This window comes from Nocardioides sp. T2.26MG-1, assembly GCF_950101795.1.
In the GTDB taxonomy this organism is placed as follows: Bacteria; Actinomycetota; Actinomycetes; order Propionibacteriales; family Nocardioidaceae; genus Nocardioides.
Genome location: NZ_CATNLZ010000004.1, coordinates 57,672 through 112,325, shown reverse-complemented (window position 1 = coordinate 112,325; position 54,654 = coordinate 57,672). Strand labels below are relative to the sequence as shown.

60 protein-coding genes (2 of these 60 running past the window's edge) are annotated in these 54,654 nt (G+C 72.2%); 40 read left to right on the top strand and 20 right to left on the bottom strand.

Annotated elements, in window-relative coordinates; all coding sequences use genetic code 11:
* The 9 genes from atpB to QQZ14_RS06795 all read left to right on the top strand — a co-directional run.
* On the top strand, window positions 1–614 hold the 3' portion of the coding sequence (atpB, locus tag QQZ14_RS06835) for a F0F1 ATP synthase subunit A (RefSeq protein WP_284533480.1). The gene continues 220 nt to the left of window position 1, outside the view; only the last 614 of its 834 coding nucleotides appear in the window; the start codon falls outside the window, past its left edge; its stop codon occupies window positions 612–614.
* An 80-nt stretch (window positions 615–694) separates the two neighbouring features.
* Window positions 695–904 (top strand): ATP synthase F0 subunit C, encoded by a 210-nt coding sequence (gene atpE / locus QQZ14_RS06830; protein ID WP_446740479.1) that lies wholly within the window; start codon window positions 695–697, stop codon window positions 902–904.
* 41 nt (window positions 905–945) lie between these two features.
* Window positions 946–1,515, top strand: a complete 570-nt coding sequence (locus QQZ14_RS06825) for a F0F1 ATP synthase subunit B (protein ID WP_446740478.1) — start codon at window positions 946–948, stop codon at window positions 1,513–1,515.
* A complete protein-coding gene (locus QQZ14_RS06820; RefSeq protein ID WP_284533478.1) occupies window positions 1,515–2,342 on the top strand; it encodes a F0F1 ATP synthase subunit delta in 828 nt (275 codons plus the stop codon). Before QQZ14_RS06825 ends, QQZ14_RS06820 begins: the two co-directional genes overlap by 1 nt.
* A 55-nt stretch (window positions 2,343–2,397) precedes the next feature.
* On the top strand, window positions 2,398–4,041 hold the full coding sequence (gene atpA / locus QQZ14_RS06815; protein ID WP_284533477.1) for a F0F1 ATP synthase subunit alpha: 1,644 nt from the start codon (window positions 2,398–2,400) through the stop codon (window positions 4,039–4,041).
* Window positions 4,042–4,044: 3 nt separating this feature from the next.
* Entirely contained in the window at window positions 4,045–4,956 is a 912-nt protein-coding gene (locus QQZ14_RS06810) for a F0F1 ATP synthase subunit gamma (protein WP_284533476.1), read from the top strand.
* Window positions 4,957–4,960: 4 nt separating this feature from the next.
* A complete protein-coding gene (gene atpD / locus QQZ14_RS06805; protein WP_284533475.1) occupies window positions 4,961–6,415 on the top strand; it encodes a F0F1 ATP synthase subunit beta in 1,455 nt (484 codons plus the stop codon).
* Window positions 6,415–6,807, top strand: coding sequence for a F0F1 ATP synthase subunit epsilon (locus tag QQZ14_RS06800; protein ID WP_284533474.1), 393 nt, complete (start codon window positions 6,415–6,417; stop codon window positions 6,805–6,807). Before atpD ends, QQZ14_RS06800 begins: the two co-directional genes overlap by 1 nt.
* Window positions 6,808–6,885: 78 nt before the next feature.
* Window positions 6,886–7,335 (top strand): DUF2550 domain-containing protein, encoded by a 450-nt coding sequence (locus tag QQZ14_RS06795; protein WP_284533473.1) that lies wholly within the window; start codon window positions 6,886–6,888, stop codon window positions 7,333–7,335.
* Window positions 7,336–7,421: 86 nt separating this feature from the next.
* Here QQZ14_RS06795 and QQZ14_RS06790 read toward each other — a convergent pair whose 3' ends face one another.
* The gene (locus QQZ14_RS06790; protein WP_284533472.1) at window positions 7,422–8,855 is read right to left on the bottom strand and encodes an FAD-binding oxidoreductase; all 1,434 of its coding nucleotides are present in this window, start codon (window positions 8,853–8,855) and stop codon (window positions 7,422–7,424) included.
* Window positions 8,856–9,114: 259 nt separating this feature from the next.
* On the opposite strand from QQZ14_RS06790, the gene QQZ14_RS06785 reads away from it, so the two are divergent.
* Window positions 9,115–10,281 carry an MFS transporter gene (locus QQZ14_RS06785; RefSeq protein ID WP_284533471.1) on the top strand — a complete coding sequence of 389 codons (1,167 nt, stop codon included), beginning with the start codon at window positions 9,115–9,117 and terminating at the stop codon, window positions 10,279–10,281.
* Window positions 10,282–10,472: 191 nt separating this feature from the next.
* Here QQZ14_RS06785 and QQZ14_RS06780 read toward each other — a convergent pair whose 3' ends face one another.
* On the bottom strand, window positions 10,473–10,910 hold the full coding sequence (locus QQZ14_RS06780; protein ID WP_284533470.1) for a hypothetical protein: 438 nt from the start codon (window positions 10,908–10,910) through the stop codon (window positions 10,473–10,475).
* A 17-nt stretch (window positions 10,911–10,927) separates the two neighbouring features.
* Window positions 10,928–11,503, bottom strand: coding sequence for a cob(I)yrinic acid a,c-diamide adenosyltransferase (locus tag QQZ14_RS06775; RefSeq protein WP_284533469.1), 576 nt, complete (start codon window positions 11,501–11,503; stop codon window positions 10,928–10,930).
* 207 nt (window positions 11,504–11,710) lie between these two features.
* Here QQZ14_RS06775 and QQZ14_RS06770 point away from each other — a divergent pair, with 207 nt between their 5' ends.
* The 7 genes from QQZ14_RS06770 (at window position 11,711) to QQZ14_RS06740 (ending at window position 18,525) form a co-directional block, all read left to right on the top strand.
* A complete protein-coding gene (locus tag QQZ14_RS06770) occupies window positions 11,711–12,019 on the top strand; it encodes an STAS domain-containing protein (RefSeq protein ID WP_284533468.1) in 309 nt (102 codons plus the stop codon).
* Between the two features lie 77 nt (window positions 12,020–12,096).
* Window positions 12,097–14,157: a protein meaA gene (locus QQZ14_RS06765; protein WP_284533467.1), complete on the top strand. Its 2,061-nt coding sequence runs from the start codon at window positions 12,097–12,099 to the stop codon at window positions 14,155–14,157.
* Window positions 14,154–14,759: a histidine phosphatase family protein gene (locus QQZ14_RS06760; protein ID WP_284533466.1), complete on the top strand. Its 606-nt coding sequence runs from the start codon at window positions 14,154–14,156 to the stop codon at window positions 14,757–14,759. The genes QQZ14_RS06765 and QQZ14_RS06760 overlap by 4 nt, the downstream gene beginning before the upstream one ends.
* A gap of 37 nt (window positions 14,760–14,796) precedes the next feature.
* Window positions 14,797–14,979 carry a hypothetical protein gene (locus tag QQZ14_RS06755; protein WP_284533465.1) on the top strand — a complete coding sequence of 61 codons (183 nt, stop codon included), beginning with the start codon at window positions 14,797–14,799 and terminating at the stop codon, window positions 14,977–14,979.
* Window positions 14,980–15,024: 45 nt separating this feature from the next.
* Window positions 15,025–15,549: a ferritin gene (locus tag QQZ14_RS06750; RefSeq protein ID WP_284533464.1), complete on the top strand. Its 525-nt coding sequence runs from the start codon at window positions 15,025–15,027 to the stop codon at window positions 15,547–15,549.
* A gap of 124 nt (window positions 15,550–15,673) precedes the next feature.
* Window positions 15,674–16,720 carry a phosphatase PAP2 family protein gene (locus tag QQZ14_RS06745; RefSeq protein ID WP_284533463.1) on the top strand — a complete coding sequence of 349 codons (1,047 nt, stop codon included), beginning with the start codon at window positions 15,674–15,676 and terminating at the stop codon, window positions 16,718–16,720.
* Complete coding sequence (locus tag QQZ14_RS06740) at window positions 16,717–18,525, top strand: MFS transporter (RefSeq protein ID WP_284533462.1); 1,809 nt, start codon at window positions 16,717–16,719, stop codon at window positions 18,523–18,525. Before QQZ14_RS06745 ends, QQZ14_RS06740 begins: the two co-directional genes overlap by 4 nt.
* A 3-nt stretch (window positions 18,526–18,528) precedes the next feature.
* Here the strand turns inward: QQZ14_RS06740 and QQZ14_RS06735 are convergent, their stop codons facing one another.
* The 3 genes from QQZ14_RS06735 to QQZ14_RS06725 all read right to left on the bottom strand — a co-directional run bounded on the left by QQZ14_RS06735 (window position 18,529) and on the right by QQZ14_RS06725 (window position 22,083).
* Window positions 18,529–19,101 (bottom strand): hypothetical protein, encoded by a 573-nt coding sequence (locus QQZ14_RS06735; RefSeq protein ID WP_284533461.1) that lies wholly within the window; start codon window positions 19,099–19,101, stop codon window positions 18,529–18,531.
* Between the two features lie 10 nt (window positions 19,102–19,111).
* Window positions 19,112–20,971 carry a right-handed parallel beta-helix repeat-containing protein gene (locus QQZ14_RS06730; protein ID WP_284533460.1) on the bottom strand — a complete coding sequence of 620 codons (1,860 nt, stop codon included), beginning with the start codon at window positions 20,969–20,971 and terminating at the stop codon, window positions 19,112–19,114.
* Window positions 20,972–21,054: 83 nt separating this feature from the next.
* Window positions 21,055–22,083 carry an alpha/beta hydrolase gene (locus tag QQZ14_RS06725; protein WP_284533459.1) on the bottom strand — a complete coding sequence of 343 codons (1,029 nt, stop codon included), beginning with the start codon at window positions 22,081–22,083 and terminating at the stop codon, window positions 21,055–21,057.
* 66 nt (window positions 22,084–22,149) lie between these two features.
* Between QQZ14_RS06725 and QQZ14_RS06720 the strand changes: the two genes are divergently transcribed.
* A complete protein-coding gene (locus tag QQZ14_RS06720; RefSeq protein WP_284533458.1) occupies window positions 22,150–23,085 on the top strand; it encodes an FAD-dependent oxidoreductase in 936 nt (311 codons plus the stop codon).
* A 65-nt stretch (window positions 23,086–23,150) separates the two neighbouring features.
* Here the strand turns inward: QQZ14_RS06720 and QQZ14_RS06715 are convergent, their stop codons facing one another.
* Entirely contained in the window at window positions 23,151–24,557 is a 1,407-nt protein-coding gene (locus QQZ14_RS06715; protein ID WP_284533457.1) for an MFS transporter, read from the bottom strand.
* 102 nt (window positions 24,558–24,659) lie between these two features.
* Between QQZ14_RS06715 and QQZ14_RS06710 the strand changes: the two genes are divergently transcribed.
* Complete coding sequence (locus QQZ14_RS06710) at window positions 24,660–25,505, top strand: helix-turn-helix transcriptional regulator (RefSeq protein WP_284533456.1); 846 nt, start codon at window positions 24,660–24,662, stop codon at window positions 25,503–25,505.
* On the opposite strand, the gene QQZ14_RS06705 is transcribed toward QQZ14_RS06710, so the two are convergent.
* Window positions 25,492–25,806 carry a DUF952 domain-containing protein gene (locus QQZ14_RS06705; RefSeq protein ID WP_284533455.1) on the bottom strand — a complete coding sequence of 105 codons (315 nt, stop codon included), beginning with the start codon at window positions 25,804–25,806 and terminating at the stop codon, window positions 25,492–25,494. The two genes, QQZ14_RS06710 and QQZ14_RS06705, sit on opposite strands and share 14 nt — an antisense overlap.
* 16 nt (window positions 25,807–25,822) lie before the next feature.
* On the bottom strand, window positions 25,823–26,275 hold the full coding sequence (locus tag QQZ14_RS06700) for a hypothetical protein (protein ID WP_284533454.1): 453 nt from the start codon (window positions 26,273–26,275) through the stop codon (window positions 25,823–25,825).
* 65 nt (window positions 26,276–26,340) lie between these two features.
* Here QQZ14_RS06700 and QQZ14_RS06695 point away from each other — a divergent pair, with 65 nt between their 5' ends.
* From QQZ14_RS06695 to QQZ14_RS06685, 3 genes are all read left to right on the top strand, one after another.
* The gene (locus QQZ14_RS06695) at window positions 26,341–27,024 is read left to right on the top strand and encodes an ArsR/SmtB family transcription factor (RefSeq protein ID WP_284533453.1); all 684 of its coding nucleotides are present in this window, start codon (window positions 26,341–26,343) and stop codon (window positions 27,022–27,024) included.
* Between the two features lie 61 nt (window positions 27,025–27,085).
* Window positions 27,086–27,280 (top strand): hypothetical protein, encoded by a 195-nt coding sequence (locus QQZ14_RS06690; protein ID WP_284533452.1) that lies wholly within the window; start codon window positions 27,086–27,088, stop codon window positions 27,278–27,280.
* 190 nt (window positions 27,281–27,470) lie between these two features.
* On the top strand, window positions 27,471–27,689 hold the full coding sequence (locus QQZ14_RS06685; protein ID WP_284533451.1) for a hypothetical protein: 219 nt from the start codon (window positions 27,471–27,473) through the stop codon (window positions 27,687–27,689).
* Here the strand turns inward: QQZ14_RS06685 and nucS are convergent, their stop codons facing one another.
* Complete coding sequence (gene nucS / locus QQZ14_RS06680) at window positions 27,690–28,367, bottom strand: endonuclease NucS (protein WP_284533450.1); 678 nt, start codon at window positions 28,365–28,367, stop codon at window positions 27,690–27,692. It lies immediately after the preceding gene.
* A gap of 155 nt (window positions 28,368–28,522) precedes the next feature.
* Here nucS and QQZ14_RS06675 point away from each other — a divergent pair, with 155 nt between their 5' ends.
* From QQZ14_RS06675 to QQZ14_RS06660, 4 genes are all read left to right on the top strand, one after another.
* A complete protein-coding gene (locus QQZ14_RS06675; RefSeq protein WP_284533449.1) occupies window positions 28,523–30,334 on the top strand; it encodes a 3-hydroxyacyl-CoA dehydrogenase family protein in 1,812 nt (603 codons plus the stop codon).
* A gap of 128 nt (window positions 30,335–30,462) precedes the next feature.
* On the top strand, window positions 30,463–31,953 hold the full coding sequence (locus tag QQZ14_RS06670; RefSeq protein WP_284533448.1) for an MFS transporter: 1,491 nt from the start codon (window positions 30,463–30,465) through the stop codon (window positions 31,951–31,953).
* 29 nt (window positions 31,954–31,982) lie between these two features.
* Window positions 31,983–32,222, top strand: coding sequence for a hypothetical protein (locus QQZ14_RS06665; RefSeq protein WP_284533447.1), 240 nt, complete (start codon window positions 31,983–31,985; stop codon window positions 32,220–32,222).
* A gap of 48 nt (window positions 32,223–32,270) precedes the next feature.
* On the top strand, window positions 32,271–33,038 hold the full coding sequence (locus QQZ14_RS06660) for a hypothetical protein (protein WP_284533446.1): 768 nt from the start codon (window positions 32,271–32,273) through the stop codon (window positions 33,036–33,038).
* A gap of 22 nt (window positions 33,039–33,060) precedes the next feature.
* Here the strand turns inward: QQZ14_RS06660 and QQZ14_RS06655 are convergent, their stop codons facing one another.
* Window positions 33,061–34,962: a S8 family serine peptidase gene (locus tag QQZ14_RS06655; protein WP_284533445.1), complete on the bottom strand. Its 1,902-nt coding sequence runs from the start codon at window positions 34,960–34,962 to the stop codon at window positions 33,061–33,063.
* A gap of 2 nt (window positions 34,963–34,964) precedes the next feature.
* Here QQZ14_RS06655 and QQZ14_RS06650 point away from each other — a divergent pair, with 2 nt between their 5' ends.
* A complete protein-coding gene (locus QQZ14_RS06650; protein WP_284533444.1) occupies window positions 34,965–35,786 on the top strand; it encodes an endo alpha-1,4 polygalactosaminidase in 822 nt (273 codons plus the stop codon).
* The gene (locus tag QQZ14_RS06645; protein ID WP_284533443.1) at window positions 35,777–36,592 is read left to right on the top strand and encodes an alpha/beta fold hydrolase; all 816 of its coding nucleotides are present in this window, start codon (window positions 35,777–35,779) and stop codon (window positions 36,590–36,592) included. The genes QQZ14_RS06650 and QQZ14_RS06645 overlap by 10 nt, the downstream gene beginning before the upstream one ends.
* 3 nt (window positions 36,593–36,595) lie before the next feature.
* On the opposite strand, the gene QQZ14_RS06640 is transcribed toward QQZ14_RS06645, so the two are convergent.
* A complete protein-coding gene (locus QQZ14_RS06640) occupies window positions 36,596–36,730 on the bottom strand; it encodes a hypothetical protein (RefSeq protein ID WP_284533442.1) in 135 nt (44 codons plus the stop codon).
* Window positions 36,727–37,272, bottom strand: coding sequence for a CGNR zinc finger domain-containing protein (locus QQZ14_RS06635; RefSeq protein ID WP_284533440.1), 546 nt, complete (start codon window positions 37,270–37,272; stop codon window positions 36,727–36,729). Before QQZ14_RS06635 ends, QQZ14_RS06640 begins: the two co-directional genes overlap by 4 nt.
* 39 nt (window positions 37,273–37,311) lie before the next feature.
* On the opposite strand from QQZ14_RS06635, the gene QQZ14_RS06630 reads away from it, so the two are divergent.
* Window positions 37,312–38,277, top strand: coding sequence for an EamA family transporter (locus QQZ14_RS06630; RefSeq protein WP_284533439.1), 966 nt, complete (start codon window positions 37,312–37,314; stop codon window positions 38,275–38,277).
* Between the two features lie 107 nt (window positions 38,278–38,384).
* Here QQZ14_RS06630 and QQZ14_RS06625 read toward each other — a convergent pair whose 3' ends face one another.
* From QQZ14_RS06625 to mce, 4 genes are all read right to left on the bottom strand, one after another.
* Window positions 38,385–39,536, bottom strand: a complete 1,152-nt coding sequence (locus QQZ14_RS06625; protein WP_284533438.1) for an AI-2E family transporter — start codon at window positions 39,534–39,536, stop codon at window positions 38,385–38,387.
* Window positions 39,533–40,816, bottom strand: coding sequence for a hypothetical protein (locus QQZ14_RS06620; RefSeq protein ID WP_284533437.1), 1,284 nt, complete (start codon window positions 40,814–40,816; stop codon window positions 39,533–39,535). Before QQZ14_RS06620 ends, QQZ14_RS06625 begins: the two co-directional genes overlap by 4 nt.
* Window positions 40,817–41,066: 250 nt before the next feature.
* On the bottom strand, window positions 41,067–42,404 hold the full coding sequence (ccrA, locus tag QQZ14_RS06615; RefSeq protein WP_284533436.1) for a crotonyl-CoA carboxylase/reductase: 1,338 nt from the start codon (window positions 42,402–42,404) through the stop codon (window positions 41,067–41,069).
* A gap of 162 nt (window positions 42,405–42,566) precedes the next feature.
* Window positions 42,567–43,010, bottom strand: a complete 444-nt coding sequence (gene mce / locus QQZ14_RS06610; RefSeq protein WP_284533435.1) for a methylmalonyl-CoA epimerase — start codon at window positions 43,008–43,010, stop codon at window positions 42,567–42,569.
* Window positions 43,011–43,158: 148 nt separating this feature from the next.
* On the opposite strand from mce, the gene QQZ14_RS06605 reads away from it, so the two are divergent.
* Entirely contained in the window at window positions 43,159–44,361 is a 1,203-nt protein-coding gene (locus tag QQZ14_RS06605) for an acetyl-CoA C-acetyltransferase (RefSeq protein WP_284533434.1), read from the top strand.
* Window positions 44,345–45,310, top strand: a complete 966-nt coding sequence (meaB, locus tag QQZ14_RS06600) for a methylmalonyl Co-A mutase-associated GTPase MeaB (protein WP_284533432.1) — start codon at window positions 44,345–44,347, stop codon at window positions 45,308–45,310. Before QQZ14_RS06605 ends, meaB begins: the two co-directional genes overlap by 17 nt.
* On the opposite strand, the gene QQZ14_RS06595 is transcribed toward meaB, so the two are convergent.
* On the bottom strand, window positions 45,268–46,737 hold the full coding sequence (locus QQZ14_RS06595; RefSeq protein WP_284533429.1) for an MFS transporter: 1,470 nt from the start codon (window positions 46,735–46,737) through the stop codon (window positions 45,268–45,270). The two genes, meaB and QQZ14_RS06595, sit on opposite strands and share 43 nt — an antisense overlap.
* Window positions 46,738–46,838: 101 nt before the next feature.
* On the opposite strand from QQZ14_RS06595, the gene QQZ14_RS06590 reads away from it, so the two are divergent.
* The 5 genes from QQZ14_RS06590 (at window position 46,839) to QQZ14_RS06570 (ending at window position 49,784) form a co-directional block, all read left to right on the top strand.
* A complete protein-coding gene (locus QQZ14_RS06590) occupies window positions 46,839–47,669 on the top strand; it encodes a MerR family transcriptional regulator (protein ID WP_284533428.1) in 831 nt (276 codons plus the stop codon).
* Window positions 47,670–47,679: 10 nt separating this feature from the next.
* The gene (locus tag QQZ14_RS06585; protein ID WP_284533427.1) at window positions 47,680–48,165 is read left to right on the top strand and encodes a VOC family protein; all 486 of its coding nucleotides are present in this window, start codon (window positions 47,680–47,682) and stop codon (window positions 48,163–48,165) included.
* Window positions 48,162–48,992: an SDR family NAD(P)-dependent oxidoreductase gene (locus QQZ14_RS06580; RefSeq protein WP_284533426.1), complete on the top strand. Its 831-nt coding sequence runs from the start codon at window positions 48,162–48,164 to the stop codon at window positions 48,990–48,992. Before QQZ14_RS06585 ends, QQZ14_RS06580 begins: the two co-directional genes overlap by 4 nt.
* A 98-nt stretch (window positions 48,993–49,090) precedes the next feature.
* Entirely contained in the window at window positions 49,091–49,255 is a 165-nt protein-coding gene (locus tag QQZ14_RS06575) for a hypothetical protein (protein WP_284533425.1), read from the top strand.
* Window positions 49,256–49,265: 10 nt separating this feature from the next.
* Complete coding sequence (locus tag QQZ14_RS06570) at window positions 49,266–49,784, top strand: PH domain-containing protein (RefSeq protein ID WP_284533424.1); 519 nt, start codon at window positions 49,266–49,268, stop codon at window positions 49,782–49,784.
* A gap of 3 nt (window positions 49,785–49,787) precedes the next feature.
* Here the strand turns inward: QQZ14_RS06570 and QQZ14_RS06565 are convergent, their stop codons facing one another.
* On the bottom strand, window positions 49,788–50,660 hold the full coding sequence (locus QQZ14_RS06565; RefSeq protein WP_284533423.1) for a sigma-70 family RNA polymerase sigma factor: 873 nt from the start codon (window positions 50,658–50,660) through the stop codon (window positions 49,788–49,790).
* A 72-nt stretch (window positions 50,661–50,732) separates the two neighbouring features.
* On the opposite strand from QQZ14_RS06565, the gene QQZ14_RS06560 reads away from it, so the two are divergent.
* Window positions 50,733–51,191: a carboxymuconolactone decarboxylase family protein gene (locus QQZ14_RS06560; RefSeq protein WP_284533422.1), complete on the top strand. Its 459-nt coding sequence runs from the start codon at window positions 50,733–50,735 to the stop codon at window positions 51,189–51,191.
* Window positions 51,192–51,194: 3 nt separating this feature from the next.
* On the opposite strand, the gene QQZ14_RS06555 is transcribed toward QQZ14_RS06560, so the two are convergent.
* Window positions 51,195–51,839 (bottom strand): hypothetical protein, encoded by a 645-nt coding sequence (locus QQZ14_RS06555; protein WP_284533421.1) that lies wholly within the window; start codon window positions 51,837–51,839, stop codon window positions 51,195–51,197.
* A 103-nt stretch (window positions 51,840–51,942) separates the two neighbouring features.
* On the opposite strand from QQZ14_RS06555, the gene QQZ14_RS06550 reads away from it, so the two are divergent.
* The 3 genes from QQZ14_RS06550 to QQZ14_RS06540 all read left to right on the top strand — a co-directional run.
* A complete protein-coding gene (locus QQZ14_RS06550) occupies window positions 51,943–52,431 on the top strand; it encodes a MarR family winged helix-turn-helix transcriptional regulator (RefSeq protein ID WP_284533420.1) in 489 nt (162 codons plus the stop codon).
* A 39-nt stretch (window positions 52,432–52,470) separates the two neighbouring features.
* Window positions 52,471–53,019, top strand: a complete 549-nt coding sequence (locus tag QQZ14_RS06545) for an MmcQ/YjbR family DNA-binding protein (protein WP_284533419.1) — start codon at window positions 52,471–52,473, stop codon at window positions 53,017–53,019.
* Window positions 53,020–53,162: 143 nt separating this feature from the next.
* A protein-coding gene (locus tag QQZ14_RS06540) for an acyl-CoA mutase large subunit family protein (protein WP_284533418.1) crosses the window boundary here: on the top strand, window positions 53,163–54,654 show its 5' portion. It continues 197 nt past the right edge of the window; 1,492 of the gene's 1,689 nt are visible here — the first part of the coding sequence; the start codon lies at window positions 53,163–53,165; its stop codon lies beyond the right edge, outside the window.

Below are 54,654 nucleotides of genomic sequence, written 5' to 3'. Positions count from 1 at the left end.
TGGTTCCGGGCCGGCTGCAGTTCGTCGGCGAGGAGGCCTACGGCTTCGTCCGCAACTCCCTGGGCCGCGACATCATCGGCGCCCGCGACTTCGCGCGGTACGTGCCCTACCTGTTCACGCTGTTCTTCTTCATCCTGCTGAACAACCTGTTCGCGTCGATCCCGTTCATCGAGTTCCCGACGTTCTCACGCTCGGGCATGGTCTACGGCCTCGCGATCATGAGCTGGGTCATCTACAACGTCGCGGGCATGCGCCGCCACGGCGTGGGCGGGTACCTCAAGCTGCAGACCGTCCCGGCCGGCATCGGCGGCCCGATGCTGCTGCTGCTGATCCCGCTCGAGTTCATGTCGAACATCCTGGTCCGCCCGGTCACGCTGGCCCTCCGTCTGTTCGCGAACATGTTCGCCGGCCACCTGCTGCTGATCCTGTTCGCCCTCGGCGGCGAGTACATCCTCACCGAGAAGGCGATCCAGTACGCCCCGGTCGGCATCCTCGCCTGGGTGCTGTTCATCGCCGTGGCCTTCCTGGAGATGCTGATCCAGTTCCTGCAGGCCTACGTCTTCGTCCTCCTGAACGCCATGTACATCTCCGGTGCGCTCGCGGACGAGCACTGAGCTCCACCCCAGAAGTCCCCCAGATCTCCACCTCCACTCGAAGTAGCAAGTAACCCGAAAGGAAACTAGCCGTGATCCCAATGGCTATGGACGGCTCCGCCAACATGATCGGCTACGGCCTCGCCGCAATCGGCCCCGGTGTGGGTATCGGCCTGATCTTCGCCGCGTACATCAGCGGTGTCGCGCGCCAGCCCGAGGCCCAGAGCCGGCTGCAGTCGATCGCGATCCTGGGCTTCGCGCTCGCCGAGGCGCTCGCGATCATCGGTATCGCCCTCGCGTTCGTTCTCTGACCGGTCCGACGAAGACCGACGTAGGACCGGAAGGACCCGCCATGCAAGCACTGCTCGCCGCACCGTTGGCGAAGGCTGAGGAGCTCAACCCGCTGCTCCCACACGTGGTCGAGATCGCCCTCTCGCTCGTGGTGTTCGGCCTGCTGCTCTTCGCCGTCTGGAAGTACGTGACGCCGAGGTTCGAGCAGATCTACGCCGAGCGTACCCACGCCATCGAGGGTGGTCTGGCCGCGGCCGAGACCAAGCAGGCCGAGGCCGCAGCGTTGATGGCCGACCTCGAGCAGCAGCTCGCGGACGCCCGGCACGAGGCCGCCCGGATCCGCGAGGAGGCTCGCGAGCAGGGCGCGCAGATCATCGCCGAGATGCGCGAGCAGGCTCAGGCCGACGCCGCGCGGATCGTCGAGCACGGCAAGACGCAGATCGAGGCCGAGCGCCAGCAGGCGGTCACCTCGCTGCGGGCCGAGGTCGGCAGCCTGGCGACCAGCCTGGCCGGCCGCATCGTCGGTGAGAGCCTCGAGGACGACGACCGCTCCGCACGGGTCGTCGAGCGCTTCCTGGCCGACCTCGAGACCATCGAGGCCTCCCAGGCCGCGGGTGGCGGGGCGAGCTGATGGTCCAGCAGCTCAGCTCGTTGCGCGGGTCCTCCGCCGAGGCCCTTCAGGTCCTCGGCGAGCAGGTCGACGGCGACGGCTACACCCTCGAGGAGTTCGGCTCGCTCGGCGACGACCTCTTCCGGGCCGCCGCGCTGCTGCGCTCCGAGCCCTCCCTGCGCCGGGCGGTGACCGACGTGTCCACCCCCGCGGAGGCCAAGGCCGCGCTGGTGCACGGGCTGCTCGACGGCAAGCTCGGCACCCCGGCCGTCGACCTCCTCGCGCAGGCGGTCGGCCTGCGGTGGGTCGCGGCCCGCGACCTCCCGGACGCCGTCGAGCACCTCGGCGTCGTCGCCACGGTCCGCTCGGCCGGTCGCCGGGAGTCCAAGCGGCTCTCCGACGAGCTGTTCGTGGTCGGCCAGGTCGTGGAGGAGGACGCTGATCTGCGGATCGCGCTCTCCGACCCGGTCCGTTCGGTCGACGACAAGCGCACGCTGCTGCGCGGGCTGCTGGAGGGGCGGGCCCTGTCCGCCGCGGTCGCCCTGGTCGAGCAGGCGCTCGCCGGGTCGCACCGCTCCTTCCACGCGGCGATCACGGAGTACCAGAAGGTCGCTGCGGCGACCCAGGGCGAGGGGGTCGCGCTCGTGCGCGTCGCCCGTGAGCTCACCGAGGCGGAGCGCACCCGCCTCGAGCAGGCACTGAGCACCCAGTACGACCGGCCGGTCCACCTCAACATCGAGGTCGACCCGGCGCTGCTGGGTGGCATGCGGGTCGAGATCGGCGACGACGTCATCGACGGCACCGTCGTGTCCCGCCTGGACGACGCACGACGGAGACTGGCCGGCTGATGTCGGACAGCACCCAGACCACATCACGAGAGCCCAGGAGAGTAGGGACAGACAAATGACGGAGCTTTCGATCCGGCCCGACGAGATCCGCGACGCGCTGCAGCGGTTCGTCTCCGAGTACCAGCCCGACGCCGCCAGCAAGGAGGAGGTCGGCACGGTCGCCACCGCCGGTGACGGCATCGCCCGCGTGAGCGGCCTGCCGTCCGCGATGGCCAACGAGCTCCTCGAGTTCGAGGACGGCACCATGGGCCTCGCGCTCAACCTCGACACCCGCGAGATCGGCGTCGTCATCCTCGGTGACTTCGAGGGCATCGAGGAGGGCCAGACGGTCCGCCGTACCGGCGAGATCCTGTCCGTCCCGGTGGGCGACAACTTCCTCGGCCGCGTGGTCGACCCGCTCGGCAAGCCGATCGACGGCCTCGGCGACATCGAGGCCGAGACCCGCCGCGCCCTGGAGCTGCAGGCGCCGACGGTGATGGACCGCAAGTCGGTCCACGAGCCGATGGCGACCGGCATCAAGGCCATCGACTCGCTGACCCCGATCGGCCGTGGCCAGCGCCAGCTGATCATCGGCGACCGCGCCACCGGCAAGACCACGATCGCGATCGACACGATCATCAACCAGAAGCAGAACTGGGAGTCGGGCGACCCGACCAAGCAGGTCCGCTGCATCTACGTCGCCATCGGCCAGAAGGGCTCGACGATCGCCTCGGTGCGCGGCGCCCTCGAGGAGGCCGGGGCGCTGGAGTACACCACGATCGTGGCGTCCCCGGCGTCGGACAGCGCGGGCTTCAAGTACCTCGCCCCGTACACCGGCTCGGCCATCGGCCAGCACTGGATGTACGACGGCAAGCACGTCCTGATCATCTTCGACGACCTCACCAAGCAGGCCGAGGCCTACCGCGCCGTGTCGCTGCTGCTGCGCCGCCCGCCGGGCCGCGAGGCCTACCCGGGCGACGTGTTCTACCTGCACAGCCGGCTGCTCGAGCGCTGCGCGAAGCTCTCCGACGACCTCGGTGCGGGCTCGATGACCGGCCTGCCGATCATCGAGACCAAGGCCAACGACGTGTCGGCGTACATCCCGACCAACGTCATCTCGATCACCGACGGCCAGATCTTCCTGCAGTCCGACCTGTTCGCGGCCAACCAGCGGCCGGCGATCGACGTGGGCGTCTCGGTGTCGCGCGTGGGTGGCTCGGCCATGACCAAGGCGATGAAGGCCGTGACCGGCTCGCTCAAGGTCGACCTGGCGCAGTTCCGCGCGATGGAGGCGTTCGCGATGTTCGCCTCCGACCTCGACGCGGCCTCGCGCCAGCAGCTCGACCGCGGCCAGCGACTGATGGCACTGCTCAAGCAGCCGGCGTACTCGCCGTACCCGCTCGAGGAGATGACGGTGTCGCTGTGGCTCGGCACGAGCGGCAAGCTCGACCGGGTCCCGACCGAGGACGTGCTGCGCTTCGAGCGCGAGTTCCTCGACTTCCTGCGCCGGTCGCACGAGGGCATCCTCTCGGCGATCCGGGAGTCGCTGAAGTTCGAGGACGACACCGCGTCGTCGCTCGAGGACGCCTACACCTCCTTCCTCGACCAGTTCGAGACCTCCGAGGGCGGCTCGATCAAGGTCGGCCACGAGCCCGAGGCCGAGCCGCTGGCCGACGCGGACGTCGAGCAGGAGCAGATCGTCCGACAGAAGCGGGGCTGACCGATGGCTCTGTCGGTACGTGAGTACCGCGCGCGGATCAAGTCGACGGAGTCGATGAAGAAGATCACGCGCGCCATGGAGCTCATCGCTGCGTCCCGCATCATCAAGGCGCAGCAGCGGGCCCAGTCGGCCGCCCCGTACGCCCGCGAGCTGACCCGTGCCGTGTCCGCGGTGGCGACGTACTCCAACGTCGACCACCCGCTGACGCGCGAGCCGGAGAACCCGCAGCGGGTCGCGATGCTGATCGTGACCAGCGACCGCGGGCTGGCCGGCGCCTACTCCTCGAGCGTGCTCAAGGAGGCGGAGCGTCTCGCCGAGAAGCTGCGCGGCGAGGGCAAGCACATCGACACCTACCTGTGCGGCCGCAAGGGTGAAGCGTACTTCCGCTTCCGTGGCCGTCCGGTGGTGCGGGCGTGGACCGGGTTCTCGGACCAGCCGTCCTACGAGGCGGCGCTCGAGGTCGGCACCACGCTGATCGACGCGTTCCTCGACGAGGAGGGCGAGCACGCCGTCGACGAGGTGCACGTGGTCTACACGCGCTTCCGCTCGATGCTGCTGCAGGAGCCGACCGCGGTCCGCCTGCTGCCGTTGGAGGTCGTCGAGGGCGAGGAGCGGCCGGCGAGCGACGAGGTGCTGCCGCTCTACGAGTTCGAGCCGTCGGCCGAGGCGGTGCTGGACAACCTGCTGCCGCAGTACGTCCAGAGCCGCATCTTCTTCGCCTTCCTGCAGGCGGCGGCGTCCGAGCTGGCCGCCCGTCAGAAGGCCATGAAGTCGGCGACCGACAACGCCGACGAGCTGATCAAGAAGTACACACGGATCGCCAACCAGGCCCGTCAGGCCGGGATTACCCAGGAAATCAGCGAGATCGTCGGTGGCGTCAACGCGCTCGCCGACGCACAAGCCGGGAGTGAGTGAAGACATGACTGCAACGATCGAAGAGACCCAGGAGACCGGCCCCGCGGGCGTCGGCCGGATCGCCCGGGTCATCGGCCCGGTCGTCGACGTCGAGTTCCCGGTGGACTCGATGCCGGAGATCTACAACAAGCTCGAGTGCGAGCTGACCCTCAGCGGCGAGACGAAGACCCTCTCGCTCGAGGTCTCCCAGCACATCGGCGACGGCATGGTCCGCGCGATCTCGCTGCAGCCGACCGACGGCCTCGTCCGCGGCGCCCAGGTCACCGACACCGGCGGCCCGATCACGGTCCCGGTCGGCGACGCCACCCTCGGCCGGGTGTTCAACACCCTCGGCGACGTGCTCAACCTCAAGGAGGGTGAGACCTTCGAGGTCAACGAGCGCTGGGGCATCCACCGCAAGGCGCCGGCGTTCGACCAGCTGGAGTCGAAGACCCAGATGTTCGAGACCGGCATCAAGGTCATCGACCTGCTGACGCCGTACGTCCAGGGCGGCAAGATCGGCCTGTTCGGTGGCGCCGGCGTGGGCAAGACCGTGCTGATCCAGGAGATGATCGCGCGCGTCGCCAAGGACCACGGCGGTGTGTCGGTGTTCGCCGGTGTCGGCGAGCGCACCCGTGAGGGCAACGACCTCATCGTCGAGATGGAGGAGGCCGGCGTCATCGGCCAGACCGCCCTCGTGTTCGGTCAGATGGACGAGCCGCCGGGCACCCGCCTGCGGGTCGCGCTGTCCGCGCTGACGATGGCGGAGTACTTCCGCGACGTGCAGGGCCAGGACGTGCTGCTGTTCATCGACAACATCTTCCGCTTCACCCAGGCCGGCTCCGAGGTCTCCACGCTGCTCGGCCGGATGCCGTCCGCGGTGGGCTACCAGCCCAACCTGGCCGACGAGATGGGCACGCTCCAGGAGCGGATCACCTCGACCCGTGGTCACTCGATCACCTCGATGCAGGCGATCTACGTGCCGGCCGACGACTACACCGACCCGGCCCCGGCCACGACGTTCGCCCACCTCGACGCGACCACCGAGCTGTCCCGCGAGATCGCGTCGCTGGGCATCTACCCGGCCGTGGACCCGCTGACCTCGACGTCGCGGATCCTCGACCCGCAGTACATCGGGCAGGCGCACTACGACTGCGCGGTCCGGATCAAGCAGATCCTGCAGCGCAACAAGGAGCTGCAGGACATCATCGCGATCCTCGGCGTCGACGAGCTCTCCGAAGAGGACAAGATCATCGTGTCCCGGGCTCGCCGCATCCAGCGGTTCCTGTCGCAGAACACCTACGTCGCCAGGCAGTTCACCGGCATCGAGGGCTCCACGGTCCCGGTGGCGGACACGATCGAGGCGTTCAACAAGATCGCGAGCGGCGAGTACGACCACGTGGCCGAGCAGGCCTTCTTCATGTGCGGCGGTCTGGACGACGTCGAGCAGAAGTGGGCCGAGATCCAGAAGAGCCTCTGATGGCAGAGCACCTGCACGTCGAGCTCGTCGCCGCCGACCGGACCGTGTGGTCCGGTGAGGCGGAGATGGTGATCGCGCGGACCACCGAGGGCGACGTCGGTGTGCTGCGCGGTCACGCGCCGCTGCTCTCGGTGCTGACCGACGCGGTCGTCGAGATCTCGACGGCCGACGACGGTGTCGTGGTCGCGGCCGTCGACGGGGGATTCCTCTCCGTCGCCAACGACCGGGTCTCGGTGCTCTCGCAGCGCGCGCTGCTGCCGGAGGAGATCGACGTCGACCAGGCTCGCGTCGAGCTGGAGGAGGCGCGCGGCCTGATCGGCGCCAGCGACGAGGCGGAGCGGCGCCTGCGCCGCGCCGAGGCACGGATCCGGGCGGTCGAGCGCGCCTCCTGACCGGCCCCTCGCCGGACCTGTGGTGCTGCCCGCTAGGGTGTGCCTCCCTGGGTACGTGAGGTCCGAAGAGGGGTACGGATGCCGGCATGGCAGTGGCTGCTGGACGCAGCCGGTGTGCTGCTCGGCATCGTCCTGCTCTACGGCCTCGGCCTGGTCCTCCGCCGTCGCCTGCTGTCCCGCAACGGCGGCACGTTCGAGCTCAGCTATCGCGTCCGGTCCTCACACGCCGGGCGCGGTTGGCTTCTCGGGCTCGGTCGCTACTCCGGTGAGTCGCTGCAGTGGTTCCGCTACTTCTCGCTGTGGCCGCGACCCAAGCGGGTCCTCCAGCGCTCCCAGCTCGTCTTCACCGGCCGGCGTACGGCGGAGGGCGCCGAGCAGATGTCGCTGTACCCAGACCACGTCGTGATCGCCTGCAACACCCCGGACGGTGTCGTCGAGCTCGCCATGTCACCGGCCTCGCTGATGGGCTTCCAGTCCTGGCTGGAGTCCGGGCCGCCCGGCACCGACTGGACCCGCCCCCCACGTTGACCCGCCCGAAACTTCGCGACGGGTCAACGCCGGATGTCGACAAACCGCGTTGACCCGCCCGAAAGTTTCGGGCGGGTCAACGCGGATCAGGCGGTGGGGCGACCACCCTCGTAGAGGCGGGGGACCGGGTGGTTCGCGACGAACATGCCGTGCGGGTCCACCGCGCTGCGGATGCCGGTGAGCTGGGTCCACACGTCCGCGCCATACGCCGAGCGGGTGTCGACCGGGTTCTCGGCGAAGTTGAGGTACTGCCGGCCGTTGTCGAACGGCGCGAGCGCCTCGGTCAGGCGGACCGCCTCGGCGTGCACCCGGGCCCCGATCTCCGGGGTGGCCGCGATCCCGCCGCCGAATGTGACGAACTGGGCGTCGAGCCGGCTCAGCACGCCGCCGCCCTCGTGCGGGCGACCCAGTGCGCCGCCGAGCTGGCGCAGCTCGGCCATGAGCAGCGAGGTCGTCGAGTCGGGGCCCGCCTCGGCGATGAACGCGTCGACGGCCGCGTCGGGGAACGACGCGAGCATGGCGCTGTCGGAGGCGAACGGGGCGCCGCCCTCGGGGTCCATGTGCAGCCGCACCAGCGACTTGGCCGGCACCCGGGCGAACGTGTCCAGCTCGGGTCGCAGCGCGCGCAGGCCGGCGAGCAGCTCGGCGCCACGGTCGTCCGAGCCGAGGACGGCGCCGTCGATCACGACCAGCTGGCGGCCGCGGAGGAACTCCGGGAGGTCCGGCATCTCCGGCAGCCGCATCGCGCGGAACGCCGTGGTGATCTCGTCGGGTGCGGTCGGCGCCCAGGCGGCCCACTCGCGCAGCACCGGCTCGAGGTGCGCCAGGTCCCACATGAGCATCCCGGCGTACACCGTCTCGATGTCGTACATGCGGAACTCGAGCGCGGTCACGACGCCGAAGCTGCCGCCGCCGCCGCGGATCGCCCAGAAGAGCTCGGGGTTGGTCGTGGCATCGGCGCGCACCAGGCTGCCGTCGCCGATGACGACCTCGACCGCGGTGAGGCTGTTGGTGGCGAGGCCGAGCTTGCGGGCGTACCAGCCGATGCCCCCGCCGAGGGAGTAGCCGGCGATGCCGACGTCGGGGGAGGAGCCGTGGAGGACGGCCTTGCCGTGGGCGGCCGCGGCGGCGACGGCGGGCTCCCAGGTCGTGCCGCCCTCGACCCGGACGATGCCGCGGACCGGGTCGGCGATCGCGCTCGTCATCTCGGAGGTGCGGACCAGGACGACGTCGTCGAGACCCCGCGCGGCGAGCGGCCCGGCGTTGTGCCCGGTGCTCTGGGGAGCGACGCGCAGGCCGGCCTCGGCGGCGACGCGGACGACGGTCGCGACCTCGGCCGCCGAACGCGGGAGGGCCACGGCGGCGGGTCGCTGGTCGATCGCGACGTTCCAGGGCAGCCGGGCGGCGTCGTACCCGGGGTCGCCCGGCAGGTGCACGTGGCCGCCGATGAGGCCGCGGAGCGCCTCGGCGGCGCGGGGCGATGTGGTCGGGTCCTGCGTGGGGTCGAGCTCGATGGTCATGGTGGTGACTCCTGTGTCGGTGAGGTCTCGGGGACGTCGGTGGTGATCGGTGCGATGACCATGCCGACCGGCACTGGGAGGCGACTTCGAGCCGACTTGGAGCGACGTGGCAGTCGCGGGCCTGCGCCGCCGCTGGGGTCGCCGACCGGGTCCGGGAGGTGCGTGCGGACTACCTCTGCTGACGACGGTCGCCCGCGGCGGTCTTGACCGGTCAAGTAAGGATTTGGGTGCGCGGCCCCGGATCGGGTTGGGTGGGGTCGTGCCCGCCGTCCTCCCCGCCCGCAACGCCGTCGCCGTCGTCTTCATCCTCAACGGGTTCTGCTTCTCCTCGTTCGTGTCGCGGGTGCCCGACATCCGCAGCACGCTCGACCTGAGCAACGGCGGCCTGGGGCTGCTCCTGCTGGCGATCTCGTTCGGCTCGGTGCTCGCGCTGCCGTCCGCCGGCAAGCTGATCGAGCGGGTCGGGCCCGCGGGCGCGGTGCGCCTCGGCGCCGCGTCCTGCGCGGTCGGCCTCACGGCCGGCACGATCGGCATCGGCGTGTTCGAGATCCAGTCGCTGGCCGCCGTCGGGCTGTTCTTCTACGGCGTCGGCACCGGCGTGTGGGACGTCGCGATGAACGTCGACGGCGCGGCCGTCGAGCGTCACCTCGGGCGCACGATCATGCCGCGCTTCCACGCCGGCTTCAGCTTCGGCACGATCGCCGGCTCCGGTCTCGGCGTCCCGATGGCCGCGCTGCACGTGCCGATCGAGGTGCACGTGACCGTGGTCGTGCTGCTGTCGTTCGCGGCCGTGCTGGTGGCGGCGCGCTACTTCCTGCCCCCGCCGCCCGCGGAGGAGGTCGCCGCTCCCGCGCGGTCGGCCTGGCTCGAGCCGCGGACGCTCGCGATCGGCGTGATGGTGCTGGCGTTCGCGCTCACCGAGGGCAGCGCCAACGACTGGCTCGCGCTCGCGCTCGTGGACGGGTACGACGCAGCGCACTGGGTCGGCGTCGCCGGCTTCTCCCTCTTCGTGACCGCGATGACAGCCGGGCGGCTGGTCGGCTCGACGGCACTGGACCGGTTCGGCCGGGCGCCGGTGCTGTGGGCCACGACCGGGACCGCCCTCGCCGGCGTGCTGCTGGTGATCTACGGGCAGTGGGCGCCGCTGGTGGTCGTCGGCATCCTGCTCTGGGGCCTCGGTGCGTCGCTCGGCTTCCCGGTCGGCATGAGCGCGGCCTCCGACGACCCGGTGCGCGCGGCGGCACGGGTCAGCGTGGTCTCGACGATCGGCTACGCGGCGTTCCTCGCCGGTCCGCCGTTCCTCGGCTGGCTCGGCGACCACGTCGGGACCCTGCACTCCCTGCTCGTGATCGCGATCCTGATGGGTCCGGCCGCGCTCGCCGTGTTCGCCACCCGCACCCCGGAGCGCGACCGGGTCGCCGCCTGACGGGTTCTCGTGGCACACCCCGTCTGGATGTGGCCGGGGCGCGTCCTGGAAGGTGCTGCGGTTTGGTCACCAACGACAATGTGGGAGCGGTCCCACCTGCAGTTGGGGACCAAACGACGACCCACCGCGGCCACCGGAGCGGGTGGGGGTGGCCTACCCGCGGGCGCGCCGGGTGGGTCGCCTGACCGGCGTCACTCGCCGAGGCCGAGGTTCTCCTGGGTCGAGGTGATCAGGGCGACCACCGCCTCGAGGTAGAGCTCGGCGCGCGACTCGGCGGCCAGCACCTGGGCCGCGGGGACGGTCAGCACGACGTCGTCCACGAGCTCGTCGCTCGGCCACGGCATCAGCGTCCACTCGTCGACCTCGCGGACCACGACGTGCAGCCCGATCCCGCCGACCAGCTCGCGGCGCCGGTGGAACTCCGGGTCGGCGGCGAGGGTCTCGAGCGCCTCGTCCCAGGCGGGGTCCGTCGTGACCACCCGGCCGTACGCCGGGTCATCCCCGACCCCGGTCTCCGGGTCGTCGAGCTCGGCCTCGGCCGCCGCGTCCCAGGCGGTCACCACGCCGGGCGGCGCCTGTGGCGCCTTCCACTGGAGCCAGACGCCGAGGGAGAGGGCGGACTCGTCCATGTCGTCCACGTCGTCCGTCAGTCCCGCTCGCCGCCGGGCACCCACAGCACGTCACCCTGCTCGCTGTTGGCGTGCCGCGCGAGGATGAACAGCAGGTCCGAGAGTCGGTTGAGGTAGGTGATCGCGAGCACGTTCATCGTGGAGCTGTGCACGTCGTACGCCGCCCACGCGGATCGCTCGGCGCGCCGGACGACCGTGCGGGCCACGTGCAGCAGGGCCGCGCCGGAGGTGCCGCCGTTGAGGATGAAGGACCGCAGGGCCGGCAGTGCCTCGTTGTAGTGGTCGCACCACGCCTCGAGGCGGTCGACGTACCCCTGCTCGATGCGCAGCGGCGGGAACTCGGGGTTCTCCACCACCGGGGTGCAGAAGTCCGCACCGACGTCGAAGAGGTCGTTCTGGATCCGAGTGAGCACGGCGACCACGTCGTCGTCCAGCCCGCCCTGCGCGAGCGCGAGGCCGAGGTGCGCGTTGGCCTCGTCGACGTCGGCGTACGCCGCCAGCCGGAGGTCGGTCTTCGTGGTGACGCTCATGTCGCCGAGTCGGGTCTGTCCGGCGTCGCCGGTGCGCGTGTAGATCCGGGTGAGGTTGACCATGCTCGTGAGGGTAGTCGGGGGCCGGGGCATGACCACCGTCGCACCGGGTACGGATCTCGGTGAGGGCTGCGGACGCGACACGGCGGAAATTTCCCGAGGAACAGACGCAACCTCGACGGTGTTACACGCGTCATAGTCAGTGACAGGCACGCCATCGACGGATGGAGCAGCCGGGGTGTCTCTGGGCCCCGGAGGACGGGGCAGGGCATGGAGATCATCACCGACGGGCCGACACTTCTGCTCAGCGGCGACTTCGACGTGCGCAGCACGTGGGAGGCCCGCAACGCGATCTACGACCTGCTCGGCGGGTACGACGAGGACGTCGTCGTCGACCTGACCAACGTGACCACCATCGATGTGACCGCTCTCAAGGTGCTCGCCGTCGCGACCCGCCAGGCCAGCCGCGAGGGCCATCACCTCACCCTGCGCGGGTGCGGGCCCGCCGTACGCCGGATGCTCCATCTCTCCCGCCTGATCCGGGTCGTCGAGGTCGAGCGCGCCGCCGTCTCGGCGTGAACCCCCAGCGACCGTGTCGGATAACCCACACGCGCAGGCGGTTACCAATCGGTAGGCCTCGACCTACCCTCTGACCCATGACCGAGACGGACCGCCCCCAGCAGGACCGCCCCGCCAAGGACCGTGCCCCCAAGGATCGACCGTGGGTGATGCGCACCTACGCCGGGCACTCGACCGCCGCGGCGTCCAACGCGTTGTACCGCACCAACCTCGCGAAGGGGCAGACCGGCCTGTCGGTCGCCTTCGACCTGCCCACCCAGACCGGCTACGACCCCGACTCGCCGCTCGCGCGCGGCGAGGTCGGCAAGGTCGGCGTACCGGTCCCACACCTCGGCGAGATGCGACGGCTGTTCGAGGACATCCCGCTCACCGCGATGAACACCTCGATGACGATCAACGCCACCGCGATGTGGCTGCTGGCGATGTACCAGGTGGTGGCCGAGGAGCAGAACCCGGACCTGAGCCCGGAGGAGGTCGCCGCCCAGCTGGCCGGCACCACCCAGAACGACATCATCAAGGAGTACCTCTCCCGCGGGACCTACGCGTTCCCGCCCGAGCACTCCATGCGGCTGATCGCGGACGTCATCTCCTACACCGTCCACCAGATCCCGAACTGGAACCCGATCAACATCTGCAGCTACCACCTGCAGGAGGCCGGCGCGACGCCGACGCAGGAGCTGGCCTACGCGCTGTGCACCGCGATCGCGGTCCTCGACGCCGTCCAGCAGTCCGGTCAGGTGTCCGAGGAGGACTTCGGACGCGTCGTCGGCCGGATCTCGTTCTTCGTCAACGCCGGCGTCCGGTTCATCGAGGAGACCTGCAAGATGCGCGCGTTCGTGCGCCTCTGGGACGAGATCACCCGTGAGCGCTACGGCGTGCAGGACCCGAAGATGCGCCGCTTCCGCTACGGCGTCCAGGTCAACTCCCTCGGCCTGACCGAGGCCCAGCCCGAGAACAACGTGCAGCGCATCGTGCTGGAGATGCTCGGCGTGACGCTCTCCAAGGACGCGCGCGCCCGCGCCGTCCAGCTGCCGGCCTGGAACGAGGCGCTCGGTCTGCCGCGGCCCTGGGACCAGCAGTGGTCGCTGCGCCTCCAGCAGGTGCTGGCCTTCGAGTCCGACCTGCTCGAGTACGACGACATCTTCGCCGGCTCCCACGTCATCGAGGCCAAGGTCGCCGAGCTGGTCGACAGCGCCCGCGCCGAGATCGACCGGGTCCAGGCGATGGGCGGCGCGATCGAGGCCGTGGAGTACATGAAGCAGGAGCTGGTCTCCTCGCACGCCGCCCGCCGGGCCCGCATCGAGTCGGGCGAGGAGAAGATCGTCGGCGTCAACTGCTTCGAGACGACCGAGCCGTCCCCGCTGACCGCGGACCTCGACGCCGCGATCATGACCGCGGACCCCGACGCCGAGCGGGCCGCGGTCGACAGCGTCCGGGCGTGGAAGGAGCAACGCGACGAGGCCGAGGTCGCCGACGCGCTGAGCAGCCTGGCCGAGGCGGCCAAGACCGACACCAACCTGATGGGTCCGACCCTGGCCGCGGCCCGCGCGGGCGCGACGACGGGGGAGTGGGCGGCCACCCTGCGCGAGGTGTTCGGCGAGTACCGCGGCCCGACCGGCGTGAGCGGGGCCGTCGGCGCCGTGTCCCAGGCGGGGACGGCCGGGGCGGAGCTCGCGGCCGTGCGGGAGCGCGTGCGCGCGACCGGGGAGGAGCTCAGCGGTCACGGAGGCGGGCGGCTGCGGCTGCTCGTCGGCAAGCCGGGCCTCGACGGGCACTCCAACGGTGCGGAGCAGATCGCCGTCCGTGCCCGCGACGCCGGCTTCGAGGTCGTCTACCAGGGCATCCGGCTCACGCCCGAGCAGATCGTCTCCGCCGCGGTCGCCGAGGACGTGCACTGTGTCGGGCTCTCGATCCTGTCCGGCTCGCACATGGAGCTGGTCCCGGCCGTGCTCGACGGCCTCCGCGAGGCCGGCCTGGGCGAGGTGCCGGTCGTGGTCGGTGGGATCATCCCCGAGTCCGACGGGCGGCGGCTGCGCGAGCTCGGCGTCGCGGCGGTCTACACGCCCAAGGACTTCGGGATGACCGAGATCATGGGCGGCATCGTGGACGTGATCCGCAAGGCGAACGGCCTGGCGTGAGCGCCCTCCAGTGCCCGGCCCGGGTCTTCCTCGCTCGTCACGGCGAGGCGGAGTACGAGACGGCGCTGGTCACCGACGACGGCGGCAGCCTGACCGCCCGTGGCCGGGAGCAGTCCCGGGCGCTGGCGGAGCGGCTGCGTCCCGAGCGGATCGCCCGGGTCTGGACCAGCCCGCTGTCACGGGCCGTGCAGACGGCCGAGATCGCGGCGGCCGTGCTGGGCGTCGACGTCGTGGTCCGCGAGGGCCTGCGTGAGTACGGCGTGGGCTCGCTGGCCGGGACGGGCGGCGACGAGGCGGCGGTGGTCGGGCCCCTGTTCCGGGCGTGGGTCGACGGCGACGAGGAGGCGACGATCCCCGGGGGCGAGCCGGTCGCCGGCATCGTCGCGCGCGCCCGTGGCGTCCTCGACGAGATCGCCGACGCCCACCCGGGCGAGGCGGTCCTGGTCGTCTCGCACGGCGGGGTCGTCCAGGTCACCGTCCCGGAGCTGCTGGGCCTGCCCCGCGCCTCGGCGTACGACCTCGTGCTCCCGGGCGCCGGCCTTGTCGAGCTGGAGGCCGACGCCGACGGCTGGCGTCTCGTCCGGCGGGACGCCGACCGATGAGGTAAGGCTGCCCTAACAGTTCTGCTACCGTGGGCGCGTGGCCAAGACCCCGAAGCTCCCCAAGATGGAGTGCTGCGCGTCGAAGACCAAGTGCGGCCGCTGCCCCCTGCGGATGCTGAAGGAGGGCACGCTGCCGGCCGGGTATACGGTCAAGAAGCGCAAGCTGGTTCGGGTCGACGGCAAGTCGGTCACCAAGAAGAAGCTCGCGAAGGCCGCCTGACTCCCGGCGCCTCCCACCGCCCCGCCGATCCCGAGGAGCGCCTCCGTGGCCGCACCCCGCTTCACCGACCAGCTCAACGCCCAGATCGGCAACGAGCTCGCCGCGCACAATCAGTACCTCGCCTGCGCCGTCTACTACGACGCGCTGACGATGCCCCGGATGGCGGCGTTCTTCTACGCCCAGGCCCTCGAGGAGCGCAGCCACGCGGCGATGATGATCCAGTACCTCCTCGACACCGGCGCCGACGTCGTGATCCCCGCCGTCGAGGCGCCGGTCAACGCCTTCGAGGACGTCGTCGCCCCGGTCGCGCTCGCGCTCCAGCAGGAGAAGCGGGTCACCGAGCAGATCAACGGCCTGCTGCGGATCGCGCGCGCCGAGGGCGACTTCGCCTCCGAGCAGTTCATGCAGTGGTTCATCAAGGAGCAGGTCGAGGAGGTCGCCACGATGAGCGACCTGCTGGCCGTCACCTCCCGCAACCGCGACGACATCGCGGACATCGAGGAGTACGTCGCCCGCGAGCACGGCGCCGCCGAGAACGACCCGGCAGCGCCCCGTCAGGCCGGAGCCTAGGAGCCGCGCGGGCCGTCTCCCGGCGCCGGCTCGGTGCCCTTCGCTATGCTCCGATGGGCTCGCCTGTGTGCGTCCGGGCGAGCCGAGTGGTGAGGGCAGGGTGGGTGCGATGACAGGCGGTGCGATGGCAGGGCGGGAGGCGCTCCGGCTGACCACGTGGGTGTGGGCACTCGCGGTGGTGTTCGCGTCGGTGGCGCTGCTGCGCTCCGAGCACCTCGGGATCCCGTTGCGCGACCCCGGAGGCGCGATGTTCCGCGGCCGGCTGACCACGGCGGTCGTGATCCTGGTGCTCCTGGCCCTCGCCGACGCGCTGGTCCGCGGGGTGCGGACCGGGCCGCTGAGGCGGTCACTGCTGGAGGCCGGCCGCCACCTCCGCCGGCGCTGGACCCCGCAGCGACTGCTGCTCGTGGGCTCCGGCCTGCTGGCCTACCACGTGATCTACATCAGCTACCGCAACCTGAAGAGCTGGGACGCGCTCAACACCCCGCTCGACCAGAACCTCCTGGACGCGGAGCGGTGGCTCTTCCTCGGGCACAGCCCGGCGGTGCTGCTGCACGACCTGCTCGGCGACCAGCAGGCGGCCGTCGTCCTCTCGGTCGTCTACCGCTCGTTCACCTACCTCGTGCCGCTGTCGGTCGTCGGCACGCTCGCCCTGCTGCCGCGGGTCCGCGATGCCTACGTCATGCTCTGCTCGGCGCTCTGGGTCTGGATCCTCGGGCTGGGGTCCTACTACCTCGTGCCGTCGCTCGGCCCGTTCGCCTCCGCACCCGAGGAGTTCGCCGGGCTGAGGCCCACCGCGATCACCGCGACCCAGACCAAGTACCTCGCCGAGCGCGCCCACTTCCTCGCCGACCCCCATGCGGCCGACGCGTTCGTCAGCATCTCGGCGTTCGCCAGCCTGCACGTGGGCTTCACCTGCACCGTGCTGCTGGTCACCCGCTACTACGGGTGGCGGCGTACGTCGATGGCGCTGACCGTCTACCTCGCGGCGGTCATGGTCGCCACCGTGTACTTCGGCTGGCACTTCGTCGTCGACGACGTCGCCGGCGTGGTGCTCGCCCTCACCGCGTTCACCCTGGGGCGGCTGATGGTCTATCCGCTCGGGCGAGGGCGGGACGCGGCTGCGGAGCCGTCCGGCGTCGATGAGGACGACGCCGTGGCACCGGCATGAGCTCGGCCGGGCGCACCCTCACCGTCGACCCACCCGTCGTCGGCGAGGTCGCTCTCACCCGGCGCCCGGCACTTCGTCCACACCTGGCTCGCGCCCTCCACTCACCGGTGGTGCTCGCGATGGTCCTGTCCGGGACCGCGCAGATCCTCTGGTGGCGGTTCTTCGCCACGGCCGGCGGCGACATCGCCGCCCAGGACGCGTGGGCCGAGTTCGCCCGGCTGCACCCCGGGAGTGCCTACAACCTCGCCTGGTACGGCGGGATGCACCCGGTCTCCTACAGCGTCCTCTCGCCGTACCTGATGGCCGCCGTGGGCGTCCGGACCACCCTGGTGGTCGCGGGCACGCTCGCCGCGGGGCTGCTGGCCTGGCTGCTCGTCGGTCGCGGGCGCAGTGACGCCCGCGGGATGGTGGTCGCCGGCTACGCCGCGCTGGCGCTCGTCGGCAACGCCGTCTCCGGTCGGGTCACGTTCGCGCTGGGCACGCTGTTCGCGCTCTCGGCGCTCTGTCTGGTGCTCGGCTGGCCACGCCGGCGCTCGCCGGGCCTCCCGCTGCGACCGGCCCGCGGCGCTGCGGTCGCCCTCGCGGCCGGTCTGGCGACCGCAGCGAGCCCGGTGGCCGGGCTGTTCCTCGGCCTGGTGGCAGCGACCTTCTGGCTCGGCCGGCACCGGGCCGCGGCGTACGCCCTGGGTCTGCCGCCCGTGGCGGTCGTCGCGCTCTCGGCGCTGCTGTTCCCCTTCTCCGGGACCCAGCCGATGCCGTGGTACTCGACGATCCTGCCGGTGCTCGCCGGGGTGGCGGTGGCGATCTCGGTGCCCGAGAGCTGGCGGAGCGTGCGGCTGGCCGCGGTCCTGTACGCCGCGGCCGTCCTCCTGGTGTGGCAGATCCCGTCGCCCATCGGGACCAACATCTCCCGGCTGGGGCTGCTGTTCGGCGGCGTGGTGCTGGTGGCCGCCGCGGCCACCGGGCGGTGGCGCACGTCGAGCCTCGCCCGCCGGGCCGGTCCGGGGGTCGCGCGCGTCTTCTTCGTCGTGGCCGTCGTGACCACGTCGATCTGGCAGGTGGCGACCTCGGCCCGCGACGCGGTCGGTGCCAGCGGGCAGACGTCGTGGGCGTCGGACCTGGACCCGGTCCTCGCCCAGCTCGAGCAGCGCGACGCCGATCTGGGACGGGTCGAGGTGGTCCCGACCCGCAGCCACCGCGAGGCCGCGGTGTTCGCGCCGCACGTGCCGTTGGCCCGCGGGTGGAACCGCCAGGCGGACGCCGAGCGCAACCCGCTCTTCTACCGTGACCGGCCGCTGACCGAGCAGGCGTACCGGCGCTGGCTGCACCGGTGGGCGGTGCGGTACGTCGTGCTCTCCGCCGCCGAGCCCGATGCCGCGGCGGTCGCCGAGACCGACCTGATCAGGAGCCGGCTGCCCTACCTGCTGCCGGTCTGGTCGGACGAGCACTGGACGCTCTACGCCGTCCGCCGGCCCACGCCGCTGGTGTCGCCGCCGGCGCGGGTCGTCTCGTTCGACGCCGAGCAGCTGACCCTGTTCACCCCGAGCGCGGGCGATGTCGTGGTGCGGATCGCCGACTCGCCCTGGCTCAGCGTCGAGGACGTCAACCGGATCCAGCTCGACGCGAGCACCTCGTTCGTCCAGCGGTTCCTGACCGAGCCGTGCCTGTCGGGCCTGGACACGGTGGATCTCGCCGGGAGCGCCCGCCCGCACAGCGACGACTGGCTCGTCCTGCACGCACCGGCGGCCGGCACCTACCGGATCTCGGCGCCGTACAAGCTGCCCCGGGGCACGTCCTGCCCGTGAGGATCAGCCCGGGGGCCGCGAGGTGGCGGTCGAGCTGGGGCAGAACGCCTCACGGGGCGAGCCGGTGTGCAGCTCCTCGGGCAGCGCGACGGTGACGGTGCCGGCGGGGAGGCCGGTGAGGACGCCGGCGCGCTCGACGCGCAGCACGACCGCGGTCACGAACGCGCCGGCCCGGGCCGAGAGCGTCTCGCAGCCGCCCATCAGCAGCGAGAGCGTCACCTGCGCGGACTCGCCGGGGGAGAGCCGGAAGGTGGCTTGGCCGCCGGCGTCGGTGAGCCCGGTGTAGGTGAACAGCCGGCTCGGCGGCTGGTCATCCGCGAGTCCGCGGACGGTGACCGGGAGCCGGTCGTCGTTGGTGAGCTCGAAGGTGTAGCGCAGCGTCCCGCCGTCGTCGTAGCGGACCTGCCGCACCGTGCGGTCGCCGATGCGGAACACCCCGGTCGCCTCGGTGCCGGAGACCGAGGTCGGGCCGTCGGCGCGCAGCGAGGGCGCGGACCGGGCCAGGGCGATGCCGCCCACGGCCAGCAGGACGGCGAGCACGACGGCCACGAGGCCGGCCCGGCGCCCCCAACCCATCGGCGGTCGCCTACGCAGCACGGGGCGACCGCCGGCGCCGGCGCAGGCCGAGGAGCAGCCCCAGGGCCGCCGCGGTCGTCGCGATCGGGGCGACCAGCACCACGCCGGAGGCCGTGCCGTCGGGAGTCGTCACCGCCGCGCGGGCCGATGCGGGCCGGGTCGGGCTGTCGAACCATTCGCAGGCCGGCGGGTGCTTCCACGTCGGGTCGGCGCGGTCGTACTGGCTGCAGCTGAGGAAGCCCGCGTCCTTCACCGGCGCACCGGGCAGGAACACCGAGCCGCCGTCCGCGCAGGAGGGTGGCGGGACGGTGAAGTTGTCGGTCTGGCCGGCCGAGCCGTAGTGGTTGTCCTCCCAGCAGTTGCCGACGCCCTGGTCGTCCCACCAGTGGTCCATGCCGTTGGGGCGCTCGGCGCCCGAGGGGTCGAGGCCCATCTGGTTCTGGAACGTGTGGTTGTGGTTGGAGGTGTCGTAGAGGTGCGTCGGGTCGTAGTCGTCGCGCAGCGGGGCGGGCACCCAGAACTGCATGGTGCCGTAGCGCCAGTTGTCGTAGATCCAGTTGTGGTCGGTGGAGTCGTAGTTGCCGCCGGCGATCAGCACGCCGGTGCCGACCGGGGTCGGCACCACCGGGCACACGGTGCCGTTCATGTAGCCGCGCTGCTCCATGGGCTTGTCGCACACACCGGTGTCGACGAACTCCGTGTACCAGTTGGAGTTGTTGGAGTGGATCCGGTTGCGATTCCACCGGGCGTGGTCCTGCGGCAGGCCGGGGTGGCCGGGGAAGAGCGAGTCGGTCGCGATGCCGGTCGCGTTGTCGTGGAAGTCGTTGTCGTGCGCCCAGATCGAGTTGCCGGCCGTGCCGGAGTAGCCCAGCGTGTTGTCGTGGCTGTCGTTGTGGCGGATCTCGATCGCGTAGCGGGTGGCCTCGAACTCGGTGTTGTCGGCGTTGAGGTCGGACCCGGAGCCGGGGTAGATGCCGGAGTCGCCGTTGTAGTAGGCCTCCGAGCGCTGGATCAGGCCGTGGTCGCTGGCGAACGCGAGGATGCCGTACTCGTCATTGCCCCGGGCGACCACGCGGTCGATCACGAAGCCGTCGGTCTCCAGCACGTAGATCGCGTTGAACTCGGCCTGCTGGAACGTCATGTTGCTCAGGTAGAGCCCACCGGCCCGGTCGGCGCGGATCGCGTTGAGCTTGTGGAACCGGTTGTCGACCACCACGTCGGCGGGGGAGCGGCCGGTGCCGACCAGCTGCAGCCCGCACAGGCGGCTGTCGCAGCGGATGCTGTCGTTGCCGGGCGTCCGGTCGCCGAAGACCGCGATCAGGTTGAGGTTGTGGGCGCAACGCCGCTGGTCGGCGTACGACAGTGCGATCGGGTTGGACTCACCGGCCGCGGCGGCGGCCTTCTCGGCCCCCGGGTCGGGGGAGGAGAGGCTGCCGATGTACTCCGAGAACGGCAGCGGCGACTTCGATGCGGTCTGCAGGTGCGAGCAGTAGTCGCTGCGCTTCGCGCCGGCCCACTTGGCCTCGCGGTAGGTGCCGGGCAGCACGTAGACGGACGTGCGCGGCTTGGCGATGGAGTTGATCGCGTCCTGGATCGAGCGGTAGCGGCACGAGCGGAGCAGCCGCTCGTTGCGGGCCTTCACGGCGCCGTCGGGCATCGCGGCGATCCGGCCGGCGCTGTCGCGCTGGCAGACGACCCGCTGGCGTGGGTTGTCGTACCCGAGGAACGACGGGCGGTGCCCGGTGCCGTCGGGGAACTGGGCGGGGCGCTCCTCGTGCGCGGCCGCAGGGCCGGCGCCGGACAGCACCGTGAGCACGACCAGGGCGGCGGCCACGGAGGCCAGGACAGCAGCGGGGACACGACGCGTCATCGGGGCACCTTTCGTCGGTGACCCAACGACCCCGTGAACGCAGGGGTTACGCGCGCGTCACCTCGCGCGGCCCCGGAGCCGGCTCAGCGCAGCCAGCGCAGCACGCTCGCGCGCACCCGGTCGGCGGGCCGCTCGAGCGGGAGCGCGCTGCCGGCCCCGGCGAACGTCCGGGTCGTCACCTTGGTCGGGTACGCCGCGGCCTGCTGCTCGCGCGCACCGGGGCGGTTGAGCGCGTCCTCGGCGCCGTAGAGCAGGAGCACCGGTGCGTCGACCTGACCGGCGGCAAGGTTGGCGGCCAGCAGCAGCGGGCTCAGGCTGGTGACGTCGCCGCAGGGGTCGTCGGCGCGCAATCGCGCGGCGGTGCGCTGGACGTCGGAGGTCGCGCTGGCGAACATCAGCGCCCGGTAGTCCTTGGCGGTCTCGGCCAGCGGGGCGTAGTCGGGTCCACCGGCGCACGCGGCGCTCTGGCGGGCGGCGGTGCGGGTGGCCAGCGACGTGGCGCCGCGGTCGGTCCACGACATCAGCACCAGCCCGTCGACGTCGTCGAAGGTCCCGGCCTCGACCTGGGCGATCGCGGCGCCCACCGAGTGGCCGTGGGTCACGACGCGGGCGGCGGCGGGGGTGGTGCCCCGGGTGGGGTCGGCGAACACGTAGCGCCCGGACCGCAGGTGCTGGACGACCTGGTGGAGCATGTCCGCCTGGGCGCCGAGGCAGGTGGCGTCGCCGTTCGCGAGGGGGCTGGCGCCGTACCCGAGCCGGTCGAGCACCAGCGAGGTCTCGCCCTCGCGCGCCAGCGTGCGCGCATAGTCGTACGCCGGGTGGCCGGGCAGGCTCCAGAACCACGAGCCGGCGGCGAGGTCGTGCACCAGCACGTTGACCCGGATCGGGCCGCTGCGCCCCGCCACGGCGCTCCGGGGTCCGATGAGCCGGCCGCGGACCTCGTAGCGCTCGTTGTCGGGCACACACAGCACCGAGGTGGCGTTGGTGTTCTCGAGCTCGAAGACGACCTGGCGGGCCACGACGCGGGCGGGTGCCGCGGTGGCCGGCGCCGGGGGAGCCGCGAGCACGGCGCCGAGCAGGGCGGTCAGGACTCCGAGCAGCGTCAACCTCACGCTGTTGAACCTACGTCAATAGCGTGGTGCGGCGAAATGTGAGGAAGTTCGCGCCAGACTGCAGGCATGGTGGCGGATCGGGTGATCGTGGTCGGCGCGGGCGTGATCGGCCTGACCTGCGCGGTCCGCCTGCTCGAGGCGGGCCACCGGGTGGACGTGGTGGCGCGGGACCTGCCGCTCGAGACGACCTCCGCCGTCGCCGCGGCGTTCTGGTACCCCTACCGCGGGCTCCCGCAGGAGCGGGTCGCGACCTGGGCGGCGACGTCGTACGCCGTCTTCGACGCGCTGGCCGACACCGACCCCGAGTCCGGTGTGCGGATGGTCCCGGGCACCGAGGTGTTCGTCGCCCCCGAGCCCGACCCGTGGTGGGGGACGGCGGTGCCGGGGCTGGCCCGGACCCGGGACCTGCCGCACGGCTGGGCCGACGGCTGGACGTTCACCACGCCCGTCCTCGACCCCGCGGTCTACCTCGCCTGGCTGGCCGCCCGCGTCGAGCACCTCGGCGGCACCATCACCCGGCTCAACCTGGCCGCGCTGCCGGCCGGGCCCGGGCTGGTCGTCAACTGCGCCGGGCTCGGCGCCCGGCTGCTCGGCGCCGACCGGACCGTGGTGCCGGTACGCGGGCAGGTCGTCGTGGTCGAGCAGACCGGCATCGACCGGTGGTGGCTGGACCGCTCGGGGCCGACGTACGTCGTCCCGCGCGAGCACGACGTCGTGGTCGGCGGCACGGACGTCGAGGGCGAGTGGAGCCGGACGGCGTCGCCCGCGACCGCCGAGGCGATCCTGGAGCGGGCCACCCGGCTGGTGCCACAGCTGCGGGACGCCCGCGTGCTGCGGCACCGCGTCGGGCTGCGGCCGGTGCGGCCCGCCGTCCGGCTCGAGCGGGTCGGCGACGTCGTGCACTGCTACGGCCACGGCGGCGCCGGGGTCACGCTGAGCTGGGGCGTCGCCGACGAGGTGGTCTCTCTCGCCGCGACCGCCGCCGTGAGCGGTAGTCCCTGACGATCGGGCCCCCTGGGAACGCTCCCAAGGGGCCCGATCGTCAGGGACTACCGTCGGTGGCGGGGTCAGCGCCGCGGCTCGAGCAGGCGGGTGAGCGCGGCGATCACGAGCATCACCCCGCCGAGGAGGTACGTCGTGGGCGCGAACCCGTCCGTCTGGGCGAGGTAGATCGACCCGACCACGGCGGCGCCGAGCCCGAGGCCGGCCTGCATGGTGGTGATCAGCAGCCCGCTGCCCAGGCCGGCCATGTGGCCGTGGACCTGGCTGAGCACGACACCCATCAGCGGCGACCAGGTCAGGCCGAAGCCGAGCCCGACCACCGCCACCGCGGGCAGCGGCGGCGCGGTGTCCTCGATGCCGACGGCGCCGAGCCAGGCGAATCCGACCGCTCCGACGAGCGCGCCGAGGGTGAGCACCCAGGCGCCGTACCGCGGGACCAGGCGGCCGGCGACCAGCGAGGCGACCAGGAAGCCCAGCGACATCGGCAGCAGGCTGACGCCGATGTCGAGCGGCGTGCGGCCCGCGACCTGCGCGGCGTAGCCGTAGACGAACATGAAGCCGCCGAAGGCGACGAAGAACGGCAGGCCGGTCAGCAGGCCGACCCCGATGCTGCGGAAGCGGAACAGCGAGGGCGGCACGAGCGGGGTGCCGCCGCGGGCCTCCACGCGCAGCTGCCACCACGCCAGCACGGCGGTGACCGGCAGCACGCCCGCCAGGCAGGCCCAGGTCCAGGCGGGCCAGCCGGTGGCCCGGCCCTCGGTGAGCGGCAGCACGAGCAGGGTCAGCGCCGTGCCGAGGAGCGCGGCGCCCACGAGGTCCAGGGCGGGTCGCGTGGGGGCCTTGGTCTCGGGGACGAAGCGCCACACGCCGAGCATGACCAGCGCCGCGATCGGGACGTTGACCCAGAAGATCGCCCGCCAGCCGAGGTCGGAGTCGGTCAGGGTGCCACCGATCAGGAACGCCAGGGACGTGCCGAGGCCGGCGCTCGCGCCGAACCACGCGAGCGCTCGGTTGCGATGGTGACCCTCGTTGGCAGCGTGCAGGGTCGCCAGGACCTGCGGGGCCACGAGTGCGGCGGACGCGCCCTGGATGAAGCGGGCGCCGACCAGCGCGGAGGGGCTTTGAGCGAAGGCGCACAACAGGCTCGTGACCGCGAAGACCAGCAGGCCCAGGACGAGCATCCGTTTGCGGCCGAAGCCGTCGCCGAGCCGGCCGCCCATCGCGACCAGGCTCGCGTAGACCACGCCGTACGCCGCCACCACCAGCTGGAGCACGGCCGGCGTGGCGCCGAGGTCGGACCCGATCGAGCCGAGCGCGACGTTGACGGTGAAGAAGGACATGATCGGGATCATCACGGCGGCCAGCGCGGCGGCCAGGCCGAGCGGGTGCATTCTGAGCAGGGGCTCCTCCGGGGTCGCCGGGCTCGCTGCGCCGGCCGTGGAGGCGACGGGGACGGTGGTCGGGGTCGTCATGCGGTCCAGCGTGGGGGCGCCCTGGTCCTGGTGGTGAGAGCCTGTCGATCCTGGTACTGGAAGTAACTGGATACCGGCTCCGTTTGGGTCCACCATGGGCACATGCCCGATACCCGCCGCACCGAGCTCGCGGACTTCCTACGCTCCCGCCGGGAGCGCCTCTCGCCCGAGGACGTCGGTCTGCCGCCGGGCGGACGCCGCCGGACGCCCGGGCTTCGCCGCGAGGAGGTCGCGCTGCTCGCGGGCGTGGGCGTCACCTGGTACACCTGGCTCGAGCAGGGCCGCGACATCAACGCGTCGGTGCAGGTGCTCGAGGCCATCGCCCGCACGCTGCGCATGGACGCCCAGGAGCGCTGGCACCTGTTCCAGCTGGCCGGCGTCACCCTGGTCGCCCCGGGCCGGGAGTGCCCGGGGGCCACGCCGGCCCTGCAGCGGATGCTCGACCAGCTCGACCCGTTCCCGGCGGTCGTGCTCTCGCCGCGCTGGGACATCGTCGCCTACAACCGCGGCTACAACTGGATGGGCGGCGACCTCGACACCATCGAGCCCGCCCAGCGCAACCAGGCCTGGCTGTTCTTCACCCACGAGCACTGGAAGAGCCTGTGCGTACGCCGGGGCGAGGCCATGACCCACATGGTGGGGGCGATGCGGATGGCGATGGGCAACCAGCTCGACGACCCGCTCTGGGCCCAGCTCGTGCAGCGGCTGCGCGAGGCGTCCGAGGAGTTCGACGCGATCTGGCGCCGGCACGACGTCGTCGACCAGGCGCTGCCTGCCAAGGACTTCCGCAGCGCGGTCGGCGAGCTGCACCTGGAGGCGCACCGGTTCGGCGTCGGCCAGTCCGGGATCAACCGGATGATGGTCTACCTGCCGCGCGACGACGCCACGGAGACGCGGCTGGGCGAGCTGGTCGCCCTGGGCGAGAGCAGCCGGCTCAGAGTGGGGTGACCGCGACGACGGCGGCCGGCCGGATCACGCCGTACACGTGCGGGAAGGTGACGCCCGCCCCGGGCGCCGGCTCCTCCTCGACCACGGGGACGTCGAGGAGGCCGGTGTCGACCTCGAGCAGCACCAGCGGCTCGCTGACGTCGGCGTAGAACGCCGCGCGCACGCCCTCCCACTGGTCGGCCCGGCTGGCGTGGATGAAGCCCTCCTCGGCGAGGGTCCGGCCGCGGGTCGAGGTCGCGTAGGTCCCGGTCTCCCGGGCGGCGATCCAGTCGGCGAGCGTCGCGATGTGGAAGATGCGCACCAGGCGATGGTGGCAGTCAGCGGGGCAGGCGGCCCACCTGGTCGGCGTACCAGCGGACGCCGGTGAGGTGGTCCGCGATCTGGCGCAGCGTCCAGCTGTCGCCGCGGGGCACATCCCAGGCCGCCTCCCCGGCGGCCGCCAGGCGGAGCGCGAAGGTCCGGCCGAGCCGGCGCAGCCGCTGCCGGGCCTCGTCGAGGTCGAGCTCGGTGAAGCGCGCCCAGTCCGTCTCGAGGGTGACCAGGCTGGCGTGCCAGGCGTCCGGCTCGGTCTCGACGCCCGCGAGCAGCGCCTCGACCTCGGCGAGGTGGTCGACCAGGTGGTCGCCGATGCGCCGTACGGCCTTGTGCGGGGTGTAGACGCGGTCGCCGTCCTCGCTCACCGCCGGGCGGCCGTCCCAGGCCAGCCAGGTGGCGGCGACGTCCAGGCAGTGCTCGACGGCGGACTCGACGTGGGTGCCGGGGTTGTCCATGGACCGGACCGTAGGCGCGGGACGCTTCGGTGCGGGCCGAAGCGCGGTCGTCGTAGCCTCGCCACGTGCACGACACCGACCTCGCCGCCGTGGGGGCCCTGATCGGGGACCCGAGCCGGGCCCGGATGCTCGACAGCCTGATGGGCGGCCGGGCGCTGGCCGCGGGGGAGCTCGCCCGGGTCGCGCGGGTCGGCCCGTCGACGGCGAGCGAGCACCTCGCGCGGCTGCTCGCCGGTGGCCTGGTCGAGGTGGTGGCTCAGGGCCGGCACCGCTACTACCGGATCGCCGGACCCGCGGTCGGCGAGGCGCTCGAGGCCCTCTCGCACGTGGCGCCGCCACGACCGGTCACCACGCTGCGCGAGTCGGGCCACGCCCGGGCGCTGGGGTACGCCCGCACCTGCTACGACCACCTCGCGGGCCGCTGCGGGGTCGCGCTGCACGATGCGCTGCTGCAGCACGGCTGGCTCACCGACGCGTACGACGTGACGCCGGCCGGCGCCGCCGCCCTCGCCGGCTGGGGCGTCGACGTCGAGGCCGCGCGCGGGCTGCGGCGCTCCTTCGCCCGGCCCTGCCTGGACTGGACCGAGCGCCGCCCCCACCTGGCCGGGGCGCTGGGTGCCGGCCTCGGGGCGGCGCTGGTCGACCGCGGCTGGTTCGAGCCCCGCTCACCCGACTCGCGGGCGCTGCGGCTCACCGACCGCGGTCGGGACGAGCTCGTCGGGCTGGGTTGCGACCTCACTCGCCCGTGATCAACCGGTCGGGTGTGAGACTGGTCCCGAGGGAGTCGTCAGGAGCCAGGAGGCTAGTCACATGGGCAAGTGGGTCGACCTCGCCAACGCCGAGTTCAACCGGCAGACGGCCAAGGAGGCCAAGAGGGCCCGCAAGGTTCAGGCACAGCCGAGTCCTCAGGTTCACATCGCCACCCTCGAGGCTCGAGTGGCCGCCCTCGAGGCTCGGGTCCAGTGGCTGATCGAGGTCGTGCAGCAGCAGAACCGACAGCCGTGATCGACGGGCCAGCCCCTACCTGTGTGGCGTCGGCTGGTTGTCGTGGGCGGGCATCCCGAGCCTCCCTTGGGTGTCGGGTTCGGGGCACCATCGCACGCGGCGCCGACACCGCGATGAGCTCGTTGGACCGGTTACGGGACGGAACCGAGGTCCCGGCGTGACCCCGGGTCGCTGCCGCCGTTGACCCCGCATGCGCGTCACCTCGATCCCCGGCCCGCGCCGGCCGTCCACGGCGGTGGAGCCGCTCACAGCATCCGTGCCGCGCGAGCGCCGGGAGCCCGGTCACTCGCGCCGCGAGCCGATCGACGTGCACGTGCCGGCGCCGATCCGGCCCTCGGGTGCGGTGAGCGCGGTGGCGGAGGCCTACGGGCAGTACGGCGAGCGGCGCGCGGTCGACCTGTACCTGTAGTCAGAACAAGCGATGCGACGGGTCGTCGAGGCCCCGGAGCGCGTCGTAGTCGACCACCGCGCAGGCGATGCCGCGGTCGGTGGCGAGCACGCGGGCCTGGGGCTTGATCTCCTGGGCGGCGAAGATGCCGCGGACCGGTGCGAGCAGCGGGTCGCGGTTGAGCAGCTCGAGGTAGCGGGTCAGCTGCTCGACGCCGTCGATCTCACCGCGGCGCTTGATCTCGACCGCGACGCTGCCGCCGTCGGCGTCGCGGCACATCAGGTCCACCGGCCCGATCGCGGTGGGGTACTCCCGCCGGACCAGGGTGAGGCCGGGGGAGAGGGTGGCGGGGTGCTCGGCGAGCAGCTCCTGCAGGTGCTTCTCGACGCCGTCCTTCTGCAGCCCGGGGTCGACGCCGAGCTCGTGGACCGACTCGTGCAGCACCTCCTCGATGAGGATGCGCAGGGTGTCGTCGCTCTTGGGGTTGGTGACGGTCCACTCGACCTGGCCGTCCTCGGTCGCGCCCTCCCGGAACGTGCACGGCGGCGACATCCAGTTCAGCGGCTTGTAGGAGCCGCCGTCGGAGTGCACGAGCACCGACCCGTCGGCCTTGATCATCAGCACTCGCGTCGCCATCGGCAGGTGCGCGGTCAGGCGCCCGGCGTAGTCGACCTGGCAGCGGGCTACGACGAGTCTCACGGGCGAGGAATCTACCCCGACCACCGGTCGCGGCCGGTCGTCGCGCCACGTCCTGGGCCGTCGGACGAGGGATGCGGGGTTGTGAACGTTCCAAGTTACTGATGAGTGAACTAGGACACTGTCGTGAGGGGTGACCCCGTGCAACCATGCGCGGCATGACGACGTCCCCCGCGCCCGCCGCCACTGCTCCCCGCCCCTTCACGACCGTCGGTGTCATCGGCCTGGGCACCATGGGTGCCGGCATCGCCGAGGTCTTCGCCCGGGCCGGCCACACGGTGGTCGGCGTCGAGAAGGACGAGGAGTCGCTGGCCCGCGGCCGGCAGTACCTCGAGCACTCGACGGCCCGCGCGGTGAAGCGCGAGAAGATGACCGCCGCCGAGCAGGCCGAGCTGCTGGAGCGGATCACGTTCACCACCTCGCTCAAGGACCTCGCCGACGCGGGGTTCGTGGTCGAGGCGGTGGTGGAGTCGCTCGAGACCAAGAAGGCGATCTTCCGCGAGCTCGACGAGATCGTGTCGCCCGAGGCGATCCTCGCCACCAACACCTCCTCGCTGTCGGTCACGGAGATCTCGACCGCCAACGCGAGCCCGGGCCGCGTGGTCGGTGTGCACTTCTTCAACCCCGCGCCGGTCCAGTCGCTCGTCGAGGTGGTGCGCACGGTCGTCACCGAGCCGGCCGTGCTCGACGACGTCACCGCGCTGGTGACCAGCGTCGGCAAGTCGCCGGTGGTCTGCGGCGACAAGGCCGGCTTCATCGCCAACACCCTGCTGTTCGGCTATCTCAACCACGCGGTCGCGATGTACGAGGGCAAGTACGCCTCGCGCGAGGACATCGACGCCGCGATGCGCTTCGGCTGCGGCTACCCGATGGGACCGCTCGCGCTGCTCGACCTGATCGGCCTGGACACGGCGTACGAGATCCTCGAGACGATGTACCACCAGGGCCGCGACCGGTTGCACGCCCCGACACCGATCCTCAAGCAGATGGTCACCGCGGGCATGCTGGGCCGCAAGACCGGCCGCGGCTTCTACACCTACGAGACCCACGACAGCCCTGTCGTCGTCCCGGACGACCAGACCCCGTCGGCCGACGAGCAGCCGACCTTCCGCCACCAGATCAACAAGGTCGGCGTCGTCGGCACCGGCACCATGGCGACCGGCATCGTCGAGGTCTTCGCCAAGGCCGGGTACGACGTCCTCTACGTCGGCCGCTCGGCCGACAAGGTCGACGGCGTCGTCGCGGCGATCACCCGCAGCTTCGACAAGCAGATCCAGCGCGGACGCTCCACCGAGGAGGCCAAGGCCCAGGTGCTCGGCCGGCTCACCGGGTCGACCAGTCTCGACGACCTTGCCGACGTCGACATCGTGGTCGAGGCGATCGCCGAGGACCTCCAGGTCAAGACGACGCTGTTCGAGAACCTCGACGAGATCTGCAAGCCGGGGGCGATCCTCGCAACGACCACGTCCAGCCTGCCGATCATCTCGTGCGCCCGCGCGACCAAGCGGCCGCAGGACGTCATCGGCATGCACTTCTTCAACCCCGCGCCCGTCATGAAGCTCGTCGAGGTGGTCTCGACGGTGTCCACCGACGAGGCCGTCACCGAGACCACCCGCGCGCTGGTCGCGAGGATCGGCAAGGTCGGCGTCACGTGCGCGGACCGGGCGGGCTTCATCGTCAACGCGCTGCTGTTCCCCTACCTCAACGACGCCGTGAAGATGCTCGAGGCGCACTACGCCACCGCCGACGACATCGACCTCGCGATGAAGCAGGGCTGCGCGCTGCCGATGGGCCCCTTCGAGCTGCTCGACGTGGTCGGCAACGACGTGTCGCTGGCGATCCAGCGCGAGCTCTACCTGGAGTTCCGCGAGCGCGGGTTCGCCCCGGCCCCGCTGCTCGAGCACCTCGTCGCCGCGGGCTACCTCGGCCGCAAGACCAAGCGCGGGTTCCGGGACTACTCCGTCCGTTAGTCGGTAGTCCGGGCTGGAGGTTGACCCCGCAATCGACGCGAGGACGCCACTGCCGGGGGGAGCTCTTCGGACGACCGGCTCGTTGCCGGGGTGAGTGACGACCGTCACGGCTGGGTACGGCAGCCTTCATGGCAGTCGAAACCGGTCGGATCACCACCGACATCCCCGCTCGCCTGGACCGCCTCCCGTGGGCGCGATGGCACTGGCTCGTCGTCATCGGCCTCGGCACCGTCTGGATCCTGGACGGGCTCGAGGTCACGATCGTGGGCTCGATGTCCGACGCCCTCAAGCCCGACGGCAGCGGCCTGGGCATGAACAACTTCGACATCGGCCTGGCGGGGTCGATGTACGTCGCGGGCGCCTGTCTGGGCGCGCTCTTCTTCGGCCAGCTCACCGACCGGCTGGGCCGCAAGAAGCTGTTCATCATCACGCTGGCCGTCTACACCGTGGCCACCGTGCTGACGGCGTTCTCCATGAACCCGATGTGGTACTTCGCCTGCCGTTTCCTGACCGGCTGCGGCATCGGCGGTGAGTACGCCGCGATCAACTCCGCCATCGACGAGCTGATCCCGGCGAAGTACCGCGGTCGCGTCGACGTCGCGATCAACGGGTCGTTCTGGGTCGGTGCCGCGGGCGGCGCGCTGCTCACGATCCCGCTGCTCGACCCGACGATGATCGACCAGTCCTGGGGCTGGCGGCTCGCATTCGGTCTGGGCGCGATCCTCGCGGTCGGCATCCTGATCGTGCGGCGCAACGTGCCGGAGAGCCCGCGCTGGCTGTTCATCCACGGCCGGGAGGACGAGGCCGAGCAGATCGTCCAGGACATCGAGCGGACGGTCTCGGAGGAGTCCCACCACCAGCTGCACGACGTCCACGACACGATCACGATCCGGCAGCGCAAGTCGATCGGCATCGCGCTGATCGCCAAGACCGTGTTCACGCTCTACCCCAAGCGCACCGTGCTGTGCTTCTCGCTGTTCGTGGGCCAGGCGTTCCTCTACAACGCGTTCTTCTTCACCTACGGCGACACCCTGACCACGTTCCTCGGGGTGAAGCAGACCGGCTACTACATCGCGATCTTCGCGGTCAGCAACTTCGCCGGTGCGCTGCTGCTCAGCCCGCTGTTCGACAGCCTCGGCCGGGTCAAGATGATCACCGCGACCTACCTGGGCTCGGGCACCCTGCTCGCGATCACCGGCTTCTACCTCGGCAGCTTCGACGCCAAGACCCTCACGCTGATGGGCGCGATCATCTTCTTCATGGCCTCGGCCGGCGCGAGCGCGGCGTACCTCACCGCCAGCGAGGTGTTCCCGATGGAGACGCGGGCGCTGTGCATCGCGTTCTTCTACGCGATCGGTACGGCGGCGGGCGGCATCTCCGGCCCGCTGTTCTTCGGCTGGCTGATCGAGCGGGCCTCCGCCGACAAGGACATCACCCAGATCGCGGTCGGCTACTTCATCGGCGCCGCGCTGATGATCGCGGGCGGCATCGTCGAGGCGTTCCTGGGCGTCAAGGCCGAGGGCAAGTCGCTGGAGAGCCTGGCCAAGCCGCTGACCGCGGAGGACGACGACACCGGCACCGCGACGGGTCCCGGCGCCGTCCAGCCGCAGCACGCCTGACGCCGCGCACGAGTCGAGAGGAGACACCGATGCCGATGCCACCGCCCAAGCCCTCGACCGAGGGCAGGCGCGACCGCCAGGTGTTCCACGAGATGGGCCAGATCGTCCGCGCGCTGGAGACCACGGGGCCTCAGCGGCCGGACGAGCTGGCCCGCCTGGTGGGCGCGTCGTTCTGGGAGCCGAACCGGTTCGACCGGGCACTCTCGTTCGCGGTCGCCGACGGCCTGGTCTACCGCACCTCCGACGGCGCCCTGGCCGCCCCCGGCTGACCACTCGCGCGCGCCGAGGCGCTTGCCCGCTCTCCGTACGCTCGGTCCATGGGAAGCGTGGTGGTCCTCCTCCTGCTCGCCGCCGTGGTGGCGGGGGTCGTGCTCGCCCGGCGCAGCGCCCGGGTGCGTGAGCTGGAGCGCCAGCGCGCGGAGCTGGAGCCGGTCAAGAAGCTCGCCTTCGAGGACATCACGGCTCTGGGAGAGGAGCTCCAAGCACTCGACCTGGATCTCGCGGGACACGAGCTCGGGGCGGGGGAGAACGCCGACTACCAGCGCGCTCTCGACGCCTACGAGTCCGCCAAGACGGCCGGCGACGCGATGACGCGTCCCGACGACGTCCGGCACGTCACGCAGATCCTCGATGACGGGCGCTACGCGATCGCGTGCGTCCGCGCGCGGGTGGCGGGCGAACCGCTGCCGACCCGCCGCCCGCCGTGCTTCTTCGACCCGCGGCACGGGCTCTCCGTCGCCGACGTGCCGTGGACCCCGCCCGGTGGCGCCACCCGCGACGTGCCCGCCTGCGCCCTCGACGCCGAGCGGGTCGCCGCCGGCGCCGACCCCGACGCCCGGATGGTGATGGTGGGCGCCCAGCGGGTGCCCTACTGGCAGGGCGGCCGGGCCTACCAGCCCTACGCCACCGGCTACTTCGGTGCCTTCGGTCCGATGGAGCTGATGTTCGCCGGCATGATGTTCGGCGGCATGGGCGGCTTCGACGCCCTCGGTGACGGCATCGGCGCGCTCGGTGAGGGCATCGGTGACGGCATCGGCTCGATCGGCGAGGGCATCGGCGACATGTTCGACGGCTTCGACTTCTAGGCCGACCCCGCCGCCAGGTCGCTCAGCCGCGCCTGAGCTGTGCCACGTGCAGGGTGACGAACCGGCCCAGCACCGAGTCGCTGTCGACCGTGTCTGGGTCGGAGGCGGCGTAGTCGCCGGTGACCTCGAACGTGTAGGTCCCGGCCTTCAGGCCGCCCGATGGCCGGACCGTCGCCAGCGCCGTGCCTGAGCCCGCGACGGGGTCGGTGGTCGTGGTGCCCACGACCTTGCCGTCGGGGTCGAGGACCCGCACGGTGTAGCTGAACAGGCTGGCGCCGACGGTGCCGCCGGACGGGAACGCGAGGCTGACCGCGAGGGACGTGGCGCGGGCGGAGACGGGGACGCCGTACGACGCGGAGTCGCTGCCGCCGACGGTGGCCGGCGGCGCCTCGTGGACGAAGAAGTCGGACCGGACCACGCGCGTGCCGTCGGCGGCGAGGACCCGGCGGTCGGCGGCGCGGGCGGCGGCGCGGAGCTTGCGCGGCCAGTGGTCGGAGCGCACCAGTCGCACCGCCCGGTCGAGGTTGGCGAAGCCGTAGCCGACCTGCCAGAACGGCAGGCGGGCGCCGCCCTCGGCGGCCTGCACTGGGGTGGCGGTCGCCTGCAGGGCGAGCCTGACCTGGGCGGGTGTCAGCCGCGGCTGGGCCTGCAGCAGCACCGCCGCGGCGCCCGCGATGTGCGGGGAGGCCATCGAGGTGCCGGACGCCGAGGCGTTCTCGTCCGGCCCGCAGGGGCCGATCAGGGTGCCCGCGCTGTCGCACGTCGAGCTGATGTCGACGCCCGGGGCGGTGATGTCGGGGTGCACCAGGCCGATCCGGTCGCCGGCGAACGTCGTGTGGCCCTCCGCGCCGACCGCGGTGGGCAGGGAGTTGTCGTGGACCAGGCCGTTGGAGGAGAAGTCGCCGCGCCGGCGGTCGAGGGTGCCCGCGGCCACCGAGATCACCCACGGGGACTGCGAGAACGGGTTCAGGCTCATCGGCACCGTGCCGCCGCCGGAGTTGCCCGCGGCGAACACCACGGTGACGCCGCGGTCGACGACCGCCTTGGTCGCGACCGCGACGGGGTCACGCGGGTCGAACTGGCGGTAGCTGTTGCCCCAGGAGTTGTTGACCACGTCGATGCCGAGCAGGTCGGGCTGGTCGAGCATGTAGTCGTAGGCGGTGACGACCGCGGTGGTGAACAGCACGGCGCCGATCGCGAAGCAGGCCAGGTCGGCGTCCGGTGCGACGCCGTACCGGCTGCCGTCGGCGACGGAGGTCGAGTCGGCGGCGATGATGCCGGCGACGTGGGTGCCGTGGCCGCTGCCGAGGTCGGTGTTGCTGACCGGGCCCTGGTCGACGGGTACGACGATCATCGGGTCGGTGCCGGCGTTGGCGTACTCGGGGCTGAGCAGGCTGACGTTGCGGACGACGTGGTCGGCGAGGTCGGAGTGGGTCGCGTCGCAGCCGGAGTCGACCACGCCGACCGTGACGCCCTTGCCGGTGAAGCCCCTCGCGCGCAGGGCCCGGGCCGCTGCCGGACTCGAGGACATCGCCTCGGTCGCGGGGGTGTCGAGCAGCTGGAGCCGCTCGTCGGGGTAGACGTCGAGACCGATGCCGCCGGCCACGGCCCGCACCATCGCCGCCACCGGGCCGTCGACGAGCGCCAGCGGGAGGTGCGACATCGGCTGCACGGTCAGGCCGAGCGCGCGGAGGGCGCCCACCTCGGCGGCGGTCGGCACCGCGTCGAACGTGACGATCGCCCGGCCGTTGGGCGTGCCGTCGGTGAGCAGCCGGTCGAGGCCGCGGTGGGTGGCCGCGAGCGCCACGGCCGTCGGGGTGCCCGTCGGGGCGGCCGCCGTGGAGGCGCTGGCGACGCCGGTCAGGGACAGCGTGGCGGCCAGGGCGCAGGTGAGCGCCAGCAGCCGGGTGCGCGAGGATGGCATGGATGATCCGATCTCGTGAGGTGCCCGGACAACGCCCCAGTCGCGCGGCGGGTTACGTCGCCGCGCTCCTGATAGCGGCCCTGCTCGCCGTGATCCCGGCCACGGCCTCGCCCGGGGCCGAGCGGCCGCCGGTCGACCCGCTGCCGACAGGCACCGACGTCGACTACCAGCTCGGCGGCGCCCGGTCGGTGCCCGAGCACGTCGGCATCGTGGTCCGCGACCGCGAGGCGACTCCGGCCGACGGACGCTACAACGTCTGCTACGTCAACGGCTTCCAGACCCAGCCGGGCCAGCGGCGGTTCTGGAGGGCCCACTGGCGCCTGGTGCTCAAGTACGACGGCAGGCCGGTCGAGGACGAGGCGTGGGGCGAGTGGCTGCTCGACGTGCGGACCAAGGCGAAGCGTGCGGCGCTGGCCCGGATCGTCGGCGGCTGGGCAGGCGGGTGCGCGGCGGACGGGTTCGCCGCCGTGGAGTACGACAACCTCGACTCCTTCACCCGCAGCCACGGGCTGATCAAGCGGCGCGCCGCGCTCGCCTTCGCACGGCTGCTGGTGCGGGCCGGCCACGACGCGGGGCTCGCGGTCGGGCAGAGGAACCTCGGGGGCTACGACGGCACGGCGATCGGCTTCGACTTCGCCGTGGCCGAGGAGTGCGGCCGCTACCGCGAGTGCGCGTCGTACGTCGAGGACTATGGCGACCGGGTGCTCGCGATCGAGTACCGGCGTGCCGACTTCCGGTGGACCTGCGCGCACGTCGGCGACCGGTTGCCCGTGGTGCTCCGCGACCGGGACCTGACGCCGAGAGGAGTGCGCGAGTGGTGCTGAACGACGCCCGCAACGACACGGGCCTGCACGTCACGAGCCTGGGGGAGCGCGGACCGCTGGTCGCGTTCTGCCACGGCCTGTTCGGCCAGGGGAAGAACTGGACGACGATCGCGAAGGGCGTGGCCGAGGACCACCGGGTGCTGCTCGTCGACATGCCCCACCACGGCCGCTCGGCGTGGGCCGACCGGTTCGACTACCTCGACGTCGCCGATCGGGTGGCCGGGCTCTTCCGCGAGGACGACCCGGTGGCGCTGGTGGGCCACTCGATGGGCGGCAAGGCCGCGATGGTGCTGGCGCTGCGGCACCCCGAGCTGGTCGAGCGGCTGTGCGTCGTGGACGTCTCGCCGGTCGACTACGCCGCGGCCGGGCGGGGGACCGAGGAGTTCGCCGGCTACATCGAGGCGATGCTCGGGCTCGACCTCGCCACGCTCGAGCACCGCCGCGACGCCGACGCCGCGCTGACCGACGCGGTGCCCAACCCCACCGTGCGCAGCTTCCTGCTGCAGAACCTCCACCACCACGCCGGGCAGTGGTCGTGGCGGCCCAACCTCGAGGTGCTCGGCCGTGACCTCGAGGTGCTCGGCGGCTGGCCGGAGGACGCGCTGGCCGGGGTGCCGCCGTACGACGGGCGCACGCTGTGGGTCGCGGGCCAGAGGTCGGCGTACGTCCGTGAGGAGTACGCCGCGGCCATGGACCGCTGGTTCCCCCGCAACCGGCGCGTGGTGATCAAGGACGCCGGCCACTGGGTGCACTCCGAGCAGCCTCAGGTGTTCACCGAGGTGCTGCGTCGCTTCCTCGCCTCGTAGGGCCTACTGCTCGGGGAGCGGGAGCGTGTCGGGCACGCCCGGGTCCTCGCCGGGCTGGGGCGTCGGGATCGGGTCCGGGTCGCCGGAGGGCACGACGTCGGGCTGGACGGTGTCGGGGTCCTGCGGGGTGCTGGTCATGCCGACTCCGTACCCGCTCGGCGGGCGCGGTAGGCGGCGACCGCGTTGCGGTTGCCGCAGGTGGTGGAGCAGAACCGCTTGGAGCGGTTGCGGGAGAGGTCGAGCACCACGCCCTCGCAGCTCTCGTCGGCGCAGATGCCGAGCCGGGACATCTCGTCGGCGCGGATCACGTCGATCATCGCCATCGCGGTCTCGACCAGGATCCGGGTGGCGAGGTCGCGCTCGGCGCCGACCGCGTGGAGGTGCCAGTCCCAGCCGCCGTGGCGGACCAGCTGCGGGACGGCGCCGGCGTCGGCGAGCATCGTGTTCACGATGCCGGCCGCGGTGTCGCGGTCGGCGGTGAGCAGCTCGTAGAGGCGGGACCGGACCGCGCGGACCGCGTCGAGCTCGGCGCGGTCGTCGTCGTGGCGGCCGGTGTACTGGAAGTCGGCGAAGAAGGTGTCGAGATCCTCGAGCGTCGTCATCGTGTCCGGGTCGAGCCCGGAGTTGGCGAGGACCACGGCGGCCTGCAGCGCCTGTCCGGTGTCATGGGTGAAGGGCACGTTGACAGGTTACATGGCTCGCACCTAGTGTCATCTGCCATGACGTCGTTGGCTCATGACGAGACGCTCCCGGTGGCCGCGGACTCCCGGCTGGTGAGCGGCCTCGGCTTCGCGATCGTGTCGGCGGCGTCGTTCGGGATGTCGGGTGCGCTGGCCAGCGAGCTGCTCGACACCGGCTGGAGCCCCGGCGCGATCGTCCTGGTCCGCGTGGGGCTGGCCGCACTGGTGGTGGTGCCGTTCGGGATCGTCGCGCTGCGCGGCCGCTGGGGCCTGCTCCGGCGCAACGTCGGCGTGATCGGCGTGTACGGCGCTCTCGCGGTGGCGGGCGCCCAGTTCTGCTACTTCTCCGCCGTCGCCCACATGCAGGTCGGGCCGGCGCTGCTGATCGAGTACACCGCACCGGCCGCCGTCGTGGTCTGGCTCTGGTTGCGGCACGGCCAGCGGCCGGGCGGCGTCACGGTCCTGGGCGCGGCGATCGCCGCCGCCGGGCTGGTGCTCGTGCTCGACCTGCTCTCCGGCGCCGACCTGAGCGTCGCCGGCGTGCTGTGGGCGCTGGCCGCGATGGTCGGCGCGGCGGCGTACTTCGTGATCTCGGCCGACGAGCAGAACGGCCTGCCGCCGATGGCGCTGGCGGCCGCCGGCCTGGTGCTCGGTGCCGCCGCGCTCGCGATCCTGGCGCTGGTCGGCCTGCTGCCGATGCGCGCCTCCACCGGGGCGGCGACGTACGCCGGCGCCACGGTCGACTGGTGGGTCCCGCTCGTGGTGCTCGGCGTCGTGACCGCCGCCCTCGCCTACACGACCGGCATCGCCGCCGGCCGCCGGCTCGGCTCCCGGCTGGCCTCGTTCGTGGCGCTGCTCGAGGTGGTCGCGGGGGTGCTGTTCGCGTGGCTGCTGCTCGACGAGCTGCCCCGGACGATGCAGCTGGTCGGCGGCCTGCTGATCCTGGCGGGCGTCGTCGCGGTCAAGCTCGGCGAACGGGCCACGGTGGGGGTGCCCGTGCCCTGAGGCCTCCGTCGTTGGTCACCATCGACGGACCGGGAGCGTTCCCACGTGGTGGTTGGTGACCAAACGACAGACCTCAGCCCGCGGCCGGGCCGGCGGGACCAAGGTCGTTAACGGTGGTCCTGCCGCCGCACGACGACCTCGCGGGTGAGCATCAGGATCGCCGCGGCGGTGGGGATCGCGAGCAGAGCGCCGATGACGCCGAGCAGCGCGGCGCCGACCAGTGCCGCGATCACGGTCACCGCTCCGGGGACGTCGACGGAGTGCGACATCACGCGGGGGTAGATCACGTAGTTCTCGACCTGTTGGTAGATCACGTAGAAGACGATGCAGGCGATGCCGATCTTGGGGTCCTCGGCGAAGCCGATCGCGGTCACGATCACGGCGCCGATCGTGGCGCCGATCATCGGGATCACGTCGAGCAGCGCGACCACGAAGGCCAGCGCCACGGCGTACTGCCCGAGGCCGACGACGAACAGGAAGATCAGCGAGGAGATGCCGGCGCAGGTGGCCACGATGAACGCCCCGGACACGTAGCCGCCGACGCCGCGGATCACCTGGTCGCCCAGGAGCGTCACCCGCTCGCGGCGCGAGGCCGGAGCGAGCTGGTAGAGGGCCTTCTTGGTCTTGTCGAGCGAGGCGAGGAAGTACAGCGTCAGCACGATCACGATGAACGCGTTGGCGAGCGCGGACAGCACGGCGAGACCGATGCCGATCACCCCACCGAACAGGCTGCTGGCGAAGTCGCCCTTGCCGACGTAGTCCTTGATCTTCTCGATGACCTGGTAGCGGTCGTCGAGCTCCTGGACCCGCTGGTTCTTCTGCAGGCGCTCGAGCCAGTCGGGTGCGTTGTCGCCGATCGACTGCACCTGGTCGGTGATCACCGGCACGATCGCGACCAGGAACAGGGCGACCGCGGCCAGCGCCACGACGATCACGGTCACGACGGCGTACGACCGGCGCATCCCGTGCCGCTCGAAGAACTCGACGGCCGGGTTCAGTCCGGCAGCGAGGAACAGCGCGACGACCACCAGCAGCAGCGTGGGGCCGATCGAGGTGACGACCCCGCCCAGCCACCAGGCCAGGAAGAACCCGAGCCCGCCGAAGAAGCCCCAGACGAACGGCGAGTGCCGCGACAGCGGTGCCCCCAGCTCGCCGAGGTACTCCCCGTCGCCGTCCAGCGCGGCGTCGACCTCCTCGGGACCGGGGGACCCGTCGGCTTCTGGGTCTCCCTCCTGGAGGTCCCGGGGGGCGTCCGTCACTCGTCGTCCTTGCTGAAGCCGGTGATCACCTCGTGCAGGGAGGCCAGCTGGGCCATGATCGCGTCGCGCCGCTTGCCGAGCCGGTCGACCTCGGCGCGGACGGCGGCCAGCTCGCGCTCGGCCTCGGCGTTGCCGGTCGACGTGATCGCGTCGGCCTGGGTCTGCGCCGACGTCACGATCTGCTCGGCCTCGCGGCGGGCCCGGCTGAGCAGCGCCTCGGCCTCGGTCGCGGCCTGGTTGCGGTGCTCGGTGGCCTGGGCCATCGCGTCGTGGGCGCGGCGCTCGGCAGCGGACGCGCGCTCCTCGGCCTCCTCGACCAGGCGGCGGGTCTCGGCCGTCGCGCTCGTGTGGTGGTCGGTGGCCTCGCGGGCCAGCCGCTCCTTCTCCACCGCCAGCGAGCGGCGGGCCTCCTGGACCTCCCGGTCGGCGGCGGCACGCAGCTGCTCGGCCTCCCGCTTCGCCGAGGTGCGCAGCTCGTTGGCCTCCTGGGCGGCGGCCAGCCGGAGCTGGGCGGCCTGGCGGTTGGCGGACTCGACGAGGTCCTCGGCCTCGCTGCGGGCCAGCGCGCGCTCCTGCTCGGCGTCGGCCATCAGCCGCGAGCGGTTCTCGTCGAGCTCCTTGAGCTGGACCAGCCGCATGTCCTCGGCCTCGCGGGCGGCATCGGCGCGCACGGCCTTGGCGTCGCGGGCGGCCTGCTCGCGGATCTCCGCGGCGTCGCGCTGGGCGGTCTCGCGGACCTCGGCGGCCTCCTCCTCGGCCAACCGCAGCATCGCGCTGGCCCGGCCGCCGAGACCGGCGTACGACGGGGTCTCGTTCTCGGCGAGCTCCTGGCGCAGCCGCTCGACCTGCTCCTCGAGCTCGAGCACCCGGCGCTCGGACTCGGTCAGGCTGCTGCTGAGACCGGACTTCTCCGTGGTCAGCTGCCGGATCCGGGCGTCGACCGCCTCGCGGTCGTAACCGCCGCGGCGCACGACGGGGAAGCCGGCCGACGCGGCGTACGCGCCGCCGGCGGCGGCCTGGCCGGTGGACCGGGACGCCGCGGGCGGCATCACCGGGCCGCGCTGGGCCGCCGGTGCGGGTGCGGCGGGCCGCTGGGCCACGGGCTGGGCGACCGGCTGGGCGGCCGCCTTGGCCGGTGCCGCCGGCACCTCCTGGGTCTTCTCGGCCTCGGGCTGCTTCGGCGGCACGGTCGGCAGCACCTGGGTCGCGTCCTCAGCGGCCGTCGTGGTGTCCTCGTCGGGCTGGTTGTCGTCGAAGATGGACAGTCCCTGGTCGCTCATGGATAAACGCGCTTCCTCTTCCGCAGTCGTTCGTTGCCTCGTGCAGACAGTGTTGCGGATCAGACCGCGACAACACACCCCGGCCTCCGACTAATTGCCGGTGACCGGGGTGGTTGACGCATCAGGGGTCGCAGGGGCCCCGCCCGCCCTCGTGCGGTGCGGGGAGGTCCTGCGTCGGTCGCGTGCGGGGTCCGGCTGCTGGCAGCCGAAACCGCGGACCGTCCCGACCGCCGCCGGGCCCCGGCTCCGCTCAGAGGTCGCGGAACCGGTTGATCTCGTCGAGGTGCTTGGCGCGCATCTCGTGGTCGCGGACGCCGAGCCCCTCCTCGGGGGCCAGGCACAGCACGCCGACCTTGCCCTGGTGGAGGTTCTTGTGGACGTCGAGCGCCGCCATCCCGACGTCGTCGAGCGAGTAGGTCTTCGACAGTGTCGGGTGGATCTTGCCCTTCGCGATCAGCCGGTTGGCCTCCCACGACTCGCGGTAGTTGGCGAAGTGGGAGGAGATGATCCGCTTGAGGTTCATCCACAGGTAGCGGTTGTCGTACTCGTGCATGTAGCCCGAGGTCGAGGCGCAGGTGGTGATCGTGCCGCCCTTGCGGGTCACGTAGACACTGGCGCCGAAGGTCTCCCGGCCGGGGTGCTCGAAGACGATGTCGATGTCCTCACCGCCGGTGAGCTCCCGGATCTTGGAGCCGAACCGCTTCCACTCCTTCGGGTCCTGGGTGTGCTCGTCCTTCCAGAACCGGTAGTCCTCCTCGGAGCGGTTGATGATCAGCTCCGCGCCCATCTTGCGGCAGATCTCGGCCTTGTCCTCGCTCGAGACCACACAGACCGGGGTGGCGCCGCCGTTGAGGGCGTACTGCGTCGCGAAGCCGCCGAGGCCGCCGGAGGCGCCCCAGATCAGCACGTTGTCGCCCTGCTTCATGTCGCCGCCGTTCTTGGAGACGAGCTGGCGGTACGCCGTGCAGTTGACCAGTCCGGGGGAGGCGGCCTCCTCCCAGGTCAGGTGGGCGGGCTTGGGCATCAGCTGGTTGGCCTTGACCAGCGCGATCTGGGCCAGCCCGCCGAAGTTGGTCTCGAAGCCCCAGATCCGCTGCTCGGGGTCGAGCATCGTGTCGTTGTGGCCGTCGGGGTGCTCGAGCTCGACCGAGAGGCAGTGCGCGACGACCTCGGTGCCCGGCTTCCACAGGTGCACGCCCGGGCCGGTCGCGAGCACCACGCCGGAGAGGTCGGAGCCCACCACGTGGTAGGGCAGGTCGTGCCGCTTGGACAGCGGGGACAGCCGCCCGTAGCGCTCCAGGAACCCGAACGTCGAGACCGGCTCGAAGATCGAGGTCCACACGGTGTTGTAGTTGATCGCCGAGGCCATCACGGCGACGTACGCCTCGCCAGGCCCGAGCTCGGGCAGCGGGACGTCCTCGACGTGGAGCGACTTGCGGGGGTCCTTGTCCTTGGTGGCGAGGCCCTCGAACATGTCGACCTCGTCCTTGTGGACCGTGACCGCGCGGTAGGACTCGGGAAGGTCCAGGTTGGCGAAGTCCTCGCTCGAGGTGTCTCCGTCCATGATGGCGTCGAGGATGTGCTGCACGTCGGCTCCTGGGGGTGGGGTCGGTCGCATCGGGTGTTGGCCGGACCTTACCCACGGGTAACAGGAGGCAACACCCCCTGTGACGCGTGCCTCAACGAAAAGCCGGTCCCGGCCCACCGTAGCGGGCCGGGACCGGCTCCCGACTGTGTCGCCGCAGCGCTTTCAGTGAGCGGCGGCCGCAGGCTCGACGAGCTCGACCAGGATGCCACCGGCGTCCTTGGGGTGGATGAAGTTCACCCGGGAGTTGGACGTGCCGCGCTTCGGCTCGTCGTACAGCAGGCGCAGGCCGCGCTCGCGCAGGATCGCGCCGACGGCGTCGATGTCGGTGACCCGGTAGGCCATCTGCTGGATGCCGGGCCCCTTGCTGTCGAGGAACTTCGCGATCGTCGACTTCTCGTTCAGCGGCGCGAGCAGCTGGATGTGGGACCCGGAGTCGCCGACGGCCATCATCGCCTCCTGCACACCCTGCTCCTCGTTGGTCTCGCGGTGCGCCATGCGCATCCCGTAGACCTCCTCGTAGAACGTGATCGCGGCGTCCAGGTCGGGGACGGCCACGCCCACGTGGTCGATCGCGGTGAACAGGTGTGCTGGGACGTCAAGACTCATGGGTCCATCGTCGTACGCCGGTCAAGAGCCATGTCAGGCCATGTGACATGTGTCCCACGGGACCAAAGTCTCCACCCCTCGCCGGGGATGGAACCCGTGGGTAAGGTCGGCCCGAGATCACCCCCCGTACCTTCTGGAGGCTCCTCCCATGCCCGGTCCCACGTCTGGTTCCGTCATCGTCGCGGGGGCACGCACCCCCATCGGCCGTCTGCTCGGCGGCCTCAAGACCCAGTCCGCAGCTGACCTGGGCGGTGTCGCCATCAAGGCGGCACTCGAGAAGGCCGGCATCTCCGGGGACCAGGTCGAGTACGTCGTCATGGGCCACGTGATCCAGGCCGGAGCCGGGCAGATCACCGCCCGCCAGGCGTCGGTCAAGGGCGGCATCCCGATGAGCGTGCCCGCGATCACGATCAACAAGGTCTGCCTGTCCGGCATCAACGCGATCGCGCTCGCCGACCAGCTGATCCGCGCCGGTGAGCACGACATCGTGGTCGCCGGCGGCATGGAGTCGATGACGCAGGCGCCCCACCTGCTGCCGAAGTCCCGCGAGGGCTTCAAGTACGGCGACACCGCGCTGGTGGACTCGATGGCCTACGACGCGCTGTACGACCAGTTCACCGACCAGCCGATGGGCAACCTCACCGAGACCTGCAACTCCGGTGCCCGCGAGCTCACCCGCGAGGAGCAGGACGAGTTCTCCGCGCGCTCCCACCAGCTGGCCGCCGAGGCGTGGAAGAACGGCGTGTTCGACGACGAGGTCGTCCCGGTCGAGATCCCGCAGCGCAAGGGCGACCCGGTCGTGGTCGCCACCGACGAGGGCGTGCGCGGCGACACGACCGCGGAGTCGCTCGGCAAGCTGCGCCCGGCGTTCAGCAAGGACGGCACGATCACCGCCGGCTCCTCGTCGCAGATCTCCGACGGCGCCTGCGCCGTGGTCGTGATGAGCAAGGCGAAGGCCGACGAGCTCGGCCTCGAGTGGCTGGCCGAGATCGGGGCCTCGGGCCAGGTCGCGGGACCCGACTCAAGCCTGCAGAGCCAGCCGGCCAACGCGATCAAGAAGGCCGTGGCCAAGGAGGGCATCGCCGTCGAGGACCTCGACCTGGTCGAGCTCAACGAGGCCTTCGCCGCGGTCGGCATCGTGTCCGCCCGCGAGCTCGGCATCCCCCAGGAGAAGGTCAACGTGAACGGCGGCGCGATCGCGCTCGGCCACCCGGTCGGCATGTCCGGCGCCCGGATCGTGCTGCACCTCGCCCTCGAGCTCAAGCGTCGCGGCGGCGGCGTCGGTGCGGCCGCGCTGTGCGGCGGCGGTGGGCAGGGCGACGCCCTGATCGTGCGTGTCCCGAAGGCGTGATGTCACGGTCCCGGACCTCGTCGAGCGCGCCCGCGCCGGCGAGGCCCGGGCCGTCGCCCGCTTGATCTCCCTGGTCGAGGACGAGTCGCCGCTGCTGCGCGAGGTGATGGCGGCGCTCGCGCCGCACACCGGCCATGCGCAGGTCATCGGCATCACCGGGTCCCCGGGGGTCGGCAAGTCGACCTCGACCAGCGCGCTGGTCACCGAGCTGCGCCGCGCCGGCAAGCGGGTCGGCGTGCTCGCGGTCGACCCGTCCTCGCCGTTCTCCGGCGGCGCTCTGCTCGGCGACCGGGTGCGCATGCAGGACCACGCGCTGGACCGCGACGTCTACATCCGCTCGATGGCCTCGCGCGGCCACCTCGGCGGGCTCGCCTGGACCACGCCGCAGGCGCTGCGGGTCCTCGACGCCGCCGGTTGCGACGTGGTGCTGGTCGAGACCGTCGGCGTGGGCCAGAGCGAGGTCGAGATCGCCGGCATGGCCGACACCACGATGGTGCTGCTCGCCCCGGGCATGGGCGACGGCATCCAGGCGGCCAAGGCCGGCATCCTCGAGATCGGCGACCTGTACGTCGTCAACAAGGCCGACCGCGAGGGCGCCGACCAGGTGCGCCGCGACCTGCGCTCGATGCTGCAGCTCGCCCAGCTGCCCGAGGGCGCCTGGCGGCCCTCGATCGTCAAGACCGTCGCCCACAAGGGCGAGGGCATGGACGAGCTCGTCGCCGAGATCGACCGGCACCGGGCCTGGCTGGAGTCCAGCGGCGAGCTCGAGCGCCGGCGCCGGCGCCGCGCCCGCGACGAGATCGAGGCGATCGCGGTGACGGCGCTGCGCCGGCGCTGGGGTGACGTCCACGGCCGCTCCGAGCTCGACGACCTCGCCGCGGCCGTGGTCGCGGGGGAGACCGACCCCTACGCCGCCGCCGACGAGCTGCTGGCCTCCTTCACCGACTGACCCCTCGGCGACCGTGCTGGCCGCCCCGGCAGGAACGTCGCCGCGAGCGCGACCGCCACGGTCGTGGCCAGCAGGTACACCAGCGACGCCTCGAACGCCGTGGCCACGTCGTGCGCGGCCCGGCCGAAGAACACGATGCCGACCAGCGCGACGCCCACGGCGTTGCCGACCTGCTGGACGGTCGAGGCGGTGCCGGAGACCGTGCCGGCGTGCCGGGACTCGACCGAGCCCATGATCGTGCCGACGATGCCGGACAGCGCGACGCCCATGCCGAGGCCGCCGACCGCGAGCCCCGGCACCAGCCAGAGCACGGACCCGCCGACGCCGATGCGCTCGACCGCGCCGAGCAGCAGCAGGTGGCCGGTGCCGAACGCGAGGGCCGCGCCGGTGATCGTCAGCCGGCCGCCGTACCGGCCCAGCACGGCCGCCGCGTTGCGGGTGCCGACCATGTACGACGCCGCCACGGCGGTGAAGACCACCCCCGACGTCAGGGGGCCCAGGCCGCGGCCGTCCTGGAGGTAGAGCGCCAGCACGAGGAAGTAGGCGGCCATGCCGGTGAACAGCAGCGTCTGCGCGAGCAGCCCGGCAGCCACGGGGCGGGAGCGGAACGCCTCGGGGTCGACCAGCGGCGGCACCCCGCGGCCCCGCAGCGCCCGGCCGCGCAGCCACGCGGCCTCGGCCGCCACGAGCGCGCCCGCGAGGCAGGCCCACGTCCACAGCGGCCACCCCTGGCGCTGACCCTCCACCAGGGGCAGCACCAGCGCGGTCAGCGCGGCCACCACCAGCCCCGCCTCCGGCAGGTCGACCCGGGCGGCACCGGGCACGCGGGACTCCGGCAGCACCCGCGGTCCGGCGACGATCGCGGCCAGGCCGATCGGCACGTTGACCAGGAAGATCGAGCGCCAGCCCGACCCCGCGATGTCGAGGTGGATCAGCACCCCGCCCACCAGCTGGCCGAGCGCCGCGGCCAGCCCCATCACGGTCGCGTACGCCCCGAGGGCGCGCACCCGGTGCTGCCCGGCGTACACGTCGCCGATCAGCGCCAGCACGGTCGGGCCGACCGCGGCGGCCGCCGACCCCTGCACCAGGCGGGCCGCCAGCAGCGTGTCGGCGTCGGGAGCGAGGCCGCAGGCCGCCGAGCTCGCCACGAACAGCGCGACGCCGACGAGGAACGTCCGGCGCCGGCCCCAGCGGTCGGCGACCCGGCTCGCGACCAGGAGAAGCCCGCCGAAGGTCAGGCCGTAGCCGGCGACCAGCCACTCGAGCGTGGTGTCGGCGGCGTGGAGGTCGCGCTGCACGGACGGCAGGGCGACGTTGACGACGAAGAAGTCGAGGACGATCAGGAAGACCCCGGTCAGCAGCACCGCGAGCGGTCCGCGCCGGAAGGTGTCCTGGGGAGCCTCGTGGGGAGAGGTGTGAGTGCTCATGGCGGAGTTCTCCGACCTCCCGTCGGGGGAGAGTCAAGGCCCGGGGCGCCACGGGAGGACGGCTGGACCCTCCTGCAGCGGGAGGGTGCAGGCTGGGCGCCATGGCTGACCAGACGACCGGGCTGCTGAGCATCGGGGACTTCTCGCGGATGACCTTCCTGACGGTGAAGGCGCTGCGCCACTACCACGACGTGGGGCTGCTGGCGCCGGCCCGGATCGACCCGCACAGCGGCTACCGCTACTACCGGCCCGAGCAGGTCGGCCCGGCCCGGCTGATCCGCCGGCTGCGCGACCTCGACCTCCCCGTCGAGGAGGTGCGTGCGGTGCTGGCCGCGCCCGACGAGGACGCCCGCGACCGGGTGATCGCGGCCCACCTCGACCGGATGAGCCGGCAGCTGCGCCAGACCCAGGACGCCGTCGACTCGCTGCGCCGGATGCTCACCGGCGAGGAGCGGATCGCGGTCGTGCACCGCGACGAGCCGGCCGCGCTGACGCTGGCGATCCGGGGGACCGAGGACAGCGAGTCGGTCGTGTCGTGGTGGATCGAGGCGTTCACCGAGCTGCACCGGCTGCTGCGTGTCTCGGGGGTCGAGCGCACCGGACCGGACGGCGCGGTGTTCCCGACGGAGTTCTTCACCGAGGGCGTCGCGGAGCTGGTCGCCTTCGTGCCGGTGACGCAGGTGCCGCCGCTGCCCGGGCGGGTGGAGGTCGTCGAGCGGCCGGCCGCGCACTACGCGGTCGCGTCGTACGACGGTCCGATGGTCGACCTGGACGCGGCGTACTCCGCGGTCGGGCGCGCGGTCACCGAGCAGGCGCTGGCCGCCGACGGGCCGGTCGTGGAGCGCTACCTGCCGGTGGGCGACCCCGAGGACCTGCTCGCCCACCGGACCGAGGTGTGCTGGCCGGTGACCGGTCCGGTCTCCGCGCACTAGTGTCCGCGGGGTGATCGCCTCCGGCCCCGTCCTCCAGGTCGCCTGGGTCACCGACGACATCGCGGCGACCGAGCGGCTGCTCGCGGAGCAGTTCGGCGTCGCGGCGTGGACCCGCATCCCCGACGTCGTGTTCGGACGCGAGTCGACCACCCTGCGCGGCGAGCCCGTCGAGTTCACCGCGCACGTCTCGCTGGGCTACAGCGGCGACCTCCAGCTCGAGCTGATCGAGCCGGTGTCGGGGCCCACGGTCCACCAGGAGTTCCTCGACGCCCACGGGCCGGGCCTGCACCACGTGTGCTTCGCGGTCGACGACGTGGACGCGGCCTGCGCCGCCGCCGAGGCGGCCGGCGTGCCGGTGCTGATGCGCGGCTCGATGATGGACGGGGAGATCGAGTTCGCCTACGTCGATGGATCCGCCGGGGGAGTGCCGTACGTCGAGCTGGCCCGGATCGGGCCGCGCATGCAGGCGTTCTACGACGCGGTGCGCGCCGGGTGAGGGTAGCGCTCGTCACCGGTGCGGGCGCCGGGTCGCTCGGCGAGGCGACCGCGGCGGCGCTGCGGTCGCGGGGGTTCCGGGTGCTGACCACGACCCGCTCCTGCCCGGTGGCCGTCGACACGCACCCCCTCGACCTCGCCTCCCGGGAGTCGGTGGCGTCGCTGGCCGCATGGGTCGCCTCCAGCAGCGACCGGCTCGATGCGCTGGTCAACAACGCGGGCGTCCACCTCGACCTGCGCTCGCGGTGGTCCGAGCCGCAGCTGGTCGACGGCCACGAGGTGCACTGGCGGACCAACTACCTCGGCACCGCGCAGCTGACCAGGCTCCTCGTGCCGCTGCTGCTGGAGACCGCGGGCACCCACGGCGAGGCGCGGGTCGTGAACGTCGTCTCGAAGCTCCACGAGCGGGGTCGCAACGCCTGGCTCGACGGCCGGGTCACGCCGTACGACTCGTGGGCGGCGTACGGCACCTCCAAGCTCGCCCTGGTCCACGAGGCCGCCGAGGTCGAGCGGAGGTACGGCGAGCGGGGGCTGCACGGCTACGCGCTGCACCCGGGCTCGGTCCACACCCACGTCGCCGACCGGGGACTGGAGACCGCGCCGGTGCTGGCCCGGCTGCGCCGGCTCGCGGCGCCGCTGGAGCGGCGCGCGCTGCTCACCCCGGCGCAGGGGGCCCGCACCACGGTGTTCTGCGCGACCTCGCCCGAGGCCGCGCCCGGTGGCTACCACCGCCGGTCCGCCCCGGCGGAGCCGTCGCCGGACGCCCGGGACGCGGAGGCCGCCGCGCGGCTCTGGGACGCGACCTCCGCCTGGGCCGGATCGGTCTAGACCGGCGCGCCTGCGTGCATCGGGGGCGAGATCTCGGTAGACACGACCCCGGTCCACCGTCATGACTCCGGGTGTCACTGAGATGGAGCACTTCCCCCATGCGCAAAGCCCTCGTCGTCCTGCTCGTCGTCTTCGGCGGCTTCTGGATGGTCACCGACCCCCACGGTCTCGCCGAGTCGGCGCAGACCGCCGGCAGCAACGGAGCGAGCCTCACCGCCGACTTCTTCACCGCGGTGATCACCTTCGTGCGCGAGCTCGAGTAGCGAGCCCCCCGTGGGTTTCGCCAGCTGGGCCGACCCCGGCATCGGCAAGCACCTGCTGCGCGACGAGGGGGAGGTCATCGTCGACGAGGTCCGCCACCACTGGGTCGCGTTCGTGCGCCCGGTGCTCGAGGCGCTCGCCGGCGTGTTGCTGCTGGTGGTGAGCCCGTTCGCCCCGATCGACCTCGCGTGGGCGCCGATGCTGGTGGCGTTCGCGCTGGTCGCGCACGCAGGCTGGCTGGCGCTGCGTGAGCACCGCGACCGGTTCGTGATCACCAACATGCGGGTCTTCCGGGTGCACGGGGTGCTCAGCCAGAGCCTCGCGACGATGCCGCTCAGCCGGATCCTCGACATCACCGTGCGGCGTCCCCTGCACGGCCGGCTGCTGGGGTTCGGCCACTTCTGCTTCGAGTCCGCCGCCCAGGAGCAGGGGATCCGCGACATCCGGTACGTCGCGCGCCCCTACGCCCGGGACCTCGCGATCCAGCGCGTGGTGCAGCGGGCCGGGCTGCGCGGCGGCCGGGTCAACTGACGGTCACCCGACGAGGTCGGCGATGCCCAGCCGGTCGATCCGCTCGGGGTCGGCGAGGATGTTGATCTCGACGATCCGGCCGTCGCGCACCACCGGGCTGAACACCGACACGGGGCGGCCGCTGTGGAACGACACGAGGCCGACCGCGCCGTTGACCAGGACCCGGACCTGCTCGGCCTCCATCCGTCGGAACGAGATCGCCCGCGAGGCGACCTCGGCGGCACCGCGCACGTGCAGGGAGGGCCCGTGCTCGCCACCGTCGGCGCGCAGCAGCACGTCGGGGTCGAGCACCTCGAGGAGCGCCTCGAAGTCCCCCGCCCGGGCGGCGGTCGTGAACGCCTCGAGCACCCGGCGCTGGGTGGCCCGGTCGGCGACCGGCGGCGGGGTGTCGCGGACCCGCCGGCGCGCCCGGCTGGCGAGCTGGGCCGCCGTACCCGCCGAGGCGCCGACGATCTCACCGACCTGGTCGAACGGCACGCCGAACATGTCGTGCAGGACGAACGCCGTGCGCTCGCGCGGGCCCAGTGCGTCGAGCACGACGAGCAGCGCGAGGGTCACCTCGTCCGCCTGCTCCGCGGCGCAGGCGGGATCGGTGTCGAGGGCGGTCACGACCGGGTCGGGCACGTGCGCGTCGAGCGGCTCCTCGCGCCGCGACGTGCGGGCGCGGAGCAGGTCGAGGCAGATCCGGCTGACCACGGTGGTCAGCCACGCGGCGAGGTTGCGCACCTCGCTGGTGTCGGACCGGACCAGGCGCAGCCACGCCTCCTGGACGGCGTCCTCGGCCTCCGCCACCGATCCGAGCATCCGGTAGGCGACGCCACGCAGGTGCTCGCGGTGCTCTTCGAACTCCTCGGCCAGCCGCTCCTGGGTCTCCACTGTCAGGTTCCTCCTTCGTGGTCCGTCACCCCTACGACGAACCGAACCAGCCCGATCTGACAGGAGAGCACCATGGAACCACGCATGAACCACCCCGTCTTCGTCGTCCCGGACGCGCTGAAGTCGCTCATCGCCTACGACCGTGCGGCCGAGGGGCTCGGGGTGCCCGCCGAGACCCTCGAGATGCTGCGCCTGCGGGCCAGCCAGATCAACGGCTGCAGCGTCTGCGTCGAGCTGCACTCGACCAACCTGGAGAAGGAGGGCATCAGCCGCGAGCGGCTGTTCGCGGTGGCGGCCTGGCGCGACGCGCCGTACTTCACCGACCCGGAGCGCGCGGCCCTCGGCCTGGTCGAGGCGGTCACCCGGGTCGCCGACCGGGGCGAGCCGGTGCCCGATGAGGTGTGGGACGAGGCGGCGCGGCAGTACGACGAGCAGGGTCTCGCGGCGCTGCTGATCGCGATCACCTCGATCAACGTGTGGAACCGGCTCAACGCCGCGACCCGGCAGGTGGCCGGCGCCTGGAGCCCGTGACCGTCACGGGATCGGCATCGTGCGCCGGTCGACCTGGTCCTGCGGGCACGCCGAGATGCCGGCCTCGAGCACCGCCCGCAGCCGCCGGTCGCACCCGGGGCCGTCGGCGGTGACGATCCCGTCGACCGTGCACCGCACCATCGTGGGAGCGGTGTTGCGGGCGAAGGACTTCAGGTCGCCCCGGTCGCCGAGCCCGCGCCGACCCGCCCACGCGACGGCGCCCGGCACCAGGTCGAGCGTCGCCCCCGCCTCCCGGCGGGTCGCCTTGAGCCGTGGGCCGGCGTCGCCGCAGAGGTACTCGATGCGCAGCAGGCCCGCCGCGAGGATCCGCTGGGTCCCCTCGGGCACGTCGAGGATCGTCCCCGCGGCCACCGCCACCGGCAGCCGGAGCCAGGTGTCGTCGTCGCCGCGCCGGCCGACGAGCGCCGGCACCAGCGTGATCAGCCGCTGCCGGCCGGCGTCGGTGCTGCTGTCGTTGACCAACCGGGCCAGGTGGGCCAGCAGCGGATGGGTGCAGGACGGGTGGTCGGACCACGGCTCGCCGGCGAGCAGCGAGGCGATCTCCATCATGCAGGCGCCGCGTCGCGGCGTCCGGTGCCGGCCGCGGGAGAGGGTCGGCATGCCGTCGGGGACGGTCAGGGTACTCATCACGATCACCTCGTTTCCGAGGATCCTCCTGACGGGGTCGCGGGAGCAACCCCGTTACGGGCGCGACCGGCGCCGGATTCGGGCCGTGCCCTAGGGTCCAGTCGTGGCTCTCCCCTTCGACCCCATCGACGAGGCCGCCCGGCAGTGGGGCACCCATTGGGACGGCGTGCCCGCGATGCATGCGGTGACCTCGCTGATGCGGGTCCAGCAGCTGGTGATCGGGCGTCTCGACGCGATCCTCAAGCCGCACGGTCTGACCTTCGCCCGCTACGAGGCGCTGGTGCTGCTGGTGTTCTCCTCGCGCGGGTCGCTGCCGCTGGGCAAGATGGGCGAGCGGCTCCAGGTGCATCCCACGTCGGTGACCTCGATCGTGCGCCGGCTCGAGGCAGCGGGGCTGATCGAGCGCCGGGCGCACCCCGACGACGGCCGTGCCGTGCTCGCCGAGATCACGCCGGCCGGCCGGGCGCTGGTCGAGGTCGCGACCGCCGACCTGCTCGCGGCCGACTTCGCCCTCGGCGCGCTCTCGGGCGAGCAGCTCGCGCAGCTGTCCGCACTGCTCGAGCCGGTGCGCCGCGAGGCCGGCGACTTCTAGGGTCCGCGCGGTGTCGGCGGGCCGTGCCAGCATCGACCCGTGGTCACGGCCGACGACGTGCGTGAGGTGGGGCTGGCGCTCCCGCGCACCTACGAGTCCTTCACCGGCGGGCGGTTCAAGCTCAAGGTCCGCCAGATCGTGTACGTCGGGTTCTCCCGCGACGAGACCGCGATGGGGTTCGGCTACCCGCGGGACGCGCGCGACGGGCTGATCGAGTCCGACCCCGAGACGTTCTTCCTGCCGCCGCCCCGCGACCTGCGCTACCAGTGGGTGTGCGCGCACCTGGACCGGCTCGACCCCGACGAGATGCGCGAGCTGGTCACCGACGCGTGGCGGATGTGCACCCCGCAGATGCTCCACGACCTGCCCGACCTGCCGGCGCCCACCGCGGCCGCCTGGGCGGCGATGGACGCGGGGGAGTGGGCCGACCTCCAGCCGATGCTCCACCCCCACCTGCACTTCACCGACGGCGCCGTGTCCCTGCGCGGCCGGCAGCAGGTGCTCGCCCACCTCCGCGCCCACCCCACGCCGCGGCCGCCCACCTCCGTCGAGGTCCGCGACGGGCAGGTGTACCGCTGGGTGCGGTGAGGCGGCCGGAGGATCCCCGGTGTACCGGGGATCTTTCCGCTTCTCGGCTGTTGCAACGGCCGAGAAGCGCCAACATCCCCGGTACACCGGGGAAACCGCAGCACCCCTCGACGCATTTACTAGGACGTCCTACTATCTGACGTATGACCGAGAGCGCACGCACCCGCTGGCAGGCCCGCTACGACGCCTCGCGGGTCCGCACGGCCGACTTCACCACGCTGAGCGGACTGGAGGTGGCGCCGGCGTACGGCACCGACGACTCGGAGTGGCCCGGCGAGTTCCCCTACACGCGTGGGCTGTACCCGACCGGCTACCGTGGGCGCACCTGGACGATCCGGCAGTTCGCGGGCTTCGGCAACGCCCGCCAGACCAACGAGCGCTACCGGATGATCCTCGGCCGCGGCGGCGGCGGCCTCAGCGTGGCCTTCGACATGCCGACGCTGATGGGCCGCGACTCCGACGACCCGCGCTCGCTGGGCGAGGTCGGCCACTGCGGTGTCGCGATCGACTCGGCCGCCGACATGGAGATCCTCTTCGACGGCATCGACCTCGGCGACGTGACGACGTCGATGACGATCAGCGGCCCCGCTGTCCCGATCTTCTGCATGATGATCGTCGCCGCGGAGCGGGCGGGCGTCGACACGACCAAGCTCAACGGCACGCTGCAGACCGACATCTTCAAGGAGTACATCGCCCAGAAGGAGTGGATCTTCGGGCCTGAGCCGCACCTGAAGCTGATCGGCGACCTGATGGAGTACTGCACCGAGAAGATTCCGGCGTACAAGCCGCTCTCGGTGTCGGGGTACCACATCCGCGAGGCGGGCTCGACGGCCGCGCAGGAGCTGGCGTTCACGCTCGCCGACGGGTTCGGGTACGTCGAGCTCGGGCTGTCCCGCGGGCTCGACGTCGACGTGTTCGCACCCGGGCTGTCGTTCTTCTTCGACGCCCACGTCGACTTCTTCGAGGAGATCGCGAAGTTCCGCGCGGCCCGCCGCATCTGGGCCCGCTGGATGCGCGATGTCTACGGCGCGACCACCGAGAAGGCGCAGTGGCTGCGCTTCCACACCCAGACCGCGGGCGTCTCGCTGACCGCGCAGCAGCCCTACAACAACGTCGTCCGCACCGGCATCGAGGCGCTCTCCGCCGTGCTGGGCGGCACCAACTCGCTGCACACCAACGCACTCGACGAGACACTGGCTCTGCCCAGCGAGCAGGCCGCCGAGATCGCGCTGCGCACCCAGCAGGTGATCATGGAGGAGACCGGCGTCGTCAACGTCGCAGACCCGTTGGGCGGCTCCTGGTACGTCGAGGAGCTCACCGACCGGCTCGAGGCCGAGGCGACCGCGATCTTCGACAAGATCCTCGCGATGGGCGGCTCGCCGCTGACCTCGGACCGACCCGCCGACCTGGCCGAGGCGGTGCGTCGCGGTGAGCACCCGGTCACCCGGGGCCTGCTGCGCGGCATCGAGGACGGCTGGTTCATGTCCGAGATCGCCGAGGCCGCGTTCCAGTACCAGACCGCGCTCGAGAAGGGCGACAAGCGGGTCGTCGGCGTCAACTGTCACGAGGAGTCGGTCACCCACGACCTGGAGATCCTGCGGGTCTCCCACGAGGTCGAGGTCGACCAGGTCCGCG

Bases quoted from the DNA above. Each gene is read 5' to 3' on its own strand.
- QQZ14_RS06780 (WP_284533470.1), bottom strand. From the start codon at position 10,910: ATGGACGAGTCCGCCCTCTCCCTCGGCGTCTGGCTCCAGTGGAAGGCG.
- QQZ14_RS06575 (WP_284533425.1), top strand. From the start codon at position 49,091: ATGCGCAAAGCCCTCGTCGTCCTGCTCGTCGTCTTCGGCGGCTTCTGG.
- QQZ14_RS06555 (WP_284533421.1), bottom strand. From the start codon at position 51,839: ATGAGTACCCTGACCGTCCCCGACGGCATGCCGACCCTCTCCCGCGGC.
- QQZ14_RS06825 (WP_446740478.1), top strand. From the start codon at position 946: ATGCAAGCACTGCTCGCCGCACCGTTGGCGAAGGCTGAGGAGCTCAAC.
- QQZ14_RS06590 (WP_284533428.1), top strand. From the start codon at position 46,839: ATGGCTGACCAGACGACCGGGCTGCTGAGCATCGGGGACTTCTCGCGG.
- QQZ14_RS06685 (WP_284533451.1), top strand. From the start codon at position 27,471: ATGCGCGTCACCTCGATCCCCGGCCCGCGCCGGCCGTCCACGGCGGTG.
- QQZ14_RS06710 (WP_284533456.1), top strand. From the start codon at position 24,660: ATGCCCGATACCCGCCGCACCGAGCTCGCGGACTTCCTACGCTCCCGC.
- QQZ14_RS06690 (WP_284533452.1), top strand. From the start codon at position 27,086: ATGGGCAAGTGGGTCGACCTCGCCAACGCCGAGTTCAACCGGCAGACG.
- atpE (WP_446740479.1), top strand. From the start codon at position 695: ATGGCTATGGACGGCTCCGCCAACATGATCGGCTACGGCCTCGCCGCA.
- QQZ14_RS06655 (WP_284533445.1), bottom strand. From the start codon at position 34,962: ATGCCATCCTCGCGCACCCGGCTGCTGGCGCTCACCTGCGCCCTGGCC.
- QQZ14_RS06650 (WP_284533444.1), top strand. From the start codon at position 34,965: ATGATCCGATCTCGTGAGGTGCCCGGACAACGCCCCAGTCGCGCGGCG.
- QQZ14_RS06605 (WP_284533434.1), top strand. From the start codon at position 43,159: ATGCCCGGTCCCACGTCTGGTTCCGTCATCGTCGCGGGGGCACGCACC.
- QQZ14_RS06675 (WP_284533449.1), top strand. From the start codon at position 28,523: ATGACGACGTCCCCCGCGCCCGCCGCCACTGCTCCCCGCCCCTTCACG.
- QQZ14_RS06795 (WP_284533473.1), top strand. From the start codon at position 6,886: ATGCCGGCATGGCAGTGGCTGCTGGACGCAGCCGGTGTGCTGCTCGGC.
- mce (WP_284533435.1), bottom strand. From the start codon at position 43,010: ATGAGTCTTGACGTCCCAGCACACCTGTTCACCGCGATCGACCACGTG.
- QQZ14_RS06640 (WP_284533442.1), bottom strand. From the start codon at position 36,730: ATGACCAGCACCCCGCAGGACCCCGACACCGTCCAGCCCGACGTCGTG.
- QQZ14_RS06620 (WP_284533437.1), bottom strand. From the start codon at position 40,816: ATGAGCGACCAGGGACTGTCCATCTTCGACGACAACCAGCCCGACGAG.
- QQZ14_RS06745 (WP_284533463.1), top strand. From the start codon at position 15,674: ATGGCAGGGCGGGAGGCGCTCCGGCTGACCACGTGGGTGTGGGCACTC.
- QQZ14_RS06800 (WP_284533474.1), top strand. From the start codon at position 6,415: ATGGCAGAGCACCTGCACGTCGAGCTCGTCGCCGCCGACCGGACCGTG.
- QQZ14_RS06770 (WP_284533468.1), top strand. From the start codon at position 11,711: ATGGAGATCATCACCGACGGGCCGACACTTCTGCTCAGCGGCGACTTC.
- QQZ14_RS06775 (WP_284533469.1), bottom strand. From the start codon at position 11,503: ATGGTCAACCTCACCCGGATCTACACGCGCACCGGCGACGCCGGACAG.
- atpD (WP_284533475.1), top strand. From the start codon at position 4,961: ATGACTGCAACGATCGAAGAGACCCAGGAGACCGGCCCCGCGGGCGTC.
- QQZ14_RS06595 (WP_284533429.1), bottom strand. From the start codon at position 46,737: ATGAGCACTCACACCTCTCCCCACGAGGCTCCCCAGGACACCTTCCGG.
- QQZ14_RS06820 (WP_284533478.1), top strand. From the start codon at position 1,515: ATGGTCCAGCAGCTCAGCTCGTTGCGCGGGTCCTCCGCCGAGGCCCTT.
- QQZ14_RS06630 (WP_284533439.1), top strand. From the start codon at position 37,312: ATGACGTCGTTGGCTCATGACGAGACGCTCCCGGTGGCCGCGGACTCC.
- QQZ14_RS06810 (WP_284533476.1), top strand. From the start codon at position 4,045: ATGGCTCTGTCGGTACGTGAGTACCGCGCGCGGATCAAGTCGACGGAG.
- QQZ14_RS06735 (WP_284533461.1), bottom strand. From the start codon at position 19,101: ATGGGTTGGGGGCGCCGGGCCGGCCTCGTGGCCGTCGTGCTCGCCGTC.
- QQZ14_RS06740 (WP_284533462.1), top strand. From the start codon at position 16,717: ATGAGCTCGGCCGGGCGCACCCTCACCGTCGACCCACCCGTCGTCGGC.
- atpA (WP_284533477.1), top strand. From the start codon at position 2,398: ATGACGGAGCTTTCGATCCGGCCCGACGAGATCCGCGACGCGCTGCAG.
- QQZ14_RS06670 (WP_284533448.1), top strand. From the start codon at position 30,463: ATGGCAGTCGAAACCGGTCGGATCACCACCGACATCCCCGCTCGCCTG.
- QQZ14_RS06790 (WP_284533472.1), bottom strand. From the start codon at position 8,855: ATGACCATCGAGCTCGACCCCACGCAGGACCCGACCACATCGCCCCGC.
- QQZ14_RS06730 (WP_284533460.1), bottom strand. From the start codon at position 20,971: ATGACGCGTCGTGTCCCCGCTGCTGTCCTGGCCTCCGTGGCCGCCGCC.
- QQZ14_RS06665 (WP_284533447.1), top strand. From the start codon at position 31,983: ATGCCGATGCCACCGCCCAAGCCCTCGACCGAGGGCAGGCGCGACCGC.
- QQZ14_RS06720 (WP_284533458.1), top strand. From the start codon at position 22,150: ATGGTGGCGGATCGGGTGATCGTGGTCGGCGCGGGCGTGATCGGCCTG.
- QQZ14_RS06765 (WP_284533467.1), top strand. From the start codon at position 12,097: ATGACCGAGACGGACCGCCCCCAGCAGGACCGCCCCGCCAAGGACCGT.
- QQZ14_RS06660 (WP_284533446.1), top strand. From the start codon at position 32,271: ATGGGAAGCGTGGTGGTCCTCCTCCTGCTCGCCGCCGTGGTGGCGGGG.
- QQZ14_RS06560 (WP_284533422.1), top strand. From the start codon at position 50,733: ATGGAACCACGCATGAACCACCCCGTCTTCGTCGTCCCGGACGCGCTG.
- QQZ14_RS06700 (WP_284533454.1), bottom strand. From the start codon at position 26,275: ATGGACAACCCCGGCACCCACGTCGAGTCCGCCGTCGAGCACTGCCTG.
- QQZ14_RS06715 (WP_284533457.1), bottom strand. From the start codon at position 24,557: ATGACGACCCCGACCACCGTCCCCGTCGCCTCCACGGCCGGCGCAGCG.